The organism is Rahnella victoriana (assembly GCF_004330295.1).
Classification (GTDB): domain Bacteria; phylum Pseudomonadota; class Gammaproteobacteria; order Enterobacterales; family Enterobacteriaceae; genus Rahnella; species Rahnella victoriana.
In genome coordinates, this window is record NZ_SJOJ01000005.1 from 173,015 (window position 1) to 226,239 (window position 53,225).

Annotated in this window: 43 protein-coding genes and 2 pseudogenes (1 of these 45 cut by a window edge); 26 read left to right on the forward strand and 19 right to left on the reverse strand. The window is 54.7% G+C overall.

The genetic code is table 11. From position 1 onward, the window contains the following. From EYY67_RS06215 to EYY67_RS06225, 3 genes are all read left to right on the forward strand, one after another. Nucleotides 1-2,485, forward strand: partial view of a fimbria/pilus outer membrane usher protein gene (locus tag EYY67_RS06215; RefSeq protein WP_131693085.1) — the 3' portion only. The gene continues 110 nt to the left of window position 1, outside the view; 2,485 of the gene's 2,595 nt are visible here — the last part of the coding sequence; its start codon lies beyond the left edge, outside the window; its stop codon occupies nt 2,483-2,485. A 4-nt stretch (nt 2,486-2,489) separates the two neighbouring features. After that, nucleotides 2,490-3,509 (forward strand): fimbrial protein, encoded by a 1,020-nt coding sequence (locus EYY67_RS06220; protein ID WP_341352839.1) that lies wholly within the window; start codon nt 2,490-2,492, stop codon nt 3,507-3,509. Between the two features lie 115 nt (nt 3,510-3,624). Continuing rightward, nucleotides 3,625-4,257 carry a winged helix-turn-helix transcriptional regulator gene (locus EYY67_RS06225; RefSeq protein ID WP_095925731.1) on the forward strand — a complete coding sequence of 211 codons (633 nt, stop codon included), beginning with the start codon at nt 3,625-3,627 and terminating at the stop codon, nt 4,255-4,257. A gap of 53 nt (nt 4,258-4,310) precedes the next feature. On the opposite strand, the gene EYY67_RS06230 is transcribed toward EYY67_RS06225, so the two are convergent. After that, a complete protein-coding gene (locus EYY67_RS06230; RefSeq protein ID WP_095925732.1) occupies nt 4,311-4,676 on the reverse strand; it encodes a YebG family protein in 366 nt (121 codons plus the stop codon). A 159-nt stretch (nt 4,677-4,835) separates the two neighbouring features. Here EYY67_RS06230 and EYY67_RS06235 point away from each other — a divergent pair, with 159 nt between their 5' ends. Then, the gene (locus EYY67_RS06235) at nt 4,836-5,300 is read left to right on the forward strand and encodes a GNAT family N-acetyltransferase (protein WP_131693086.1); all 465 of its coding nucleotides are present in this window, start codon (nt 4,836-4,838) and stop codon (nt 5,298-5,300) included. Nucleotides 5,301-5,449: 149 nt separating this feature from the next. On the opposite strand, the gene treF is transcribed toward EYY67_RS06235, so the two are convergent. The 7 genes from treF to EYY67_RS06275 form a co-directional block, all read right to left on the reverse strand. After that, on the reverse strand, nt 5,450-7,081 hold the full coding sequence (gene treF / locus EYY67_RS06245; RefSeq protein ID WP_131693115.1) for an alpha,alpha-trehalase TreF: 1,632 nt from the start codon (nt 7,079-7,081) through the stop codon (nt 5,450-5,452). A gap of 67 nt (nt 7,082-7,148) precedes the next feature. Beyond that, entirely contained in the window at nt 7,149-8,573 is a 1,425-nt protein-coding gene (otsA, locus tag EYY67_RS06250) for an alpha,alpha-trehalose-phosphate synthase (protein WP_095925734.1), read from the reverse strand. Next, a complete protein-coding gene (otsB, locus tag EYY67_RS06255) occupies nt 8,570-9,352 on the reverse strand; it encodes a trehalose-phosphatase (RefSeq protein WP_119824333.1) in 783 nt (260 codons plus the stop codon). The genes otsA and otsB overlap by 4 nt, the downstream gene beginning before the upstream one ends. 205 nt (nt 9,353-9,557) lie before the next feature. After that, nucleotides 9,558-10,238, reverse strand: a complete 681-nt coding sequence (locus tag EYY67_RS06260; protein ID WP_095925736.1) for an oligogalacturonate-specific porin KdgM family protein — start codon at nt 10,236-10,238, stop codon at nt 9,558-9,560. A 77-nt stretch (nt 10,239-10,315) separates the two neighbouring features. Then, nucleotides 10,316-12,382, reverse strand: coding sequence for a right-handed parallel beta-helix repeat-containing protein (locus EYY67_RS06265; protein WP_131693087.1), 2,067 nt, complete (start codon nt 12,380-12,382; stop codon nt 10,316-10,318). 87 nt (nt 12,383-12,469) lie between these two features. Continuing rightward, nucleotides 12,470-14,035 carry an MFS transporter gene (locus EYY67_RS06270; RefSeq protein WP_095925738.1) on the reverse strand — a complete coding sequence of 522 codons (1,566 nt, stop codon included), beginning with the start codon at nt 14,033-14,035 and terminating at the stop codon, nt 12,470-12,472. A 388-nt stretch (nt 14,036-14,423) separates the two neighbouring features. Continuing rightward, nucleotides 14,424-15,404 (reverse strand): VirK/YbjX family protein, encoded by a 981-nt coding sequence (locus tag EYY67_RS06275; protein WP_095925739.1) that lies wholly within the window; start codon nt 15,402-15,404, stop codon nt 14,424-14,426. Between the two features lie 295 nt (nt 15,405-15,699). Between EYY67_RS06275 and phoC the strand changes: the two genes are divergently transcribed. From phoC to EYY67_RS06300, 5 genes are all read left to right on the forward strand, one after another. Then, nucleotides 15,700-16,437, forward strand: coding sequence for an acid phosphatase PhoC (gene phoC, locus EYY67_RS06280; protein WP_095925740.1), 738 nt, complete (start codon nt 15,700-15,702; stop codon nt 16,435-16,437). Between the two features lie 173 nt (nt 16,438-16,610). Then, complete coding sequence (locus EYY67_RS06285) at nt 16,611-17,102, forward strand: Hcp family type VI secretion system effector (protein WP_131693088.1); 492 nt, start codon at nt 16,611-16,613, stop codon at nt 17,100-17,102. Between the two features lie 14 nt (nt 17,103-17,116). Then, on the forward strand, nt 17,117-17,641 hold the full coding sequence (locus EYY67_RS06290; protein WP_131693089.1) for a DUF2778 domain-containing protein: 525 nt from the start codon (nt 17,117-17,119) through the stop codon (nt 17,639-17,641). Further along, the gene (locus tag EYY67_RS06295) at nt 17,619-17,921 is read left to right on the forward strand and encodes a hypothetical protein (RefSeq protein WP_131693090.1); all 303 of its coding nucleotides are present in this window, start codon (nt 17,619-17,621) and stop codon (nt 17,919-17,921) included. The genes EYY67_RS06290 and EYY67_RS06295 overlap by 23 nt, the downstream gene beginning before the upstream one ends. After that, nucleotides 17,922-18,233: a hypothetical protein gene (locus EYY67_RS06300; protein ID WP_131693091.1), complete on the forward strand. Its 312-nt coding sequence runs from the start codon at nt 17,922-17,924 to the stop codon at nt 18,231-18,233. A 49-nt stretch (nt 18,234-18,282) separates the two neighbouring features. Here EYY67_RS06300 and EYY67_RS06305 read toward each other — a convergent pair whose 3' ends face one another. Beyond that, the gene (locus EYY67_RS06305; protein ID WP_131693092.1) at nt 18,283-19,365 is read right to left on the reverse strand and encodes an oxidoreductase; all 1,083 of its coding nucleotides are present in this window, start codon (nt 19,363-19,365) and stop codon (nt 18,283-18,285) included. A gap of 221 nt (nt 19,366-19,586) precedes the next feature. On the opposite strand from EYY67_RS06305, the gene EYY67_RS06310 reads away from it, so the two are divergent. Beyond that, complete coding sequence (locus EYY67_RS06310) at nt 19,587-20,654, forward strand: sugar ABC transporter substrate-binding protein (protein ID WP_119824325.1); 1,068 nt, start codon at nt 19,587-19,589, stop codon at nt 20,652-20,654. 9 nt (nt 20,655-20,663) lie between these two features. Continuing rightward, nucleotides 20,664-21,911, forward strand: a complete 1,248-nt coding sequence (locus EYY67_RS06315) for an LVIVD repeat-containing protein (RefSeq protein WP_095925743.1) — start codon at nt 20,664-20,666, stop codon at nt 21,909-21,911. Nucleotides 21,912-21,931: 20 nt separating this feature from the next. Here the strand turns inward: EYY67_RS06315 and EYY67_RS06320 are convergent, their stop codons facing one another. Further along, nucleotides 21,932-22,855 carry a DMT family transporter gene (locus EYY67_RS06320; protein WP_119824321.1) on the reverse strand — a complete coding sequence of 308 codons (924 nt, stop codon included), beginning with the start codon at nt 22,853-22,855 and terminating at the stop codon, nt 21,932-21,934. A 141-nt stretch (nt 22,856-22,996) separates the two neighbouring features. Between EYY67_RS06320 and EYY67_RS06325 the strand changes: the two genes are divergently transcribed. The 8 genes from EYY67_RS06325 (at nt 22,997) to fbaB (ending at nt 35,055) form a co-directional block, all read left to right on the forward strand. Next, a complete protein-coding gene (locus tag EYY67_RS06325; RefSeq protein WP_131693093.1) occupies nt 22,997-23,725 on the forward strand; it encodes a 2-phosphosulfolactate phosphatase in 729 nt (242 codons plus the stop codon). A 124-nt stretch (nt 23,726-23,849) separates the two neighbouring features. After that, on the forward strand, nt 23,850-25,295 hold the full coding sequence (locus tag EYY67_RS06330) for a DHA2 family efflux MFS transporter permease subunit (protein WP_131693094.1): 1,446 nt from the start codon (nt 23,850-23,852) through the stop codon (nt 25,293-25,295). 48 nt (nt 25,296-25,343) lie between these two features. Beyond that, complete coding sequence (locus tag EYY67_RS06335) at nt 25,344-26,234, forward strand: dihydrodipicolinate synthase family protein (protein ID WP_131693095.1); 891 nt, start codon at nt 25,344-25,346, stop codon at nt 26,232-26,234. 244 nt (nt 26,235-26,478) lie between these two features. Beyond that, nucleotides 26,479-26,886, forward strand: a complete 408-nt coding sequence (locus tag EYY67_RS06340; RefSeq protein ID WP_131693096.1) for a hypothetical protein — start codon at nt 26,479-26,481, stop codon at nt 26,884-26,886. A 208-nt stretch (nt 26,887-27,094) separates the two neighbouring features. Further along, on the forward strand, nt 27,095-28,456 hold the full coding sequence (locus tag EYY67_RS06345; RefSeq protein WP_131693097.1) for an SrfA family protein: 1,362 nt from the start codon (nt 27,095-27,097) through the stop codon (nt 28,454-28,456). A 4-nt stretch (nt 28,457-28,460) separates the two neighbouring features. Beyond that, nucleotides 28,461-31,433, forward strand: a complete 2,973-nt coding sequence (locus EYY67_RS06350) for a virulence factor SrfB (protein ID WP_119824311.1) — start codon at nt 28,461-28,463, stop codon at nt 31,431-31,433. Then, on the forward strand, nt 31,430-33,814 hold the full coding sequence (locus EYY67_RS06355) for a virulence factor SrfC family protein (protein WP_131693098.1): 2,385 nt from the start codon (nt 31,430-31,432) through the stop codon (nt 33,812-33,814). Before EYY67_RS06350 ends, EYY67_RS06355 begins: the two co-directional genes overlap by 4 nt. A 191-nt stretch (nt 33,815-34,005) precedes the next feature. Beyond that, nucleotides 34,006-35,055: a class I fructose-bisphosphate aldolase gene (gene fbaB / locus EYY67_RS06360; RefSeq protein WP_131693099.1), complete on the forward strand. Its 1,050-nt coding sequence runs from the start codon at nt 34,006-34,008 to the stop codon at nt 35,053-35,055. A gap of 64 nt (nt 35,056-35,119) precedes the next feature. Here fbaB and EYY67_RS06365 read toward each other — a convergent pair. After that, nucleotides 35,120-35,260: pseudogene (locus EYY67_RS06365) on the reverse strand (type 1 glutamine amidotransferase domain-containing protein); the annotation flags it as partial. 131 nt (nt 35,261-35,391) lie between these two features. On the opposite strand from EYY67_RS06365, the gene EYY67_RS06370 reads away from it, so the two are divergent. Genes EYY67_RS06370 through EYY67_RS06380 form a run of 3 tightly spaced genes read left to right on the forward strand, consistent with a single transcriptional unit; the run spans nt 35,392 to nt 39,023 of the window. After that, entirely contained in the window at nt 35,392-37,077 is a 1,686-nt protein-coding gene (locus EYY67_RS06370) for an Hsp70 family protein (RefSeq protein ID WP_131693100.1), read from the forward strand. Between the two features lie 4 nt (nt 37,078-37,081). After that, nucleotides 37,082-37,639: a J domain-containing protein gene (locus EYY67_RS06375; RefSeq protein ID WP_095925752.1), complete on the forward strand. Its 558-nt coding sequence runs from the start codon at nt 37,082-37,084 to the stop codon at nt 37,637-37,639. A gap of 43 nt (nt 37,640-37,682) precedes the next feature. Beyond that, complete coding sequence (locus tag EYY67_RS06380; RefSeq protein WP_131693101.1) at nt 37,683-39,023, forward strand: hypothetical protein; 1,341 nt, start codon at nt 37,683-37,685, stop codon at nt 39,021-39,023. On the opposite strand, the gene EYY67_RS06385 is transcribed toward EYY67_RS06380, so the two are convergent. The 3 genes from EYY67_RS06385 to proP all read right to left on the reverse strand — a co-directional run bounded on the left by EYY67_RS06385 (nt 39,020) and on the right by proP (nt 42,913). Next, nucleotides 39,020-39,625: a helix-turn-helix transcriptional regulator gene (locus tag EYY67_RS06385; protein ID WP_131693102.1), complete on the reverse strand. Its 606-nt coding sequence runs from the start codon at nt 39,623-39,625 to the stop codon at nt 39,020-39,022. The genes EYY67_RS06380 and EYY67_RS06385 overlap by 4 nt on opposite strands. Nucleotides 39,626-39,795: 170 nt before the next feature. Beyond that, nucleotides 39,796-41,277 (reverse strand): alpha-amylase, encoded by a 1,482-nt coding sequence (gene amyA, locus EYY67_RS06390; RefSeq protein ID WP_131693103.1) that lies wholly within the window; start codon nt 41,275-41,277, stop codon nt 39,796-39,798. 133 nt (nt 41,278-41,410) lie between these two features. After that, the gene (gene proP, locus EYY67_RS06395; protein WP_095925756.1) at nt 41,411-42,913 is read right to left on the reverse strand and encodes a glycine betaine/L-proline transporter ProP; all 1,503 of its coding nucleotides are present in this window, start codon (nt 42,911-42,913) and stop codon (nt 41,411-41,413) included. Between the two features lie 292 nt (nt 42,914-43,205). On the opposite strand from proP, the gene EYY67_RS06400 reads away from it, so the two are divergent. Continuing rightward, nucleotides 43,206-44,387: an oligogalacturonate lyase family protein gene (locus EYY67_RS06400; RefSeq protein ID WP_095925757.1), complete on the forward strand. Its 1,182-nt coding sequence runs from the start codon at nt 43,206-43,208 to the stop codon at nt 44,385-44,387. Nucleotides 44,388-44,390: 3 nt separating this feature from the next. Then, the gene (locus EYY67_RS06405; protein ID WP_014341967.1) at nt 44,391-44,711 is read left to right on the forward strand and encodes a cupin domain-containing protein; all 321 of its coding nucleotides are present in this window, start codon (nt 44,391-44,393) and stop codon (nt 44,709-44,711) included. A 77-nt stretch (nt 44,712-44,788) separates the two neighbouring features. Here the strand turns inward: EYY67_RS06405 and EYY67_RS06410 are convergent, their stop codons facing one another. From EYY67_RS06410 to EYY67_RS06430, 5 genes and pseudogenes are all read right to left on the reverse strand, one after another. Next, nucleotides 44,789-45,427 (reverse strand): RpiB/LacA/LacB family sugar-phosphate isomerase, encoded by a 639-nt coding sequence (locus EYY67_RS06410; protein WP_095925758.1) that lies wholly within the window; start codon nt 45,425-45,427, stop codon nt 44,789-44,791. Nucleotides 45,428-45,500: 73 nt separating this feature from the next. Further along, a complete protein-coding gene (gene kduD, locus EYY67_RS06415) occupies nt 45,501-46,262 on the reverse strand; it encodes a 2-dehydro-3-deoxy-D-gluconate 5-dehydrogenase KduD (protein ID WP_095925759.1) in 762 nt (253 codons plus the stop codon). A 185-nt stretch (nt 46,263-46,447) separates the two neighbouring features. Then, nucleotides 46,448-46,664: pseudogene (locus EYY67_RS06420) on the reverse strand (Tn3 family transposase); the annotation flags it as partial. Nucleotides 46,665-46,809: 145 nt separating this feature from the next. Beyond that, nucleotides 46,810-47,400 (reverse strand): hypothetical protein, encoded by a 591-nt coding sequence (locus EYY67_RS06425; protein ID WP_131693104.1) that lies wholly within the window; start codon nt 47,398-47,400, stop codon nt 46,810-46,812. 578 nt (nt 47,401-47,978) lie between these two features. Further along, complete coding sequence (locus EYY67_RS06430) at nt 47,979-48,335, reverse strand: helix-turn-helix domain-containing protein (protein ID WP_095925761.1); 357 nt, start codon at nt 48,333-48,335, stop codon at nt 47,979-47,981. A 360-nt stretch (nt 48,336-48,695) separates the two neighbouring features. On the opposite strand from EYY67_RS06430, the gene EYY67_RS06435 reads away from it, so the two are divergent. Both EYY67_RS06435 and oqxB read left to right on the forward strand, forming a co-directional pair. Beyond that, nucleotides 48,696-49,916, forward strand: coding sequence for an efflux RND transporter periplasmic adaptor subunit (locus EYY67_RS06435; RefSeq protein ID WP_131693116.1), 1,221 nt, complete (start codon nt 48,696-48,698; stop codon nt 49,914-49,916). Between the two features lie 16 nt (nt 49,917-49,932). Continuing rightward, entirely contained in the window at nt 49,933-53,085 is a 3,153-nt protein-coding gene (gene oqxB, locus EYY67_RS06440) for a multidrug efflux RND transporter permease subunit OqxB (RefSeq protein WP_095925762.1), read from the forward strand. The last annotated feature ends 140 nt before the right edge of the window (nt 53,086-53,225 follow it).

The following is a 53,225-nucleotide window of genomic DNA, read 5'->3' on the forward strand; positions in this document are numbered from 1 at the left end:
TTATGCCAGTGATTATTTCAATCCGGCGTTGCTGGAAAGAGACAATCCCGGTCAGGGAACCACGGATCTGACGGTGTTCGAACAAGACACCGGCCAGTTGCCGGGGGTGTACCGCGTGGATATTTATCTTAATAACCAGCAGCAGGACACCCGCGACGTGACGTTTTCCATGCGTAAAGATGCTCAGGGTCAGGAAAGCCTGCAGCCCTGCCTGAGTGTCGCGCAACTCAGTGAGATGGGCGTCAAAACCGATCTGTATCCGGCGCTGGGCGAACACAGCGCGCAATGCGCCGATCTGCGTGCCATCCCGCAGGCCAGTGCCGAATTTCGTTTCAGCGCACAGCAACTTCTTCTCAGCGTGCCGCAGATTGCCATCGCGCAAAAAGCCCGGGGATATGTGGCGGAAAGTCAGTGGGACAACGGTATTCCGGCGTTTTTACTCAACTACAACCTGAGCGGTGCTGCCAGCAGCGGGCGGGGAAATCACGCCACTGACGGGCAGTCGCAATACGCCAACCTGCGTCCCGGCATCAACGCTGGTCCGTGGCGTTTGCGTAATTACACCACCTGGAACCGCGACAGCAGCGGTCAGGATAAGTGGGACACGGTATATACCTACGCATCGCGCAGCATTATTGCGCTCAAAAGCCAGATGGTGCTGGGCGACAGCACCTCGCCCGCCGATGTGTTTGACAGCGTGCCGTTTCGCGGCGCGCAACTGGCTTCCGACGATGACATGGTGCCTGACAGCCTGAAAGGCTATGCGCCGGTGGTTCGCGGTATCGCGCGCACCAACGCTCAGGTGATTATCCGCCAGAACGGCTATGTCATCGATCAGCGATATGTGGCACCGGGCGCGTTTGAAATCACCGACATGTTCCCGACGGGCGGCTCCGGCGATTTGATCGTCACCATCAAAGAAGCCGATGGCAGCGAGCAGATTTTTGCCGTGCCTTTTGCCTCGCTCCCCGTTCTGCAACGTGAAGGACGGCTGAAATACAGCCTGACCGGCGGCCAGTACCGCGCTTATGACAACAGCGTCGAGCGTTCGTCCTTTATGCAGGGCACGGTGATTTATGGTTTACCGCAGGGGTTCACGGCGTACGGCGGCGGGCAATATGCCGGTCACTATCAGTCACTCGCGCTCGGGCTGGGGAAAAATCTGGGGGATCTGGGCGCCCTTTCCGCAGACGCCACCGTCGCGCGTTCGGCCCTGCAAAACACCTCACAGGAAACCGGACAGTCATGGCGGGTGCGCTACAGCAAAAACATCGTGCAGACCGGCACCAACTTTGCGATCGCCGGTTACCGCTATTCGACTGACGGCTATTACAGCCTGCAGGAAACGCTCGACACCTGGCGTGAGACACCGCTGACGGTACAGACAGAACGCCGCCGCAACCGCAGCGAGATGACCCTGAGTCAGAACTTGTGGGAAGACGGGGGATCCGTGTCCCTGAGCTGGGTCAGTCAGGATTACTGGAACAGCAGCCGCACACTGCGCTCTGTCGGCATCGGCTATAACAATGGCTGGCACGGTATCAGCTACGGGCTGAGCTACAGCTACAACATCAATTCCACGTCAGGCGACAGCGGCAACAGCGGATATCACGCCAGCAACGGGCGGATCTACAACAAAGATCAGGTCTTCGGATTCAACCTCAGCGTGCCGCTCGGCGGTGTCACGGGCAATACCTACGCCACTTATAACGTCAATACCAGCCAGCAGGGCAACACCTCACACAGTGCGGGCCTGAGCGGGACGGCACTGGCGGATAACAATCTCAGCTGGTCCGTACAGGAAGGCTACGGCACCGGCGGGACCGGCAACAGCGGCAATATGAACGCCGATTATCGCGGCACCTACGGCGAAGTCAGTGCCGGTTACGGCTATGACCAGAACAGCAAACGGCTGAATTACGGTTTGCAGGGCGGCATTGTGGCTCATCAGCAGGGGGTTACCTTCGGTCAGCCGATGGGCGAAACCGTCGCACTGGTCGAAGCGCCGGGCGCTAAAGGCGTGGGTATCAGTAATCAGACCGGGGTGAAAACCGACTGGCGCGGTTACGCCATCCTGCCTTACACCACGCCTTACCGGCAAAATCAGGTGCAGCTGAACACCGAAACGCTGCCGGAAGACGTCGAACTGACGCTCACCAGTCAGAACGTGGTGCCGACCCGTGGCGCGGTGGTCAGGGCCAGTTTCGACACACACGTCGGCCAGCGTGTGCTGATGACGTTACTGCGCGCAGGCGGCGCGCCGGTACCTTTCGGTGCGACGGTGGACGATCCGGCGCAGGCCAGCGTGCAGGGCTTTATCGTCGGCGATGGCGGTCAGGTGTACCTGACCGGACTGGCAGACAGCGGCCTGCTGAATGTGCAGTGGGGCAAAAATGCGGGTGAACATTGTCAGGTCAGATTTAGCCTGACAAAACCAACGACCGGCAGCGCGGGCGTTCAGATGCTGAACGTGCCTTGTCAGTGAGGGAATGATGAAGATAACGAAATGGATGAAAAGGATCCTGTTGCTGGCGGGTCTGGTGTCGGGGCTGTGTTTTCTCTCGCCTGCGGCGCAGGCGGCTAACTCGGGTTGCACCAGTTCCCCCGATATTCCGGGGAAGGCGACGTTAAGCGCCGTGGCCGTGGATGCCACATTGCCGGTCGGCTCCGTGATCCCCGGCACCGAAAGGGCATTCAGTTTTGCAGGTAACTGCGCCGCCATCAGCGGCGTGCCGCAAGGGGCGGTGATCATCACCTGTTACTATGGTTCAGGGACTGAAGTTGCCGGGATGCCGGGTGTGTATAACACCGGCGTCAGCGGGATCGGCATCGCGCTGGTGAACGGTGCCGGGCAACGGGTGGCTGGCGGAGGTGCCGGATGTGACACGCGAAATACCCCGCTGGGGTATATCTCCAATACGCCTGCGAAAACCTTTTCCATCAACATGACGCTGGAATTAGTTAAAACCTCGGCCACGGTGGGTTCCGGCTCGCTCCTGCGCGCACAGACTATCTTTGGGATTGGTATGTACAACACCGGCTACGGTCTGGGGAGTAATGCGGACAGTTCGGTGTCTTACTCAGGGAACATCATTTATAAAAGCGTCGCCTGCACGACCGGCATCACGGTGCCCGTGCGGCTCGGGCGGATCCCCGCTTCTGACTTTCGGGGCGTCGGTTCAACCTCAGCACAAACCCTGTTCACCGTGCCGGTCACCTGCGATACCCCGGTTAACGTCAGCATGTCGATGTCATCGCCGGTGTATGCGTCTAAGCCCGCCGGGGTTATCGGTTTAACCCCGGCGGCCGGTAATGCGGGGGGCGTGGGGATCCAGATGTTGTACAACAATTTGCCGGTGGTATTTGACAGCTATTTCCCGGTCGGTGCGATCGCCAGCGCAGGCGCGACGCTGAATGTGCCATTCACGGCCCGTTATTATCAGTCAGCGGCCACCGTCACGCCGGGTATCGCCAATGCTACCGCGACGTTCACGCTGGCCTATCAGTAAAGAAAACTCACATTTTTACCTGCAGGGAAGCCGGGTTTCTTTGCGTATAGTGGCAGGGAATTATGCTAAATTTAAAGCAATTCCCTGCCATTATCTTCTGCACAGGTACATGAATATGTCTGCTGAGAATGCCCCGGGCAATGCCCTCGATCAGGCCACCGCCGAGCTTTTCGAGAAACTCAGCCCCTGTGTTCAATTCAAACCTGTTCCTCCCGGCTCACGTTTTTATCTTCATGAAAACGGGGAGGTCTATTGTTATTTCATCCGCAAAGGCTGGTTCAAGATATTCCATAACCCTGAGCCGGTACTGATCGGCACCCTCTCCGTTCCGGGCATTATCGGTCTGGGTGGCGCGGTGCCGCCGGGATCGCGCATGTTTATTCAGGCACAGGACGAATCAGAAATTGCGGTTGCCACCGTAAAAGAAATGCGCGAAGTGATTGAGCGGCTGGATTTGTGGGAACTGATGACGCGGCATCTGATGAGGATGAGTCAGAAACTGTATGTCAAAAGCAGTCTGCTGATGGCCCCGACCTCTTATGAAATTCTCCGGCACCAGCTTCTGGAACTGATCAGTGAACCGCCGGAAATTCGCGAAAACATTCCTGCTGCTCAATATATTCAGCTCAAGACGCAACTTTCCCGCAGCACGATCATGAAAGTGCTGTCGCAACTGAAACAGGGGGGATATGTGACGCTGGATAACGGCATTCTGAAAGAAGTGATCCGCCTGCCGCTGAAGTACTGAACGGGCAATACGGTGAGGAAGAAAGCGCGCGGTGAAGCGCGCTGTGCTGACCGTTACGCGGCTTTGACGGCGCGCACTTTTTTGGCCGGTGCCGCTTCTTCAGCCACAACGTCTTCAGAAGCCACGTTTTCTGCTTCCTCAGCCGCCGGGGTTTCTGCAACAGGAGGTTGTACTGTGTCGGTTTCCGGCAGTTTGCTGGTGCGCAGGATGTGCTGAACCGCGTCTTTCTGCTCGGCAAGGTGAAGCGCAATGTTTTCGGCCAGCGCTTCATCCATTTCAAGATTGCTTTGTAACAGCCATTCCGTGAAAGCATCTGCCATGTCGAGCATTTTGTCGTAAGCGTCCGCTTCTTTCTTATTGGCAAATGTCATTTTCTCTTCACCTTTTCTGACGACAACAAATTTTGTTTCAACAGCCATGATTCGCTCCTTATACTGTAATTATATACAGCATACCAATAATCAGTGCAGGATACATCATCCTGACTGTTTTTTATAGTCCGGTGCAGGCGTGAATTTCTCACAGATAACCGCTAAGGTAGAAAACAGCCTGTTTTATAACATTATTGTGAGGATCCCGTGACAAACCTGAAAGATGTATGCAACTGGACCAAAGACCGCTATCTGATCACCACGGACATTGAGAAACTGGATATTCCGGCGGTTCACGCCTATCTGACCCGCTCCACCTGGGCGCCGGGCATTGACGAGCAAACGGTGCGTGCAGGTGCCGAAAACAGTCTGAACTTCGGCTTGTTCGACGGCGGAAAACAGATCGGTTACGCCCGCTTTATCACCGATTATGCCACCTTCGCGTACCTGTGCGATGTGTATGTGCTGGAAGATTATCAGGGGAAAAATCTGGGGGCGTGGCTGATAGAGTGCGTACAGTCGCATCCGGTGACGGCAAAACTGCGGCGCATGGCGCTGTTCACTTCGACCGCGCCGTGGCTTTACGAGAAGTTTGGCTACACGCCGGTGAATGAACCCAACTATACGTGGGCCATCACCCGGCCGGGTATTTATTTGAAGAAAGAAGTGTAAAGCATACGCCGGAATAATAAGGTAAGGCTCCTTTCGGAGCCTTATTCTTTATCCGGCAGCGATGTGCCGCAGGAATGATCAAGGGTACACAGCCAGCGCCCGTCCGGTTCATGACGGAAAACATAAGGGCATTAAAAAGAGTCCCTTAATTAATCGTAATTCTCGCCATACAGCCCGATCAGCCGCCGGACGACGCCGTTGGTCCAGCCGAAGCCGTCCTGAAGCGGATATTCCCCGCCGCCCCCTTCCCGCGGTGCGCCGCCGGAAATATGGTATTTCTCGATCAGTTTGTGGTGCTGCTGATAGAACTGATTCACGGTTTTCAGCCAGCTGCGTGCGATGAGATCGCCCAGCGCATCGTTGCCGTATTGTTTAAAGCCCTGGATCGCCATCCATTGCAGCGGTGCCCAGCCGTTAGGTTTATCCCACTGCTCGCCGGTTTCATACTCGGTCGCCATGATACCGCCCGGTGTGAGTAAGCGGCTGCGAATGGCTTCTGCCAGCCGTTCCGCCTGATAATGGCTGGCGAGTCCGACGTAAAGCGGTACGACGCTGGCCGCAGAAAACAGCGCCATTTTCTGACGATGCCAGTCGTAATCGCGGAAGCACCCTTCGCTGTCGTCCCACAGATACCGGTTGATGGCTTCACGGCGGGTTTCCGCTTTGCGGCGAAACTGCGCCTCGACGCCCCTGTCGCCTTTCAGCCCGGAAATATTGGCGATGGCGCTTTCCAGTTTGTAGAGGAAAGCATTCAGATCGACCGGGATAAATTGCGTGGTGCGGATACTGGCGAGGCGATGGCCGTCGCGCAGCCAGCGTGAGGAGTAATCCCAGCCGGATTCCGCACCGGCACGCAAATCACGGTAAACCTCGTTGGCCGGACGGCTGGACAGTTTCGCGGTTTCGACATCTTCCCGCCAGGATTCATCGCGGGGCGTATCCCTGTCATCCCAGTAACGGTTGAGCAGCGTGCCATCCGGCAGACAAACCGCGTGACGGTAAGCCTGATTGGGGGAAAGCGATTCTGCGCCGTCCATCCAGAATTCATATTCCATTTTCAGGTGATCGAGATAGCGCCTCGCCCCGCGTACGCCATCTTCCTCGAACAGCTCCACCATCAGCGCAAACACCGGTGGCTGCGAGCGGCTGAGATAATAGGTGCGGTTACCGTTAGGGATGTGGCCGTACATCTCGATAATCCAGGCGAAATTATCCGCCATGGTGCGCAGCAGATCGTTGCGGCCACTTTCAGCCAGCCCGAGCATTGAGAAATAGGAATCCCAGTAATAGGTCTCGCTGAAACGCCCGCCCGGCACGACATACGCCTGTGGCAGGGGCATCAGGGATGACCAGGGCACATGATCTTCCGGCTGGCGCGTCAGCACCGGCCAGAGTTTGTCGATGTGTTCTTTCAGCGAATCGCCGGGATCAGACACATATTCGTCGCCGTGATGTTCCGGCAACCAGAAATGGGCGTCGACAAAACGTTTCAGGTTAAAGCCGGGATGGTTTTTTATCCGGCGGTAACGCAACAGGATATCCAGCGGATCCATCTTCGGCGGGCAGTCGGGAAAGGTTTTACTGTCCTCAAACAGCCCGGAAGACTGGACACTGGTAAACAGTTCCATATAACGGTCAGCAGGTGTGAGAGCATCGGAAGGCGGCAGCCCTTCGATCATCTCCGGTTCCGGTTCCGCATCCATCATGCGGTCCAGGATCAGTTCAATCGGCTCGTGTTCGCACAAACGAAACTCTTCGCCGTTAAACTTATCGTTTTCCATCCCGGCGTTTTCGTTCGTCTGGTAGTTTGCATTTTGCATATGCTGCAAGCCTCATGCTTAGAAAATGTTACGCGCCGGTGCTGTGTTTCCCGCCTGACTGCGGCGTTTCACCGTGCGGCGAAATGGCGTAAAGATCCCGCAAATACGTTTCTCCCCAGTGCGCGATATCATTTTTGCGCAGCACCGACATCATGTCGTTATACCGTTCAAGTCGTTCTTCCAGTGGCATGGTCAGGGCTTTATCCAGCGCCGCCGCCACGTCATCACGGTCGTAAGGATTAACAATCAGCGCAGAGGTCAGTTCATTGGCCGCACCGGCAAATTGCGACAGCACCAGTACGCCCGGATCTTTCGGATCCTGCGCGGCGACATATTCTTTTGCCACCAGATTCATGCCATCACGCAGGGGCGTTACCAGTCCGACATCGGTCAGCCGGAACAGTTTCATCAACAGGCTGCGCTGGAAATGCTGATTCAGGTAAAACAGCGGCGTCTGGTTAAAGCTGCCGTATTTGCCGTTAATCCGCCCCACTTCGGTTTCCAGCTGATGACGCAGTTCCTGATAGGCCTGCACATCGCCGCGTGACGTGGGTGCAATTTGAGAATAGCGCACCTTGCCACGGTGCTGCGGGAATTTCTCAAGCAACGCCTCAAAGGCCAGAAAACGCTCCGGCAGCCCTTTGGTGTAATCCAGACGTTCACAGGAAATGATGTTCTGGGCTTCGCGCAGTTCGCGTTCCATGGCCGCCATTTTCGGTGGCAGCGGCCCTTCGGCCATTTCCTTGATGCTGTCCGGCGCAATACTGATCGGATAGACGCCGGTGGCAAAGGTGCTGCCGAAAGCCTGATGCTGATTTTCGCCGCAGTCTTCAATGTCGGTCAGTGCTTTCAGGTTATCCAGAAACGCCAGGCGGTCGCCCTCGGTCTGGAAGCCCAGCAAATCGTATTCGCACATCATTTTGAGCAGTTCATCGTGCGTGGGAACGGCGTTGAAAATTTCCGGCGTCGGGAACGGAATATGCAGGAAGAAACCGATGCGGTTTTTCACGCCCAGTTTGCGCAGCGCGGCAGCAAACGGCAGTAAATGGTAATCGTGGATCCACAGGGTATCGTCGGGTTTGATCAGCGGTTGCAATCTTTTCGCCAGCATATCATTGACCCGGCAATAGCCTTCCCAGGCTTCACGCTGGAAATCCACCAGATCGATACGGTAATGAAGCGCTGGCCAAAGTACGGCGTTGGAGAACTGACAGTAATAGAGATCGTAATCGTTCTGATTGAGCGGCACGGACGCATAGGTGATGCCGTCATCTTCCATCAGGCTGAGATCATCCTCATCTTCGCCGGAAAACTCGCTGATTTCCCCGTTCCAGCCAAACCAGACACCTGACGTGTTTTTCAACGCATCCAAAATCCCTACAGCCAGCCCGCCCGCCGATTTCGACCCGTCAGGAATGGCAATCCGGTTAGACACAACAACCAGGCGACTCATAATGTTGACTCCTTGTTCAAAGTGATAATGTGACGTTGTAACGCTTCGATCCACTGGTAAACATCGCTGACGCGGTTAACGCGGTAACGGGCCAGGGTTTCTCCTTCACCGACCTTCACGGAAATACCGTTCATGGCGTTGACCACTTCAAAGCCTTTTTCGTCGGTCAGGTCATCGCCGATAAACACCGGCAGACGACCGGCAAAAGGCGGCTGTTGCATAAAGCTGTAAATCGCTGCGCCTTTGTCCTTGCCGCGGGGTTTAATCTCAATAACGCATTTACCGGGCTGAAGCACCAGTTCCGGATAGTTCGCCACCACGGATTCCGCCAGCGCCAGCACTTTTTGCTGATGCAACATCGCCTGACGGTAATGCAGCGCAAAGGCCATGCCTTTGGTTTCCAGCAAGGTGCCCGGCAGTTCAGCCATGCCCTGTTCCAGCTGGTGCTGCACCCGGGCTTCGACATCGGCCGGTAAGGTGACGCGATGCAGTTTACCCGCACCGTCGCGCATCTCCGCACCGTGTACGCCCGCCGCAGGCAGAACCAGCGGTGCCGCCAGTTGATCAAGCTGCTCCACGGGACGGCCTGAAATCAGCGCCAGTGCGCCGGATGAGGCGGCAAAAAGGGTTTTCAGGTGATCGCGAACCTCTGCGGGAATAGTGACCGCATCCGGTTCATCACGGATTTCTGCCAGAGTGCCGTCGACATCGAAGAAGAAGGCGTAGTTGTCGCCAGTAATGGCGGTAATGGGGGGAGTGGTTGAAAGCGTTTCCTTCATCGTTGTAGCCAAAGTAATTCTCCTGTTTGTGGGGGACTTCACAATAAAATACTGCAGACCCTCTTTACACCATCGAATAAATACTAGCTTAAATAAAGGACTTAGCAGGAATATCAGATTATTCCAAAAACCAAAACACGCCGGTCAGCGTGAACTGAACGGCGTGAAACGTCATGATGTTACTCATTACCACACGGCGTGCGGATCAGAAATTATACTGGATCCCCAGACGGAAACGGGTCTGTCTTTCATCCGTGGTTTTGCGCACGGAAACATTACCGACCTGAACATAAGGCGTCCATTGTTTATTAATATTATAAGCCACTTTCAGATCCTGTTCGTAATCCCATTTATCATTGTCATACAGGATCTGATCGCTGTGTTTATAAATATAGTTATATTCGAAACGCCAGTCGGCAAGACGATAACCCAGCCAGATTTCACCGCGATTGGTTTTACGGTCTTCGGTATTTTCTTTGGTATAACGGGTATATTCATAGCGGTAACGTGCATTGAAATATATCCCGCTGTCAAAAGTATATCCGGCGGTTAAAAACGGCTTGTAAATACTGCTGTCAGAACTGGATTCCAGCGTAAAGCCCGGCTGCACAAACACCTTTGGCGTTATTTTATACTGATAGCTGACGGTGCTTTCAGTGCCATTATCTACCAGATTATTAAAGGGTTTATTCGGGTTGTCACCGCCGGATTTCCATTTAGCTTCCAGCGAGAAACCAAAGCCGTTGGCAAAACGGTGCGACACCATCGCCCTGTCTTTATGTTGTTTACTGTCATCCAGCCATTCATGGCGAAGGTCAATCGTCACGGCCTGGCTGCCGGCGCTGGCCAGCAGTAAGCCGCAGATCATCAGTCTGCTCTTTTTCATTATGTATAATCCCAGAGATATTGATTAATATTTTTATTTAATAGAGAAACGTCCTGTTTCAGGTTGCGCTGAATAAATTATTTCGCGCTATGGGTACTGTTACTGCCGGTATAAAAATGATTACTCTTATCTACATTGCCGGTAACGGCGTCATCATATTTGCCGGGCACGGTGCGCACGGAAATATTGTTCTTAAATATGCCCTGTTTATCTGCCGTGGTGTAAGGCGAAGGCCGGAACAGGAAATTGAACCGTTTATTGTCCACCGCCCGGTTGCCTTCCACGATCAGCGCACCCGGATTAAAGTTATCGGTAAAGCCGTCCATGCCATTTTCCTCTGCCACGCTGTTAAGCACTTTATGCGCGACCGGCAATCCTTCACCGCCCAGTTTGAAACCGTTGCTGCCGTTGTGTACTGAACGGCTGTTTTCAATGGTGACGCTGCCGTTCGGGCCGTCCTCAATCTTGTTGAACAGGTCAAAACCGTCGTCGATATTGTCGTGGGAATAACAGTTCACCAGCTGGTTACCCTCACCCACGCGCATTTTCACCGCGAAACCGTCCGCGTTTTTGCGTCCCGGATCCTGATTGCCCCAGGATTCTGAGTTACTGATCAGGTTTCGGCTGGCCCATAACGCGCGCCCGATGCCGTCCGGCGACGCCACCCAGATGCCGGTATCGTCGGCATGATGTGCCTTCACCTGATCAAGATGGTTATCGCTTCCGGCGATATGGAAACTCTTTTGCGTGACGGTAATGCCCTGCACATCCCAGTAACTGGCCTGCAGTTTCAGGCCGTTAAACACCACATTGTTGCCCTGCGGACGCAGCGTTTTGCGCTGTGGCGCGGTGCCGCTGGCGGTCGCCGGGATCACGGACGCCGGATATTCGCCGTCTGCCAGCCACAGGGTGCCGCCCGGTGCCAGCAGATTGACTGCACTGGCGAAATCCAGCGGATGTGCCTGCGAACCGTCATTATCCGCCGCGCCGCCGGGTGACACATACAGCACATCAGGATTGCTTACCAGCGCCATGCTGACCGGGAATGTCTGCGTCAGCGGTGTGCCGTTTTCCGGCGTAAACGTGATGTTCATTGTGGTGGCAGGCTGTTCGGCATGGAACGGCACGGCGATCACGTCACCGCCCTTCACGGCTTTCTCACGCAATAACGCCTTGCCGCCCTGTTCGATAGTTACCTTACCGTCGCCATTGGTGCGCAGTTGGAAAACGCTGTCACGGCGGGTGATCACCGGGGATGACATGATCTCAATGCGGGGTTTAAGTGACGGCGTCACGTAAGGCGCGGACGGCAATGTATGCGCTTCGCTGAGCGTCAGCTTTGCGTGATGCACGGTGATGCGGGCATTGCGTGAGGCGAAGAAGCCGACGTAATAGCCGGTCTTGTCGAGCTGCGTCACGCGATCAGCGCCCGCTGCCGACTGGCTGACCCACTGATCGCTGCCCTGCGGCGCATAGGCGACGTCAAAACCGCTGTCGGTGCGGGTCATTTTCAGCAGGAAACGGGTCGGCGTGGTCAGCGGATGATAGCTTTCACGCACGATGCTGATCCCGGTATTCCCCCAGGGTTGCTGCACGCCCTGACGGGCAATCAGCGCCACGACTGGCGGTGTGTCCCCGATGGCCATCACGCTGTTCATCACCATGTTCGAGGCGGCGGGTAATTCCTCAATCCCCGGTTTGGTCACCGGTTCACGCGGGTTGCCCAGAATATCGCGCACCAGCAAGCCGGCACCTTCCTGCCCTGCCGGTTTCGCGCCGTTTTCCGGCCCGAACTGATTGAGCGTGATATCCGCTTCAAGCTGGAAATTCACATCAGCCGGTAAGCGGGTATAAAAATAGGTCAGGCCGTCGTGGCTGTTGCCCACTTTGCCGCCACGGCTTTCCAGCGTAAACGGCGTGGTCAGCAGAGTGCCTGCCGCCGCAACGGGTTTACCCTCCGCCAGCAGCGTTTCGTTCATGCCGGTTTTCTCCGGCAGGACGTTGGTGGCGAAGTTGACGTCGGTCGACTGACCGAACGTGATGCTGTGCCACACCAGTTTGCCGGTATCAGGCAATGCAGCGGCAACGCTTTGTGCGCTGATCCCGAGGGACAACGCGACAAAAAACAGTTTTTGTTCCCACATGTTCGTTCTCATCCTAAAAACGTAGCTGGTCGCTGGCCGGTTTCCCGGCCAGTCGGTGATATGAAAAATAACGGAGAAGATCAGGTATTACGGTTGCTGCGTGGTACTGACCATGGGTTTAGGTTCGTCAACTTCCACGGCAGGGGTATCGAAGATTTTGCGGCACACCACGCTGTTACCCCAGCATTGTTCATACGGGTAACCAATCAGTTCTTCCATGACCGCGCGGACCTCGGGTTGCACCTGGCTGATCTGGCCGCCTGCTTTAATGCGCGCCACTTCGCCGAGGACCACTAAGTGCGTTTTACGGTTCAGTTTCATCTGGTTACTGAAGACAATCGCCATCAGCGCCAGCGCGATAACCCCGATGCAGAACACCAGCGCAATGGCGGTAACGGCACTTTCGGGCTGAGTGTGCGATTTGGACTGGAAGCCGTAGAAACTCAGGATAGCGCCCATCACGAAGACGATCACCGAACGCATCAGCTTACCGGAGAAGGTCATGGCCCCGGCGTAAATCCCCTCGCGGCGGCGGCCGGTGAAGGCTTCATCGATATCCGCCAGGAAGGTGTACACCGTCCACGGAATGTAATACACCCCGCCGGTACCGATACCGAACACGACGGTGATGGTCAGCATGGCGACGGTGGCGTATTGCTGCGGCAGATGCAGGAAATGCAGCAGGCTGTAGCAAAGCACAGAGAAAATCACGATGCCGAGCGCCAGGATGTAAGGCTTGCTGAAACCGTGCTTCACACAGATGCCGATAAAGATGGCGGTTGAGAACAGTTGCAGGATGGAGTTCAGACTGCTCAGCCCGGCAACCATGCTCGGGTCATATTGCAGCACGAAAATGATGAAATAGGTGAAGACCGACGCAAACAGCCATTCCGCCCCGAAGCCGCACAGATACATGCCCAGGTGCTTGCGGAACACCTTCAGATGGAAGGTCGATTTCATGTCGCGCACCAGCGTCAGCATGGTTTTGCCGAGACTCATTTTCTTCTCATCGGCTGGCGTGGTTTCTTCTACCGGACGCTCCCACGACGAGAGGTACAACATGCCGATGGCGATAAACAGGATCACGCCGTAAGTCAGTGCGGTGAAGAAGAACGGCTGCGCCGAGTCTTTGCCGTAAATAAGGATGAACTGGCCGGGAATGAACGCCGCTAGGAAGTTCGCCACTTTACCGAAAATGGCTTTATAGCCGGTCAGCTTGGAACGCGCGGAGAAGTCGGTGGTCATTTCTGTCGCCAGCGTCTCGTACGGCACCATGACGGAGGTGTAGATCAGCTCGAACAGCACGTAGGTGGACAGGTAATACCAGAAACCGAAGCCCTCTACCCATAACAGCGGGTAGAACATCATCAGCGGTACGCCGAGCAGGATGAAGAAGCGGCGACGCCCGAAGCGTTTACCGAGGCGTGTTTTGCCGAAATTATCCGAGAGATAGCCCATCAGCGGGTTACTGATGGCATCAATGATACTGGCCACTGAGAAGATCGCCGACGCCTGTAACAGCGTCAGGCCGCAAAAGGTGGTGTAGAAATACAGCAGCCAGATCCCGGCGATCGCCAGTGCCCCGCTGCCCAACAGGTTCCCACCGCCGTAAGCCAGCTGATGTTTAAATAAAATAGGTTTTTCTGCGTTCATGAGTTTCCGCCCAGAGAGATTTTTATAAAATGAACCGATGTTTCGTTTTTATAGAGATAGCGTTTTATATAGGCGGGATGAATGAATTGATGTGAATAGCATCACATTTAAAACAGCGCGGGGGTTTTGAGCAGCGATTTTGCGATACGTGTAACATTCCTCGCCATCATTTATCCACATTTGGCGAAAACGTTCGGATTGCATTAGTTTTAAATCGAATGATTACCTGTCTATTGCTTTACTAAACCGACACTTAACCTGCACGAGAATTTTACATCCTCTTCGGAATTTTCAGTGAAGGTCATGCATAAAGAAGGAATAAACGAAGGGAAAGGCCAGTCCCTGGCCCTGTTGCCTGCTACAGCGGGAAAATACGGGGAGTCTGCGATCAGGCTTCCAGTAACGATGCGGTGCTCTCATGCAGTTCATCGAGCAAGGCATAACGCTTGCGGTATTCAGAGCGTTTTTTACTGGCGATCTCATCCATTGGTTTGCGCGGCAGTTCCGCCGGTACCTGATACAACGCCGGGGAACAGCGGGTGGCGCTGATGGAATCCCAGAATTCGTTATAGCTGGCGACGAAGACGTTTTTCTTACGATGACGGTAACGCAGGCTGCGGAATACGTGCCCGGTGTCGCTGACGGCCAGAATGTGTTGCACGCCGGTGTGTGCCGCAAGACGTTGCAGGCTTTCCAGCAGCAGCCGTTTCGGGAACAACCCGTAACAGGATTTGGTCGCCTGCTTAATCACCTCATGCGGCGTCGACCGGTGTGCGCCCTGGAACCCGCCGACGATCAGGGTCAGCCCTTGCGGACGCTGCACCACGCTGAAGGTCAGCGCGGCGAGCAAGGTCTCCTCCATATAGAGGAACATATTGGCTTCACCTTCCCGCTCCGATTTACCGATCGATCCCAGTACCACATGGAAAGCTTCGCCGTCTTTGCCGGTAAAGCGGGTGATGGTGTTACCCGTTGCGCTCAGAAAGGTGTTGCGTAACGCCACACTGTCGAGACTTTTCACAAAGTCATAGTGATCGACCAGCGCCGCCGCACGTCCGGCAGAGGGCAATCCGAGATACAGATAGGGTTTGTGAATTTTTCCCGGCAGCTTGGTCTGCACGGTGAAAGCTTCGTGCCACAACGGCTCGGCGGCCATTTTATCCAGCACTTTTAAAGTATCCAGCGGATGCAGCAAGGCGCGCACGGCGTACTTCACGCGGTACATGCGGTCGCGCCACAGGTTATCCGGCACGCACGCCCCGCTCAGCAGATCCCTGAAAAGGGTGAATCCGCTGCTTTTTTTGCTTGTCTGTTCAACGGGGAAATTGCCGCTGAGGGATTCGGTGTCGTTGAGTGGTGAGTGTTCCATGATGTCTTCCCGGTGCCAGAAATCATCACGTTATCACCGGATTTTTAAACATCTTTACAACGTGGTTTTAATGAGAAGCGAGGCTGTCAGATTAAGTGCAGGCTGTTTAGCTGCCGTTTATCCGCACGACAAAAAACCGTGGCAGAGCCAGATAACTATTCATAAAAGTGATGAGTTTCTCGTTTTCAGACATCGTCCACACACCGCAGGCGATAATTTGGTTTACTCAGATGTGTTGGGAAATGTTACGAAAATGAATTCGTAATGATCATTCAGCAGTTGTAAGGAAACCTTGATGAAAATTATTTCTACTTTTTGCCTCGCCAGCCTTTTCTCTGTCAATGCATTCGCCCTGACCGGCAATGACGCGACCACCAAACCAGACCTTTATTACTTAAAAAACGATCAGGCGATTAACAGCCTGGCACTGCTTCCGCCACCGCCAGCGGTAGGCAGTATCGCGTTTCTGAACGATCAGGCCATGTATGAACAGGGCCGTCTGTTGCGCTCAACGGAACGCGGCAAACTGGCGGCAGAAGATGCCAACCTGAGCGCCGGCGGCGTAGCCAATGCCTTCTCCGGCGCATTCGGCTCGCCGATCACCGCCAAAGACACGCCGGAACTGCATAAATTACTGACCAATATGATCGAAGATGCCGGTGATCTGGCGACCCGCTCTGCCAAAGAAAAGTACATGCGCATCCGTCCGTTTGCCTTCTACGGCGTCCCGACCTGTAACACCACCGAGCAGGATAAATTGTCGAAAAACGGCTCGTACCCGTCCGGCCATACCTCTATCGGCTGGGCCACCGCGCTGGTGCTGACCGAAATTAACCCGCAACGTCAGGATCAGATCCTGCAACGCGGTTTCGATTTAGGCCAGAGCCGGGTCATTTGCGGCTACCACTGGCAAAGTGACGTCGATGCCGCGCGCATTGTCGGCTCCGCCGTTGTCGCCACCCTGCACACCAATACGGCTTTCCAGCAGCAACTGCAAAAAGCCAAAGAAGAGTTTGCGAAACAGCATCCTTAACAGGGTCTGACCTCTCCGGCTTTTGCCTGTACAAAAGCCGGGGAATTTCAAAAAAATCACTTCCCTTCTATACTAAATGTCTGAAAATCATCATTTTTACAATGACCGCTAATTGCCAACTCTTTGCCACAGGCATAACGTAATCCCCTCACATAAAACAAAGGGATTGCATTATGGCCGTACCTGCTTATTTGTGGTTATACGATTCAAAAGGGGTATTAATCCACGGGGGTTCTGAGATTTTAGGTCGTGAAGGTGCCATTGAAGTACAAAGTTACACGCATGGGCTTTCTGTTCCTTTCGATGGTAATACCGGGCGATTAATGTCAACCCGTGTCCACCAGACGATGGGACTTGTCAAAGAGTTTGATAAATCTACGCCTTATCTTTATCGCGCGGTGGCGACCAATGAAAAGCTGCAAACAGCAGTGGTCAAATGGTATCGGATTAACGCAGCCGGGATGGAAGAGGAATATTTGAATATGACAATGGAAGGCGTCCGTCTTCTGCACATCAATCCTCATATGCACAATTTCAAAAATGCAGACGGACAGGCCAGTATTCCCACTGAATCAATTGGTCTTGGATACCAGAAAATCACATGGTTATACCTCGATGGATATATCAGCTTTACCGATGAGTGGAATTCAAGCCTGTATGCATAATATGGAGTTCAGGGATGATTTCGTGCAAAGTGGATTTTAATCGCCTTTATGAGGGCGGAAAAATTGCGAAACTTTATTGTGCCGGGGTGGGGATCTTTCCTGTATTTTCCGGGCTGGATTCTTTATTAAACAGGCAAGGATGTTCAGACATAAAGAATGGCCCTATTCCACCAGGAAAGTACTGGATTGTTGAACGCCCTAAAGGCGGCCTGAATTCCTGGATTGAGCAAATGAGAAAGGAATGGAAAACGGGTAATGATTATGATTCATGGTTTGCGCTTTATCGGCAGGATACGCTGGTGGATGATTGGACCTATCTTGGGACAAAAAAACGCGGTAATTTTCGACTTCATCCTCTGAGGCCCGACGGTACGGGGGTTTCTGATGGATGTATCACCTTCTACAACCATGCTGATTTTAATCTTTTGCGTGTTCGGCTTCTTCAGGCTCACACAATGATGATTCCCGTCTTAGGCCAAAAAGCGTTTGGAGAGGTTGAGGTTTTTGGAGATATCAATGCGCCATGCATACATTTTTAAAACATTAAAAATTGGGTGCCGGTTGCTATTGTTCATTGCAATAACCCGCTTTTTGACGCCTTTAAACGGCTCATTCATTCACTACATTTATTTGATAACAGATCCTGTTGTGGCATTTTACCGGACTGAACTGGGGTTCGATTTCGGTGATCGCTGGGATATGGAAGAACTGACTTTTCTGATTTTCGCGGTGACTGTGACGTCAATTATCGCTGTGTGCAGTATTGCAATTATCGAAGCCGTTTTAAAAAAACTGATGAACATTTTCCACAGGACGTAAATGAACAACACAGTATTTTTTAAGATAGCGGTGCGGCTGGCGCTTTTTATTTTTATAGATTATTACCTTTTGTCGCCCTTCCCCGGCTGGCTGATTGATTTTGAATACATCAAATCGATAGCCATCGCGGATTATTTCGATCAACTGATGAAGCCAGATTACGGAGAGCCGCCGTGGCCTGGATTGCAGGATGATACTTTTGTCCTGTTGCTCTTCGTTACCGGGTTAATCCCTACTTTATTGATAATGGTTATGATTGAGGCAATGGTGAAGGCAGGCATTAAGGTCTTGAAACGTGAAAATAAACAGTAAACCCGGCTGATGCCGGGTTTACTGTTCAGGGAATTAAACACCCGATGTCTTATTTATTCTCCACAAATTCAAACGCCAGCCGCAGTTGTTCGGCGTCAGGATTTCCCGGCAGCAGATGGATGGATTCGCCCGGTTGCAGGGTGCGTTCAATCAGGCGGGAAAGCTGTTGCTCATCATGAATATCCACCTGTAACGCCGCCAGACTCACCGGCAGATCCAGCACCTTGTACAGTGCGGTTAACTGCGTCACCACTTCCGGCTGATTGAGCAAGGCGCTTTGCACCAGAATGCCGTAAGCCACTTTCGTGCCGTGCAGGAAAGCATCGGTTTGCGGCAGCGCGGTCAGACCGTTATGCACGGAATGCGCGGCGGCAATGCGTGTGAAACGGTCGCCCAGACCACCGACTAATCCGCCCCCTGCAATGATCGCATCCAGTACATTCAGGAAAGACTGCGTCAGCTGGTTATCGTCCTGCGCCTGCAAGGCAGCTTCGCTTTCATTGAGTAACACGTCGCGGATCGTCAGCGCGGTATTCAGACCGAGCTGCACGGTTAATGGCAGTTTTTCCGGCTGCGGACTGAGTACGACCGCTTCGTACCATTTCGCCAGCGTGTCGCCGATCCCGGCCAGCAGATACGCTTTCGGCGCGCGCAGGATAATGCGCGGTTCGACCAGCACCAGATGATTGGCGTCGTTAAAGATTTCGTAACGCAGCGCCTGCCCTTCGTCGTTATACCAGACGGAAAGCGGCGTCCAGGCCGCACAGGTCGCGGCGATGGTCGGGATAGCGACAACCGGCAATCCCAGACGTCGCGCCACGACTTTGGCGGTATCCAGCACCGCCCCGCCGCCGATACCGATCACTACCTGACGGTCATGGCCGCCGATATCCACAATGCGCTGCACTTCGGTTTCGCTGCAATGGGCTTTGAACAACACGCGCTTTGCCTGCGATGCGGTAAAGGCTTCCGGAAGAAAATCCTGTGCGGCCACCAGGGCGCGCTCGCCGTAAATCCACAGGGCTTTATCCAGCTGTTCCGGCGTATAAAATTCTGCAAGGCGGTCGATCGCACCGGGGAAAGAAAAATAGTTGGCGGGGCCGGTTACCACGCGGATATCAGTATCACTCATGGGGAAATCCTTAATTTAGAAGCTGTTAACATCCTACGCCCGGACATCCGGATGGCTAATACTCTTTGGCATTAACTTATGCCTTTTCGTTCGTTGCCAAGTGTTACCCGGTCATGAAAACTCGGACAATCAATTCATTAACCCACTATAAAAGCCTGCACAAAGGGCTCGCGTGAATTGTCCTCCCGTTAAATGATGATTAACCACACAGGGTAATAAACATGAAACTGTTTTCTGCTTCACTGCTGGCATTAAGCCTGCTCTCCGTTTTTCCTGCTTTCGCGGCAGACACCGCGCCGGTGCCGAAAGCGATAGCCGACCATAAAGGGCCGGTCCGCATCGCCGTGATCCGCAATCTCGGCTCCGATGACAACACCACGCAGTTTGTCTCCGGCGCCATTCAGGAAGGCCGCAAACTGGGTTTTCAGGTCAGCACCTTCCTCAGTAACGGCGACGACGCCAAATTTCAGGATTTCGTCAATCAGGCCATCAGCCAGAAATATGATGGCATTATTTTGTCACAGGGGCGTGATCCTTATTCCACCGACCTGCTGAAACGCATTACGGCCAGTGGCATCGCGGTATCGGTGTTCGATACGGCGGTGAACGGTGACATTCCCGGTGTGACCGTTACCCAACAGGACGACGCCTCGCTGACCGATCTTTCCGTCGGGCAACTGGTAAAAGATTTCAACGGCAAAGCCAATATCGTCAAACTGTGGGTGGCCGGTTTCCCGCCAATGGAACGTCGTCAGGATGCCTATAAAAAAGTGTTAGCCGCCAGTCCGGGCATTCATGAACTGGAATCGGTCGGCGCGGTGTCTTCGGATGTTCAGGGCGATACCGCCAATAAAATCGGCGCACTGCTGGCGAAATACCCTAAGGGCAAAATCGACGCCATCTGGGGAACCTGGGATGCGTTCAGTCAGGGCGCGTACAAAGCCTTGCAGGAAAATGGCCGCACCGAAATCAAACTCTACAGCATCGATATTTCCAATCAGGATATCGGCCTGATGCGCGCCGCAAACAGCCCGTGGAAACTGAGCGTGGCGGTAGATCCTAAACTGATCGGCGCAATCAACCTGCGTCTGGTGGCCAACAAAATTGCCGGTGAGAAAACCCCGGCGACCTATGAGTTTAAAGCGGCGGCCATTCCGCAGGCGTTGCTGATCAGTCATCCGGATGCGGTGAACGTCGCGTCGCTGGCGAAAGTGATCCCGGGCTGGGGCAAATCCGATGATTTCATTGCGCCGTGGTTCGCCACCCTTGAAGCGCAGCATAAAAAATAAGGCCGGATTATGACAACGCAATCTCTCCCGACCCCGGAGTACAGCCGTAATATGCGGCTGATCGGTCACAGCGATCAGGGTGGAAAACCGGACGGCGTGCAGGTGATGGTTCACCGTGGCTACGCCTATATCGGCCATATGGTGTCGCAGGGTTTCTCCATTGTGGATGTACGCGACCCGAAAAATCCGCGCCCTGCCGGTTTTGTGGCGGCACCGCCGGGCACCTGGAATGTGCATTTGCAGGCGCACGACGATTTACTGCTGGTGATCAACGCCCGTGATTTGTTCGCGGATGTGCGGTTCGCCGATGAAAAAGTCTATTACACCCGCTCCGTCAGCGAGACGGTGCAGGGTACGCAGCAGCGTGGCTGGAGCGCGGGTGTGCGCATCTTCGATATTTCGGTGCCCGATCAGCCAAAAGAAATCGGTTTTCTCGGGCTGGAAGGCATCGGCGTGCATCGTATCTGGTATGTCGGCGGGCGCTGGGCGTATGTGTCCGCGCTGATTGACGGCTACAGCGATTACATCTTTCTGACCCTCGATCTGGCTGATCCGCGCAATCCTCAGGTCGCAGGACGCTGGTGGTTGCCGGGTATGCACACCGCTGGCGGTGAAACGCCGGACTGGCCGGAGGGCAAACGTTACGCGCTGCACCACGCGATCATCAGCGGCGATACGGCGTATGCCAGCTGGCGCGACGGCGGCCTGACATTGCTGGATATCAAAGACCGCACTGCTCCGCAGCTGATTTCGCACCGCAACTGGAGCCCGCCATTTGGCGGCGGCACGCACACCGCGCTGCCGTTGCCCGACCGTGATCTGCTGGTGGTGCTGGATGAAGCGGTGCTGGATAATCAGGAAGATGGCGAGAAACTTATCTGGCTGTTCGACGTGCGCGAGCCGTCGAATCCGGTCAGTATTTCGACCTTCCCGCAACCGGAAGAACGGGACTACGTCAGCAAAGGGGCGCACTTCGGACCGCATAATCTGCATGAAAACCGGCCGGGGAGTTTTATCAGCTCAACGCTGATTTTCGCCACCTATCAGAATGCCGGTGTGCGGGCATACGACATCAGCAATCCGTATCAGCCGAAAGAAACCGGTGCGCTGGTGCCCGCCGCGCCCGCCACCATGATGGATAAACGTCCCGGCAGGCCGCAGGTGATCCAGTCCTGTGATGTCTTTGTCGATGCACAAGGCATTATCTACAGCACCGACTATAACGGCGGATTATCCATTATCGAATACCTCGGCTAATCCCCTGCCCGCGCCTGAGATTATTTGGTTTCAGGTGCGGGTGTTTTCGGTTTTCCGGCCAGCGATTTTCCCGGACTGAGTACCAGCCAAACCGCCAGACAGATCAGAATGCCACCGGCAAAGAACCCTTCAGACAGCGTTTCATTCAGCAGCAGATACCCCCAGAGGATGCCGAACGGCGGGATCAGGAATGTCACGGTCATGCTGCGCAGCGGGCCGATATCGGCAATCAGCCGGAAATACAAAATGTACGCCCACGCGGTGCAGACGAAACCGACTGCCAGCACACAGAGCCACACCAGCGGCTGCGCCCAGGTCACCGGCGCTTCGGTAGCCGAGGTATAGAGGAAAAACGGCAGCAGGAACAATGTGGCACCCAGCTGACTGCCGGTAGCCACCAGTTTAGGATCCAGCCCGCCGCGTTCGGTGATCCAGCGACGGGTGAGGAAACCGGCGACAGCATAACAACCGGTCGCCACCAGACAGGCTATCACCCCCGCCAGCAGTTGCGGGACTGATTCTGCGCTGCCGGTGGTGGTCAGCAAGGTAATGCCGAACAGGCCGGTCAGCACGCCGAGTGCTTTTTTAAGCGTCACAGTTTCATGGAAGAACAGGCCGCCGAGCACGACCCCCATCAGCGGCGTGGTGGCGTTGAGAATGGCGGAATACCCCGCCGGAAGCCAGCGCGCGGCCAGACAATACATCAGGAACGGCAAACCGGAGTTGATCACCCCAAGCAGCAGCGAACGGCCGAATTTTTGCTGATAATCGCGCGGTGTTCTCATCACCGCGAGGATCACCACCAGCCCGATAAATCCGAACAACACCCGGAGAAACGCGGTATTAATGGCCCCGAACGCCGGAGACGCCACCCGCATAAACAGAAAGCTGCCACCCCAGATCGCGGCTAACAGCAACAGACGGCAATAATCACCACTTTTCATTCACATCCCCTATTGAACATTATCTGATGTCTTGTTTTATTGATGTATGCAGACCGCTAAAATTGTGTTGTTCAGTGTAGTTAATTTACTTCCTGACAAATCCTCTTTTTCTTGCTTTGTTATTCTCACCAGGGCGCTTCAATGACTGATTTTTCGCAAACTGATTTTGATGTTCGTCTGGAATGGGGCGCGCAGGCGGTGGAGCATCTGGCGGCGGACGCCGACTGCATCGTGATTATCGATGTGATGTCGTTTTCCACCTGCGTCAGTATCGCAACAGACTCTGCCGCTACGGTGTATCCGTATCCGTGGAAAGACGCCAGTGCGCAGCAGTATGCCGTTGCGCGGGATGCGCAATGCGCGCAGTTTGACCGGCGTTTTCAGGGGCCGGGTTTCACGCTTTCGCCCTGCTCTTTGCAAAATATCTCCGCCGGAACCCGGCTGGTCCTGCCTTCCCCCAACGGTTCCGCATTGACCTTTGCCGCCAGAACCCATGACGCCGCGATTTTCACTGCCTGCTTTCGTAATCTCACTGCCACTGCCCGCGCCTGTGAAAAGTATCAGCGCATTCTGCTGATCCCCGCCGGTGAAAAATGGCCGGATAACAGTCTGCGTCCGGCGATTGAAGATCTCGCCGCTGCGGGAGGATTGGTTGCCCGTTTGCCACATCGCGTTGTTTCCCCTGAAGCCCGTGCGGCCCGTGCGGTGTACGACAACCTGCCGCTGGCGGAACTTGAACAGTGCGGCTCCGCAAGGGAGTTGTTACGCCGTGGTTTTGCTGCTGATGTCGCCCTGTGTCTGCAGGAGGATGTGAGTGATTTTGCCTGCCCGTTACAGGGTGAGTTTTTTACGGCGGTAAGCGGCGCGTAAAAAACCGCTCTTTTTGATCCTCGTCTGATCTATAACCCGCATAAAGGTGTGTGATAGGTTTGATACTTATCATCTATCTTTTGCTGCATCTTGCAGCGACGTCGTTTTATCCGGGACAGAATACATGAGCCAGAGTAAATCGGATGCGTCAGAACATCCGCAGGAAGAGTCCGCCGTCAGTTCGGGTCTCTCCGTAATTGCTTTATTGGTGGCAGCGGCTTTTTTCATGGAGTTCATTGACGGCACGGTGATTGCCACCGCGCTGCCGCAAATGGCCCTGTCGTTCGGGGTTTCCGCTGTAGATCTGAATGCCGGGATGAGCGCCTATATGCTCACGCTGGCGGTGCTGATCCCGGCCAGTGGCTGGGCGGCAGAACGGTTCGGGGCGCGGAATGTGTTCACCTTCGCCCTTGCCGTGTTTACGCTGGCTTCCCTGTTTTGTGCCATGGCCAGCAGCGTCAGCGAATTTATTATTTTGCGCATCATTCAGGGGATTGGCGGTGCGCTGATGGTGCCGGTCGGGCGTCTGACCGTACTGAAAACCACGCCGAAACCGCAGCTGATTAAAGCCATCGCCACGCTGACCTGGCCCGCGCTGGTCGCGCCGATCCTCGGGCCGCCGCTCGGCGGGTTCATCACACACTACGCCTCCTGGCACTGGATTTTCTATATCAATGTGCCGCTCGGGATCATCGCCATCATGCTGGCGTGGCGGTTGTTTCCGCAGGAACCTGCCGAAGAGCCGAAGCATTTTGACAAGCCGGGGTTTGTGCTGACCGGGCTGGCGATGCTGTCGCTGGTGACAGGTCTGGAACTGATCAGTCAGGACCATATTTTATGGACCACTGCGGTGCTGTTGTTGCTGGCGGGCGCGGTGCTATCGGTGCTGGCTGTTCGTCATTTGTACCGCGATCCTGCCCCGATGGTGCATTTAGGTGCGCTGGTGATCCCGACGTTTCGTATCAGTATGGGCGGCGGTTCGCTGTTCCGGGTAACCATCAGCGCCGTTCCTTTCCTGCTGCCGCTGATGTTGCAGGTCGGTTTCGGGCTGGATCCCTTCCATGCCGGTTTGCTGGTGCTGGCGGTGTTCGCCGGGAATCTGGCCATGAAACCGGCGACCACGCCGCTGATCCGCCGTTTCGGTTTTCGTCCGGTGCTGGTGGTCAATGGCCTGCTCAGCGTGTTTTCGCTGCTGTTCTGCGCGTTCCTGACGCCCGGCACGCCTGACTGGCTGGTGATGATATTGCTGTTTCTCGGCGGTCTCAGCCGTTCGATGCAGTTTACGGGTATCAGCACGCTGGCGTTTTCCGACGTACCGGCGAAACAAATGGCCGACGCCAATACCCTGTTCAGTACGGTCTTGCAGCTTTCCGTGGGGCTGGGGATCACGGTGGGCGCGCTCGGGACCCGTCTCGGTGAACAACTGGTGGATGCACTGCACTGGGGATCGGTACCGGGCATGAGTTTTAAAGTGGCCTTTATCGTGATTGCCGTGCTGACGCTGATCGGCTGGCTGGATATGTTGCGCCTGAAACCGGATGCCGGATCATCGGTATCCGGCAAAAAGTAAATCACTGCTCTATGATAAGTCTGTTCATTCACCCTTCCGGAGAACCCGATGTTCACAGGATTAAGTGCGTTTCCTCTCACACCGCTGACAGATAAAGGCATTGATGAGAAAGCCTTTGTCAGACTGATGGAAAGGCTGGCAGAGGCCGGTGTGGATTCGATCGGCGCGCTGGGTTCGACGGGCAGCTATGCCTATCTGAAACACAGTGAACGCGACCGCGTGGCGCGACTGGCGGTGGAACATGCCAGAGGGATCCCGGTGATGGTCAGCATCGGGTCGGTGCGTACGTCCGATGTACTGCATCTGGCGGAAGATGCCCAGCGGGCGGGCGTCAGCGCGGTGTTACTGGCTCCCGTGTCTTATCAGAAACTGACGGAAGACGAAGTGTTTACGCTGTATGAAACCGTCAGCCGACATCTTTCCGTGCCGCTGTGCGTTTACGACAATCCGGCCACCACCCATTTTGATTTTTCCGATACGCTTTATGCGCGTATCGCGCAACTGCCTCACGTCGGCAGCATCAAAATCCCCGGTCTTTCAGCGGATCCGCTGACCACGCGCCAGCGGCTGGCAGCACTCCGCCCGCAGGTGCCTGCGCATGTGACGCTGGGCGCGGCGGGCGATCTGGCGGCGGCAACGGTGCTCACCGAGGGCGGCGATGTGTGGTATTCGGTGATTGCCGGATTGTTCCCGGAAATTCCGCTGGCGATCACCCGCGCGGCGCAAAGAGGCGATGCGCAGACTGCGCAGGCGCTGTCTGCTCAGCTGGAGCCGCTCTGGGCGCTGTTCCGTTCACACGGCAGTTTGCGTGTAGTGGCTGCCGCGGCGGAGATCCTCGGGATAGTGTCTGCGCCTTGCTTACCGTTACCCCTTCAGTCGTTGTCGGGCGATGCGCGTCAGCATCTTACTTCCGTGCTGGATACCTTATTTCAGCACTGAAGCACGGACTGAAATACGGGGGGATTATTAACTAAGTTCCTTTCTAAATCTAATGACATTCACAGCGTGAATGTCATTATCTTACAGCCTGTTACCCTGCCGTTTTATCCTTGCGCCATATCACTTTTTTCTGATTTTCAGGGGTCGGAATAAACGGCTTTCTATTATTATGCGTCGCGGCGGAAAGGCTATTTTCCGCCGCGCGGAGAGGTTTGTTTTTAACTGAAAGTCAAAAGGAATGATAATGCCATACGGTGATAATGGTCAGGGACTCTTTCGCAGAGGGCAGCTTGAGCAACAAATAATCAGAACCACCAAATTCTCGATTTACGCGCAGGCGGTGTATTGCGTTAACAGAATGCTGCGCGAGGCCAATGTGGGTATTTCGGAGCAGGCGTATCAAAGCATCTCACGCAATATTACTGCGGTGACAAACGGACGCCTTTACGAAACATCGGCTTCACTTTCAGAAGCGCGGGTATTTGCACGTGATACTGTGGGGGCGATAAAAGCCGGTGATTTTAAATCGGCGGCGATCACCGCCAGCGGCGTGGCGATCAACGCCATTGGCGGGCCGCTGTTTTTTGGTCATTATGACCGTAACAAACTGATCGCAATAGAACGCCATCTGTACGATAACTTCCACCTGTAATTTTCTGACCACCACATGGGGGCTGACAGCGCGTTTTGCCCCCGTACGGGTTTCCCTTCTTTTACATCGCGCTCACGCCCTAAACAGCCACCCTTTTTGTCGCTTATTCCGCCGTTTGATTTCGCTTAAATCGCCTAGAGTGGCAGCATCATGAACCTTTTCTGCCTGTGCGCTGATGCCGGGCAAAACCAATAAAGGCTATTCAGGCGTGGCAAAATCATTTTTACGCAGTGGCAGTCTCAATGACATCCTTGCGCTGGGCGAAAACGGGCAACCGGTTTACGCCTCAGCCCTGCAATTACGCGAAACCTTACGTCTGCGTAAACACCCTGTGATTGCCGATTGTCTGGCGATCCCGCAACTTAACGAGGCCGGTGACCGCCTCGACTGGTATTCCCCCCGTGAAGGCAAAGTGGTGTCCTGGGCGGCGGCGACAGATGCTGCCCGCGCTTCGGCCTTGCGTCAGCTGGAAAATTGTCTGGAAGTGGTCGCGCAAATCAGCAAGGCAGCAAAATCCTCTGAAAAATCCGCCAGTCAGTTCTTCGGGTCCCTGCTGGAAAAGGCGTTTCGTTTCCCGGACCAAAACCATGTCTATCTGGTCGGTGGTCAGCCGGTGCTGACGTTCTGGGGCTTTGTCAGTCTCGACAGCACCAGCAATGCCGATCCTTTTGCCGCCCTGCGTGACACCCTGAAAGCCGATGAGCCGCTGCCGACCTTGTCGCTGATGGCTGAAAAAATCAACGCGCCGGAACCGGTGGTTGAAGCGCCGGAACCGGTACGGGTGATCAAAACCATCGAGGCCCGTGCGGCTGAGCAGGAGGAGATGAAACCGGAACCGGTTGCCGCCCCGCGCCGCACATTATCGCCATTAATCTGGGCGCTGCCGGTGGCGGCGCTGGTGGTGGCCGGTTCGGCCGCAGGCTGGCTGTATTCGCGCACGCCTGCGCCAGCAACTGACACGGTGAAAGCCGCCGTGCCGAAACCTGAAGCGGTTAACCCGCCGGCAGCACAGCCTGCGGTGATCGCCCCGCCGCCGGTGGCGGCAGAAATCAACGCGCCGGAAGTGAAAACACCGGAACCGGTGACATTGCCGGTCGCGCCTGCGGCGGTTGTCCCTGCGCCGCAACCGGTAGCGGAAGTGGAAAATACACCGGTTGTCGCCGAACCGGCCCCTGCGCCGGTCAGCAAGAATGCGCTGGTGATGCCGCCGGACGCGGTAAAAATCGGTTCCACCAAATTCCTTAACGGTAACTGGAATGTGGTCGTCGATATCAAAGATCCGGTGACCGGCAAACCGCCGGTGCTGCGTTATCAGTTCAAACAAGGTCAGGGTACGGTGAAAATCACTTACGGCGCGGGCGTGACCTGCCGTGCGGCGGCCAATGCCGGTCTGATGCAATCAGGCAATCTGGTGATTAACAGCCGTTACAGGGCGAAATGCAGCGACGGTTCCCGCTATCAGATGCCGGAAATCAGCTGTACTCAGGGCGCGACCGGCGCTGCCGTGTGTCAGGGCCGTTATACCGGCGACACGGTTTACCCAATGACGATTAAGCGCGAAGGTAAATAACAGCATGCTGGCAACGATTACTGATTTTAAACAAAAGATTACCCTGATCCAGGACAGCGGCATTCAGTTCCTCGACTTCGCGCTGAAGCCGGTCTGGGATGACGGACTGCCTGCCAAATTTGTGCGTAAAAGCGCCAACGGCCCGTTATTGCGTCTGGATTATAATCCGCAAAATGGCCGTCATTTTTTACCGGGGCTGGACGGCGGCGCGCCTGAAGTGGTACGTCCTGAGTTCAGTTTCCCGCTGGAACAGTCGCTGAAGTTGCTGGATCAGATCTGGCTGCCGTTGCCGTTCCTGCGTTTCAATCCGCCACGGACGTTTATGGCCGGGCCGGACAACTGGGCGCGGGTGCAAATCCGTGCACTGGATAAACCGGAAGCCGATGGCAGCACGCACCGCGTGGTGATTGCTTTTGATACCCGTGTGGCGGAAGGCGATGAGGAACACACTCAGCTGACGCCGGTCACGGATGACGTGAAAAACGGCATCAGTTTTGCGCTGGCGTGGCATAACGAAGAGCTTCTCGATTTCCTCGATCAGACCTGGGTTGACGGCTGGCTGCGTGAAGTCTTTACCGAGCAGTCGGCCCTGCGGGAGGCTCGCGAGGCGCGCAATATCAAAGTTGCGCTGCGCGAGTTTGAATATCAGGCGCATTACCTGAATCTGCTGGAAATGCTCGGCAGCCAGCTGGGTATCCCGGAACTGAAGATCAACGGTGCCACCTTGCAGGAACCGGCGATCAATGTGGATCTGATCCTCGATGTCGGCAACTCGCATACCTGCGGCATTCTGGTGGAAGACCATGTGGGGGAAACCGATGGCCTGAAACAGACCAGCGAACTGCAACTGCGCGACCTTTCGCAGCCACATTTTCTCTATAACGAACTGTTCGAAAGCCGGGTGGAATTCGCCGAGGCGCGTTTCGGCAAACCGAATTTCTCGGTCGAAAGCGGTCGTGATGACGCCTTTATCTGGCCGTCTATTCTGCGCGCCGGTCGTGAAGCCAGCCGTCTGGCCCTGTTGCGGGAAGGCACGGAAGGATCGACCGGGATTTCCAGCCCGCGCCGTTATCTGTGGGATGAAGACAGTTACACGCCGGGCTGGCGTTTCAGTCAGGGCGGACACGGCGCAGTGCAGGAGCCGGTGGCGGCCGCCATGCCGCTGACCTTCCTGATCAATGATGATGGCCAGCCGTTGTCTGATTTAGCGCCGGAAGACCGTCTGCCGGTATTTTCTGCCCATTACAGCCGCAGTTCGGTGATGACGCTGATGCTGTCTGAACTGCTGGCGCAGGCGCTGATGCAAATCAACAGCCCGGCGCAGCGGACCAAAATGCTGCGTTCTTCAGCGCCGCGTCAGTTACGCAATATCATTCTGACCCTGCCGTCGGCGATGCCGAAACCGGAACGCGAGATTTTCCGCCGCCGTATGCAGGAAGCCATCGGTCTGGTGTGGAAATCCATGGGCTGGCATCCGTCGGATGACGGTTTTAAATCGCAGGCCGACAAGGCGAAAAGCCGCATGCCGGTGCCGGATGTGCAGATGGAATGGGACGAAGCCACCTGCGGACAAATGGTCTATCTGTATAACGAAACCCAGGTGAATTTCGGCGGTCATACCGGCGAATTCTTTGCCAGCATGGCGCGTCCGGATCGTGAACTGGCCGATGACGAGCCGGTGGGCAAAACCCTGCGCATCGCCTCGATTGATATCGGCGGCGGCACCACCGATCTGGCGATTACCCAGTACTGGCTGGATGACGGCATGGGCAATAACGTCAAAATCACCCCGCGCCTGCTGTTCCGCGAAGGTTTTAAAGTCGCGGGCGACGACATTCTGCTGGATGTCATTCAGCTTTATATTTTACCGGCGTTACATGCGGCACTGAAAAAAGCCGGTCTGGCGAACCCGGACAGCCTGATGACGCGCCTGTTTGGCAGCGAAGGCCGCATGGACGGTCACGCCACGCTGCGCCAGCAAAGCACGTTACAGATTTTTATTCCGCTGGCGCGCGCGGTGCTGGAAGTCTACGAGCGGTTTGATCCGCTGGATACTCACGCAGAAATCGATGCGCCGTTTGGTGAACTGCTGGAACAGGCGCCGACGCAGAAAGTGCTGGATTACCTGCACGGCGAAATTCAGCGCGTGCTGCCTGCCGGTTCGGCGGTGTTTGATATTTTGCAGGCACCGCTGGTGCTCAAACTCAGCAAGCTGCACAGCGAGTTTTTATCCAATCGCATGAGCATCACGCAGAACCTGCGTTCGCTGTGTGAAGTGGTGTCGCTGCATGATTGCGATGTGCTGTTGCTGACCGGCCGCCCTTCGCGCTTCCCCGGCATTCAGGCGCTGTTCCGCCATCTGCAACCGCTGCCGATCAACCGCATGTTATCGCTGGATGGTTATCACACCAGCGGCTGGTATCCGTTTAACAAGCTCGGTCGTATCGACAACCCGAAATCAACGGCGGCCGTCGGCGCGATGCTGTGCCTGCTGGCGCTGGATCTGCGTCTGCCGGGGTTCTATTTTAAAGCGGGCGATTTCCAGCCCTATTCCACGGTGCGCTATCTGGGCATGCTCGATGGTAACAAGGCGCTGAACGACGACAATGTGTGTTACAGCGACATTGACCTCGATGCCCACGATTACAAACTCGACAGCGCGGCCAGCTTCCGCATCCGTGGCGCTATTTGTCTCGGTTTCCGTCAGCTGGAAAATGACCGCTGGCCTGCGTCACCTTTGTATACCCTGTCGATTGCCGAGCCTGAACTGGCGCGTAAAGTGGCGGGCGACAGCGTGCTGCGGGTCAAACTGGCGGTGAAAAAAGGGGAAGATCACCCGACGCCGGAATTTTTCGATATCGCCAGCGCGGTGCTGGATAACGGCACTAAGGTGCCGTCTCATCACCTGCGTCTGCGGTTAAACACACTGGGCGAGAGCCATTACTGGATCGACAGTGGGAGCGTATTCGTCTCATGACTACCCGCATAACAGCAACTATTCCGGTGCCATCACTGACCACTAACGCGCTGCAACGTCAGTTTGCGGCGACGTCTGCCACCCTCACCGACGCGCTGGACTGGGTGGAATCCACCCGTGCACAGGCGCCGCGTCTGGATCTGGAAGCTGACCGGCTGAATCTGCAGTTAAAGCGTTGCCGCGATCAGGCGCAGCGTCTGGCGCTGGCCTGTGAACTGCCGCCTGCACTGGGTTTTTACGGTCATTCGCAGGCCGGAAAATCCTATCTGATCTGTTCGCTGGCCGCCGGAAATTACGGCCGCCTTGAAACCCGTCTGGGCGGCGTGACCCTCGATTATCTGACGCAGATTAATCCCGGTAACCGTGAGGCGCGTTTTGCCACCCGCTTCACCCGTCAGGCCGACGTGCGTGACCGTGCGTTTCCGGTGCGCGTATTACTGCTCAATGAAGCGGATCTGGCGCGCATCGTTACCCGCGCATTCCGGCCGGACAGTCAGTATCACGTACCGGATGCGCAGCAAATCACGGAACACCTGAATCAGCTGATGATGCACCGCCAGCCGGAACCGGTAGAAGGTTTTACCAGCGAAAAGATGATGGGATTATGGGATTCCATGATTCGGCTGGATCCCCGCCGTTTCCGCCATCTGAATGCGCATTACTGGCCGGTGGCGGTGAAGCTCGCGCCTTATCTGAACATTGATGACCGCGCGCGTTTGTTCTCGCTGCTGTGGGGCAATGATCCGGTGCTGACCGCTGCCTATCGTCATTACGCGCATACGTTGCAGCATCTGGGCGGCGCACAAAGCCTGCTGGCTCCGCTGAGTATTTTAGTGGACGACGCGATGCAACCGGCCGACGGCATGTTCAGCCCGTCGCCGACCTGGGATATTCAGATCCCGGTGTGTCCGCAGTTTAGCGAGGAAAGTGCGGCACCGGTGACGTTGTCACTGGCAGAGCTGACGCTGCTGGCGTCTGAAGTGCAAATTCCCCTGCTGTCTCCGCCGCGTGAAGCCTTGTTTGAGCAGATCGACCTGCTGGATTTACCGGGACACGGTGCCCGTTTCGATGACAATCAGGGTGATGAACTTGAGCGACTGTTCCGCGCCAAAGTGGCGTATCTGCCGGAGCGGTACACCGATCGCCATGAAATGAACATGCTGATGGTGTGCACCGCCGCAGATAACCGTGATGATGTGGTGGCCGTAGGGCGCACGCTGGAACACTGGGTGCGGGAAATGCACGGCGAAAACACGCAGGTGCGTGGCCGCCGCAAACCGGGGCTGGTCTGGGTGCTGACGCCGTTTGACCGCCGCATGACTGAATCCGTGCATTATGACGAAGCCGTTCAGCGCCATGTCGGTAATCCGGGCGATGCCTGGGGCGCGTTGCTGGCGATGGACGAACGCGGCCTGCAACGTATGGCGGATTATCTGGTGGCGGAAATCCGTCCTGAAGTCCGTCTTAACCGTCTGTGTGAATTACGCGACGAACTGCACCGGGAACTGACGGATAACCTGCTCGGACGCTGGTATCAGGAAGGCGACGTGGCGGATCCGGCACAGAAACAGCGGACGGTGCAGACGGTGATTAAAGCCCTGCAAACCCGCACCGGTGTGCACGGTGAGTTGCTGGAAAAACTGCTGCCCGGCCGCGAGGAACTGCACCGTATTTATCACGAACATACCGCTCAACCGGCAGACACCGGCGAAACGGATGAGGCAGGCGCAGAGAGTTTCGGCATCGGTATTGATATCGATCTGTTTGCCGAGCAGCAACAGGATGTTCAGGCATGGCAGGAAAAACCGGACGACGGCACGGCGTTTGCCCGTCAGGTGCAGCGTTACTGGATCAACCATCTGCGCAGCCTGCCGGAAAACGAACCGCTGATTGCCCTGCTTGGCGTGGCAAAACCGACCGTTGAACTGCTGATGGAAGAGCTGATCACCGCCAGTTTCCGTCTGAATATGGGTGAGGCGCTGGTTCGCTCCCTCGGCGGCGCGTTACCGGCGGGCGCGCGTGAACATGAGCATCACGCGGACCGTCAGGTTTCCCGCGCGCTGACCGTGCTCGGCGATTTCGTTGCCTGGCTGGGCTTCGAGAAACAAGCGGAAGCGGAACGGCCTGAAAGCCGCATCAACAAAGGCAACAAGATTTTTGCCAAGCCGCAGAAAAGCGTCGCCAGCTGGAAATCCTCCCGCCGTCTGACCAAACTTTCCGCCACTCCGACCAATACCACGGCGTTTTATATTTACGACTGGCTGGTGGGGTTGCAGGAAAGCATTATGCGAAATGCCGGATACGCGGCAGGCGGGGAAATCCCGGCCAAAGCGCGTGAAACGCTGATGCATTTGCTGAAGGCGCTGAACGCCGGACACTAAGGGTAAACACACGGAGCCGCAAAATAAGGCTCCGTTTTTTTATCCCGATTTTCTGTGCATGACCGGTAAAATCAGACTCATCACCGCAACATGCGTTACACAAATCTGGCGTAATCCGTCTATACCTAGTGGGGTAAGGAAATATCATTCACCGTTTTGTGCCTCTGCACAGAACAGAAACGGAGTCCATTATGACTGATATCGCAACGTTACTAGGCAAAGAAGCCGATTCACTCCTTCAGCATCAATGTTCCACCATCACCTCCGATCAGCTTTATCTTCCCGGTGCCGATTTTGTTGATCGCGTGATGATCGACAACAACCGGTCGCCGCGCGTGCTGGCCGCGATGCAAAATTTGTATAACACCGGACGTTTAGCCGGCACCGGTTATCTGTCGATCCTGCCGGTCGATCAGGGGGTTGAGCACTCGGCGGGGGCGTCGTTCGCCGCCAACCCGCTGTATTTCGATCCGAAAAACATTGTCGAACTGGCCATCGAAGCGGGCTGTAACTGCGTGGCGTCAACCTATGGCGTGCTGGCCTCGGTCTCCCGCCGCTACGCACATAAAATTCCATTCCTGGTCAAACTTAACCACAACGAAACCCTGAGCTACCCGACGCAATATGACCAGACGCTGTACGCCAGCGTGGAACAGGCGTTTAATCTTGGCGCGCAGGCCGTGGGGGCAACCATCTATTTTGGTTCCGAACAGTCCCGCCGCCAGATTGAAGAAATCTCTGCCGCCTTTGAGCGTGCGCATGAACTGGGCATGGTGACCGTGTTGTGGGCGTATCTGCGCAATCCGGAGTTTGTGAAAGACGGTAAGGATTACCACTCCAGCGCTGACTTGACCGGACAGGCCAACCATCTGGCCGCCACCATCGGGGCCGACATTGTTAAACAGAAGATGGCGGAAAATAACGGCGGCTATACGGCGGTTAAATTTGGCTATACCGATGATCGCGTCTATTCGAAACTTACAACCGATCATCCGATAGATCTGGTGCGCTATCAGCTGGCGAACTGCTATATGGGCCGTGCCGGGCTGATAAACTCCGGCGGTGCGGCGGGTGAAAATGATATTCAGGAATCCGTGCGCACGGCGGTGATCAATAAACGCGCTGGCGGGATGGGGTTGATTCTGGGGCGTAAAGCCTTTAAGAAATCGATGAAAGAAGGCGTGGCGTTAATTAACGCCGTTCAGGATGTGTATGCTGACAAGAAGGTCACGATCGCCTGACCCTGAATTTTCATCATGACGATGGCCGGAAGATTGCGCTTCCGGCCATTTTTATGACACCCGGTTATTTGTTCAGTTGTTCAGTTAGCAGGACGGCGGCTTCAGCGGAAGACCCCGGATTCTGACCGGTGATCAGCAGACCGTCGCGTACCACGTAAGATCCCCAGTCGGCCCCTTTCGAATACACTCCGCCCATCTGTGTCAGCTAACGGCTAAATGTAAGTTTTTTGTGAGGATTTAATTCGCAGAAACGCTAAAATCTCCTCAACTTTCTGTAAATTCGGCCGATGAAAGTTCTTTCGGTTGTATTCAGACCCCACTTGCGGAGTGATACGGATGTTAATTGGGATAGATTTAGGTACGTCAAACTGCGCAGTCGCCATCTGGCAGGACGGTCAGTCGGTTCTGGTGCCTAACGTCTACGGCAAAAACCTGACGCCTTCTGTGGTCGGACTGGATGACGACGGCCATATTCTGGTCGGCGCACCCGCGCATGCGCGTTTATTTACGCATCCGGATCTTACCCTTTCCAGCTTCAAACGTTTTATGGGGACGGAGCATCCGTTCCGTCTCGGTCAGCAAACCTTTCGCGCAGAAGAACTCTCCGCCCTGCTGCTGCGCAGCCTGAAAGCGGATGTCGAGCAATACTGCGGCGTGCAGGTGGATCGCGCGATCATCACCGTCCCCGCCTATTTTAATGATATTCAGCGTAAAGCCGTGAAAGCCGCCGGTGAACTGGCCGGGCTGCACGTCGAGCGTCTGCTCAATGAGCCGACCGCTGCCTCGCTGGCGTACGGGCTGGTCAATCAGCAGGAACAGAAATTCCTGGTGTTCGATCTGGGCGGCGGCACCTTTGATGTGTCGATCATTGATATGTTCGAAGGCGTGATCGAAGTGCGCGCCAGCAGCGGTGACGTGTTCCTCGGCGGTGACGATTTTACCCGCAGTCTGGTCAGCTGGATGCTGGCGCAATATCCGCAACTGAATAAAGACGATACCGCGCTGTTCGGGCAACTGGTGACGCTGGCGGAGAAAGCCAAATGCCAGCTGACGACTGAAGAGAGCACCACGATCAGATACCAGTGGAAAGGCCAGTCGCTGAACTGGACGCTGACCAGCGGCGTGCTGGCGCAGTGTTGCGAAAGCACGCTGGAACGGATGAAAAAGCCGGTGATTCAGGCGCTGCGCGATGCCAAATTCTCCGCCGATGAGGTGGATCACGTGGTGCTGGTCGGCGGCGCGACGCGTATGCCGCTGGTGCGTCAGGCGGTCGCCCGTCTGTTCGGACGCTTCCCGCGCAGCGAACTGCAACCGGACGAAGCCATTGCGCTCGGTGCCGGTATTCAGGCCGGTCTGGCGCTACAGGATCAGGCGCTGGACGATATCGTTCTGACGGATGTGATGCCCTTTACGCTCGGTATCGGGATTTCGCGTCCGAAAGGCGACGGCTACGAAGACGGTCACTTCCTTCCGCTGATCGAGCGAAACAGCTTTGTGCCGGTCAGCCGGGTGGAATCCATTGTGACGATTTCCGATCAACAAACGCATCTGAATCTGTCGGTGTATCAGGGCGAAGCGCGGCGGGTGGCTGACAACATTCTGCTGGGGTCGCTGACGGTGGATGTGCCGCCGCGTCCGGCGGGTGAAATGACCGCCGACGTGCGTTTCACTTACACCCTTGACGGTATTCTGGAAGTGGAGTGCAAAATCACCAGCACCGGTCTGGTGGAAAAACTGGTGATCGAGAAAGCGCCGGGCAGCCTGACGCCTGCGCAAATCACGGAAAGCCTGCTGAAACTGGAAGCCATCAAACAGCATCCGCGCGATCAACTGGTTAACCGCCAGTTAGTGGCGGAAGCCAACGCCTATTACGAGCAAAGCCTCGGCGATCAGCGGCAGTTTATCGCCGATCAGTTGTATCGCTTTGAGCATGTTCTGGATACCCAGGATGCGCGGCTGATTGCCGCAGCGCGCAAGGAGTTTGAGGCGCTGCTGGTGCATATGCGCCGGGAATGGGAATAACACGATGGGCATCTGGACGGTTCTTGGCATTGAACCCACGCAGGATCTGACGGTGATTAAGCGTGCCTATGCCCGTCAGCTGAAAACCACCCGGCCCGATCAGGATCCCGATGCCTATCAGCGTCTGCGTGAGGCGTTTGAATCCGCCAAACGTGGCGAACAATTTTGGGGTGTCAGTGACGTTGTCACTAATCCCATCCCGCTGATGATTGTCACCGGTGAGGGATTAATCCGCCGGACGCAGGTTCACCATCAGGTTTCTGCCACGGCCAGTCTGCTGCTGGAGAATGAACTCGCCGGGCTGAAACAACTGGCGGACTGTCTGTCGGGCGAGTTGCTGCAAAACCTGCAGTTGCGCGAGATGTTCAGTCAGCAACTGGCCTGGGAACTGGCAGAGCGCGAAGGCCTGACCCCGGCGTTGCTGGAAAGTGTGGCGGCCCTGATGGAATGGGGGATCAATAATTATCAGCCTGACGGGATTTCAGGCTATCAGCTTGACGCGATGTATCAGCAGATTGAGCATACCGGCGCGGGGCGTCACGGACAGGTACTGAAGCCATGAAGCCGGTGTTAATCAGGGCGCGGTTTCACTTCCGGGAGGGGAAATGAGTCATCAGGGAATATGGGCTGTGTTGGGCATTGCGCCGACGCAGGATCTCAGCCTCATCAAACAGGCCTATGCGCGTCAGCTGAAAAACACGCGACCGGATCAGGACCCGCAAGGCTATCAGCGCCTGCGCGAAGCGTTCGATGCGGCCAGAAACGGCAGCCCTCCGTCCGGAAGGACCATGCCGTTGCCGCAGGGGCCGGCGGGCGACACTGAAGCGCCCGCCGCCGCGCCGGAAGCGGTTTCTCCCGCACCGGTGGTCGTGCGTGAAGATCCCGCCAGACTGGCGTTTAAAGCCAAAGCCCGGGCGAACCGGGTGGCGCTGGCGCAAATTCCGCAGATTATTGATGCGATGATGGACGATGAAACGGAAGGTTTACAGCAACTGGTTGCCTGTCTGGCGTCTGATGCCCTGCCCACGCTGGATCTGCGCGAGCAATTCAGTCAGTCGCTGGCAAAACAACTCAGCGAGCGTGAAGGACTGTATTCCGCCCTGTTGATCAAGGTTTCCGGCATCATGGGCTGGGACGTTGATCACTATCAGCCGGGCGGTATTTCCGCTCAGCGTCTGGCCGCGCTGCACCGGCAGATTGACATGACGGGCGCGAATTATTACTGGTCGGTGCTGGCACGGGAATATCAGGACTCCGCGTTAAACCGTTTACGGCTGCGGTTGCTGACGGTGGAAGGCGCGACGCTGCCCTGGTGGGCGAGACTGGTGCCGGATTTTCTGACCTCGCTGCGCGATAAACTCCGGGACATCAGAACGCATTATCCGGTATTGCTGCCGCGCGTGAATCCGGTGTTACTGAAAACCTTGTCTGAAACCCGGCTGGCCCTGAGCTGGGGCACCGTTTTCCTGACCGGATTCTGGTTACTGCTGATCATGCTGGCGACCCGCGAGCACGCAAATCCCTGGCCGGTACGCGCAAGTCTGATCCTGCTCGTCGGGTTATATATTCACGGGTACAGTTTTCTCGATCAGAAACTGCGACACAAGCCGCGTCTTTGGTGCGCCACGGTGAGTGCATTCTCCGTGCTTTCGACCGCCATTATGGTGAAAATCTTGCTGGGCTTTTTCTCGGTATTTAAGCCCGATGCCGGAAATCTGGCGATGGCAGTGACCAATTACGGCGTACTCAGCGCCAGCAGTTTTTGCGTATTGTGGATGATGGCGCCAAAACACTGGAAATGGTACGGCGTGCCGCTAAACGCCATGATCATTTTACTGATTTTCCCGTGGCAACTGATGAGAAGAACCCGGGGCGTGGTCGGGATCGTCGCTTTTGTTTTCTTACTGTTTATTTACGCCCTGCTGCTCGCCTTCGGATTATCTTAAAAAACTTTATTTTTTATAAACCGCAGACAGGTTAATAATTCAGAATCCGAGTTAAGGCTGAATTTAGACATGATTTTTCTTTTATGTGCGCTGACGCATTTCACCCCGATGCGCATTTCGCGGGCAATCTGGTCCACGTCATTTCCGCGATGAAAATGTTTGGCGACATTAATTTGCATCGGTGACAGCATCTGATGATTGCATTGAGAACAGTTGCGCGGAAGCTGACCGGGCATGCCGCTGGTGCGGTTCACCCAGCCATTAAATATCAGTTTTTTCATGCGGTTCAGGGAACATTGCCGGTTGATAAAAATAATGTTGCTAATGCACAACGGGAGTTCTGCCGTAAACGGCACGGTCCGGCAATCATAAACCCCGATGATCAGGCTGTGCGCGTGGCGGGCCTGCAACAGCGGCGGACACACATGGATTTCGCCCGCGCTGAAATGTTTCACGATAATGTCAGCATACGGGATATTGCTTTCGTCCATATCCTGTATCTGCACCTGCATATTCTTTTCCGTCTCAAATATCTGGGTCAGAAAATGCGTCATGCCGAGACGATACGCCATATTAGGGTCTTCAAAAATAATATTGATCATGACATCCGTCTGTTATTTAACATATAAAACGCCGCGTAGTGCCCCTGCGTTTTATGGGGAGATGTCAATTTTGTTAATATTCCTTTTTAACCTCAAGAAATTTTAAGGTGTAATTTTACACCGTCGGGATCAGGGGCGGCACGGCATCATTTCCGCCCCTGAGAATTTCTTTACTCTGTCAGCACCCAGACGCTGACACTGCCGCCATCGCAATAAAATAACGCCTTGCCCTCTCCGTCGCTTTCAACGATATCCTGGCGGTTTTCCAGCAGGTCACGCCATTTTTTGTGGGCGAAATGCTCACCGAGTTCCAGCGTTTTCTCCCCCGTTTCGCTGTTGGACATCACCACCACGCAGCCCGGATGTTCTGCGGTGCCGCTGCGGGCAAACGCGATGCAGTTCGGGTGATCCAGATAATCAGTTTGTGCGCCCCAGGCGTAGGTCTGCCGTGCCCGGATTAAGGTTTCCAGCCCCGGGATCACCGGCATATCGATGGTGTAACTGTTGCCGTCGTCACCTTCGTCTTCATAGGTCGCACCCAACAGGTCCGGATAAAACACAATCGGTACGCCCTGCTCGCGCAGTAAGATCAGGGCATAAGCCAGCGGTTTAAACCACGGCTCAATGGGTGCTTCCAGTGACTGCAACGGCTGAGTGTCGTGGTTGGCGACCAGCGTCACCGCATGTGCCGGATCGGCGGCGACCAGCGTATTGTCGAAAACAGTGCTCAGGTTGTAATCCGCCCCCTGTTTTGACGCATGATGGAAATTCAGTTGCAGCGGAGCATCAAACAGCAGGGTTTTGCCCTCGACCTGATCAATGTAATTTTGCAGGGTCGGCACATCGTGCGACCAGTATTCCGCGACGATAAACATCGGCTGTTCCGCGACCTCCTGAATATGGTCGATCCAGTCTTTGTAGAACCATGCAGGAATGTGTTTGACGGCGTCGAGACGAAAACCGCTGCACTGCGTTTGCTCCATCAGCCAGCGCGCCCAGTATTTCAGCTCTTCATCCACCGCCTTGTTGCGAAAATCAACGTTGGCGCCCATCAGGTAATCGTAATTACCGAATTCGTCATCCACCTGATCGTTCCAGCCACCGCCGGTATAGTCGTTAATGATTTTGAAGATGCCCTGTTCATCCGGATTTTCGATGTGATCGACACCGCTGAAACAATGGTAATCCCAGATGAATGCAGAATGCTGGCCGTTGCGGGCGGCAAAGATAAAACGTGTCCAGGCATCGGCTTCGATGATGTCATCGCTGATGTCTTCGCGGTTGTCGATATTGACGCGGTTGACCTGTACCCGCTCTTTCTCATCTGCGCCCATTTTGTGATTGAGCACCACGTCGAGGATCACGCCAAGCTGATGCGTTTTCAGTGCACTGATGGCCGCCAGTAACCCTTCTTTATCGCCATATTTGGTGGCGCGGCTGCCCTTCTGGTCAAACTCGCCGAGATCAAACAGATCATAGGTGTCATAACCGACCGAATAGCCGCCGGAATCGCCTTTATAAGCGGGCGGAAGCCAGACGGCGGTGATGCCTGTTTCGGCCAGCCATGCCGCCTTTTCCGCCACTTCTGGCCAGAGTTTCCCGCCATCCGGGTAATACCAGTGAAAGAACTGAAACAACGTAGGATTCTGCATACAGGCTTTCCATTCGAGTGACCGGGAAATGAAGTATGGAGCAGGAACGGGAAAAATGTGGCGGCAGCCGGTCTTCAGGCAAAAAAAAGCCGGTCAGCAAGGTGACCGGCTTTGTGTGTGCGTCAGATCTGAATCAGTTGATATCAGGATGCTGCGCGATCAGGTTTTTGCGTTTGGCTTCCAGTTCGATGATCTGCGCGTCAATATCTTCGATTTTATGTTCGATATTGTCGTGATGTTCCTGCAGGATCTCACGGGCTTCGGCGCGGTCAGAGGCCGCTGGCGTCGCGCCTTTCAGCGGACGGTTGGCGGTTTCTTTCATGAAGATACCGGTCACCAGACCAATCATCGCCACCACCATCAGGTAATAGGCAGGCATGTACAGGTTATTGGTCGCTTCCACCAGCCAGGCGGCGATGGTTGGCGTCAGACCGGCAATCAGCACCGACACGTTAAAGGCAATCGCCAGCGCACTGTAGCGGATATGCGTCGGGAACATCGCCGGTAAGGTCGAGGCCATCACGCCGATGAAGCAGTTCAGCAATACCGCAAGGATCAGCAACCCTAAGAAAATCAGCCCGATCACATCACTGTTAATCAGGATGAAGCACGGGATCGCCAGAATAAACAGGCCGATACTGCCGATGATCACGAAGGGCTTACGGCCAAAGCGGTCACTGAGCATCCCCATAAACGGCTGGACGAACAGCATACCGACCATAATCGCAATGATGATCAGCACACCGTGGTCTTCCGAATAATGCAGGCTGTGCGACAGGTAGCTTGGCATGTACGTCAGCAGCATGTAATAGGTGACGTTGGTGGCAATGACCATGCCCACGCAGATGATCAGCGGACGCCACTGTTTGGTCAGGATCTCGCGGAAAGATACGCGCGGCGGTTCGGCAATGTCCTTACGCGAATCGCTGTCGATTTTGTCCACGTGCTGCTGGAACGTCGGGGTTTCTTCCAGCGCATGACGCAGGTAAATACCGATCAGCCCCAGCGGTGCGGCGATGAAGAACGGAATACGCCAGCCCCATTCGAGGAAGTTCGCTTCACCCACAATGCTGGAAATCAGCACCACGACGCCCGCACCCAGGATAAATCCGGCGATAGAACCGAAGTCCAGCCAGCTGCCTAGGAAGCCGCGTTTTCTGTCCGGCGAGTATTCTGCGACGAAAATCGCCGCACCGGTGTATTCGCCACCGACCGAGAAACCCTGCGCCAGTTTTGCCAGCAACAGCAGGATCGGCGCCCAGATGCCGATCGAGTCATAACCCGGTATCAGCCCGATACAGAAGGTACTGACGGACATGATAATAATGGTGACGGAGAGCACTTTCTGACGGCCAAATTTGTCGCCGAGCGCCCCGAAGAACAGACCGCCCAGAGGCCTGACCAGGAAGGGAACCGAGAAGGTTGCCAGTGCGGCAATCATCTGGATACCGGGATCTGCGCCGGGGAAGAATACCTGACCTAACGCGAAGGCAACGAAACCATACACACCGAAATCGAACCACTCCATGGCGTTACCGAGTGCGGCAGCGGTAATGGCTTTTTTCAGCTTGGTATCATCGATGATGGTGATGTCGTTGATTTGCATCGGTTTAACACGTTTTTTTCTTAATCTCATCCTTTACATCCCTTTTCTAAAATACTCCACATTTCACCGTGAGATATTTTTGTTCGTACCCTTTAACTATTTCAGGTATCAATAATTTCTAAGCAAGCCATATCATTATAGGATGCTTTTGCGCTGGAGCAAAAGTCTGCCATTTTGTGATCAGCCTTACATTTTTGTTTTCCCCTGCCGCCGTTTTGCTTCGCTAAGTGGTAATGTGTTTTCAATTTAATGAAACTGCATTTTAATTAATGAAAAGGAAGCCGGAACAACGGCTGATTTCATGCTACTTATGGGGTGAATCATGGCAAAAGGTTCTCAGATTCAATTTAGTTTCCACACCGTTCAGGATCCGCAGACCGGTGCCCGCGTTACGCGTCTGACGCCGCCGGATGTGTTGTGTCATCGTAACTATTTCTATCAGAAATGTTTTACCCGCGATGGCAACCGGCTGTTGTTTGCCGGTGAATTTGACGGCAACCGCAACTATTACCTGCTGGATCTCAAAACGCAGAAAGCGGTTCAGCTCACCGAAGGCAAAGGTGATAACACCTTTGGCGGCTTCCTGTCACCGGATGATCAGTCGCTTTATTACGTCAAAAATGAGCGCAGTTTGCAGTGCGTAAAACTGGCTGATTTCAGCGAGAAAACCGTCTATACCGTGCCGGAAGAATGGGTCGGCTATGGCACCTGGGTGGCGAACAGCGAATGCACCAGCCTGGTGGGGATCGAAATCAGCCGTGAAGACTGGACACCGCTGTCCGACTGGAAAATCTTCCAGGAGTTTTATCACAGCAACCCGCATTGCCGCCTGCTGCGTGTCGATTTACTCAGTGGCAAATCCCGCGTGATCCACGAGAAAAACGAATGGCTGGGGCACCCGATTTATCGTCCGTTTGATGACAGCACGGTGGCATTCTGTCACGAAGGCCCGCACGATCTGGTCGATGCGCGGATGTGGCTGGTGAATGAAGACGGCAGTCATGTGCGCAAGGTCAAAGAACATGCGCCGGGTGAAAGCTGCACGCATGAATTCTGGGTGCCTGACGGTTCGGCGCTGGTGTATGTTTCCTATCTGAAAGGCCAGCATGACCGGCATATCCGCCGTTTCGATCCGCAGACCGGCGAAGATATTTGCCTGATGACCATGCCCGCCTGCTCGCATCTGATGAGTAACGAAAACGGTACGCTGCTGGTCGGCGACGGTTCGGGAACGCCGGTGGATGTCAAAGATACCGCCAGCCATACCATTGAAAACGATCCGTGGTTGTATATTTTCGACGCCGAAACCCGTCAGCATGCGCCGCTGGCCGCGCACAACAGTTCATGGCGTGTGCTGGATGGCGACCGTCAGGTCACGCATCCGCATCCTTCCTTCTCGCCGGATGACCGTCATGTGTTGTTCACCACCGATTACGAAGGAAAACCCGCGTTGTATCTGGCGGAAATCCCGGATGCCCTGCTCAGCTCATTAAGAAAGGATTAAGTGATGTTTACGTTTAAAAAAGATATTCCCCTGCAGGATCTGGGCGACGGTGTAAGCCGTCGCGTTCTGGCGCATGACGGCACCATGATGGCCGTCGAAGTGTATTTTGAAGAAGGTGCGGTAGGTCCGATGCATAACCATGTGCATGAACAACTGACCTACGTGTTGTCCGGCCGGTTTAAATTCACCATCGGTGAGGAAACGCATGAAGTGAGCGCAGGCGATACGCTGTATAAAAAACCGTACATCATGCACGGCTGCGTATGTCTGGAAAAAGGGGTGTTGCTGGATACCTTCACTCCGCAACGGCAGGATTTCCTTTAACCCGTCATCTTTTGATTTGCATAAAAAAACCGGTGCCACAGGGGCACCGGTTTTTTTGTCACGCTGAAAACGAAATCTTATGCGAGGATTTCACGCACGAAGTTTTCGATCTCTTTGTTCTGGCAGTTCTCGAAGAAGCATTTCTGGAAACGTTCACCGGTCACGGCGGTTTTCACCAGCTCAGGATCGATGGCACGCAGGGTATCCAGATAGTTTTCTTTCACCACCGCCGCTTTGACCTGATTCAGAATGCCGGCATTGCGCACCTGAGGTTCTTTACGGTCAGCCGGATAACCTTCGCCTTTCACGCCGGTAAAGGCTTTTTCGAAGATGAAACGCACGTTCAGTTCTGCGCCCCAGCCGAAACCTTTGGCAAACGGCAGGGATAATGCGTTGCCGTTGTTAATTTGCGCAAACAGGAAAGCATCCGCAGGGTCGATACAGTAACCGCAGTTCACACCTGGATGAATGTTCAGGGACATCAGCGCGCCCTGCCCGGTGCCGCAGCCCGCGACCACAAAATCAACCGCTTTGGAATTGAGCAAAATGCTGGCCATGATGCCGAGATGAATGTAAGTCAGGTGGTGATCCTGTTCGTCAGACATGCCCACGTTGTACACCGGATACTCTTTTTCCGATGCGACCGCGTTGAGTTCTTTCAGGATGATCGCGTTTTTCGCGGCCTGGCTGTTTTCCATCATCAATGCAATTTTCATGAGATTTCCTCTTTGGGCAGCGGTGTCACCCGCTGCTGTCTGTAAATAGGTAGGTTATCAACCGGTGGCGGAATTAACGCGCCAGCCAGCCGCCGTCAACGGCAATGGTGTAACCATTAATATAGTCGGAAGCCGGGGAAGACAGGAACACGACCGGCCCCATCAGGTCGGATGGCAATCCCCAGCGACCGGCAGGAATACGGCCGAGGATCTCTTCGCTACGCGCTTCATCGGCACGCAGTTGCTGGGTGTTGTTGGTGGCCATATATCCCGGCGCGATGGCGTTCACGTTGATATTGTGTTTCGCCCATTCGTTTGCCAGCAGACGGGTGACACCCATCACGGCACTTTTCGACGCGGTGTAGGAAGGCACGCGGATACCGCCCTGATAGGACAACATCGAGGCGATATTAATGATTTTTCCGCCGGTGCCTTGCGCAATAAATTGTTTCGCCACCGCCTGTGACATAAAGAATACGGACTTGATGTTCAGGTTCATCACGTCATCCCAGTTCTTTTCACTGAACTCGATGGCATCTTCACGACGGATGATCCCGGCGTTGTTGACCAGAATATCCAGATGACCCATTTCTGCGACCGCGCGCTCAAGCAATGCCGGGATCACTTTGGTGTCGCTGAGGTCGGCTGTCAGGCTCAGGAAGCGACGGCCAGTGGCACCCACGCGCTCGATAGTTTCTGTTGGCTCGACAATGTTAATCCCGACAATGTCACAACCGGCTTCGGCGAGGCCGAGCGCCATACCCTGACCTAAACCGGTATCACATCCGGTCACTACCGCAACTTTCCCCTGAAGAGAAAAATTATCCAGAATCATGATGTTTCCTTTATTCATAAAACGGAGGCAAATACGCTTTTCCGTAGGACTGATGGTTGTCGGGCATGGCCCGGCGGCGAACTGATGAAAGGAAGTTTAACGATAAAATTCGCGCAACTCAACAAATTGAAACATCATTTCAATTTATGTGAACTTTGGTGTCGGTTTTTGTTGGGTGGATCACGTCCTGACGGTCGTGAGCTTTTCAGTCGTGAGAAGAATTTCGGAAGCATTGATGGTGCTCAGGTTCAGCGAACCCGCTGTTCTCATCATCTCATGCCACTGATTTTCTGCCTTCGACAGATCGGCACATCCACGGGCCGGCTCATCAAGTGTTCTGTAATTTGTCGATTTATCCACCCGCCAGAATATCGCTTCACTGGCATCAGCCTGGCGGGGGGCGACCTTTTTTCTTCGCGGGGGCGCTGAGGTGGAGAAATATCCGATGCATGATTGCCTTGAATGGGCATCACAACTTTTGCTGACTTCACTCTATAAATGCGACACAACTTTTACAACCCCAGGCGCCTGGAAACATATCCCTTTGTTATCTCTTGGCTAACAACTTCTTGTGCTCCATGTGCTCTTTGTACTTATTTTCCATATAGTCAGTTTTAACCGCGACTACGCGCCATTTAATATTTCCGCGAGCTAACATATTATTGAAAAGTAACCCGGCCTTACCTTTTATGACTTCATGTCCTAAATGATTCGTTCCTTTAGGTCCTAATCCATAACTTCCGCCATCGCCCTCTGGTTTAGGTGCTACAATATTCTCCGCAGTAAACATTTTATATAAATACCCCGGAGAAGGCGTTTCGAACTCAACAATGTAAACAGCTGGATGGTGGGCGCCAAAATAACCTTTTGAATTGGAAACGTAATTGTAGTTTGTAGCAATCCCACCATATGATTCACTTTTTGCAGGGTTATCCATAAAGTAAAGTCTGTTTTTAACTTCAAGCATTTGGTATTCATCGGTTGGCATTGCTCTATACCAATATTTTGCAATATCGTACTCCAAAGGCCCTTTTTGCTTAATATCTATAGCTTCAAATCGATCGTGCTTCAGACGCAGCTTATCCAGGTCGCACAACAAGGGCTTGGTCAACGCGGTGTTAAAAAGATAATTATTCATTTCCTATTCCTTTATCATATGGCTAACAATTTATTAATTTAATAACAATAAAATGGCACAACTTCTGTCGCACTAAGCCAGTAGCTGTATTACTACTCCAGTGATACAGCCTTAATTTATGCACGTTTTTCTGATTCTTTAATATCTACATCTTCCGGTTTAATTTTTCGCTCTATGACCGCTGTAAATGCGACTCAGTCACCATTGAATACAAAATCTGGGTTGATGAAATACCAGCCTTGCCTCATATGTTTGGCAATAATTTGAGCGGCTTCTAATTCTGCTAATCCTGGAAAAATGTGGCACTGAAGCCCAACCGTATGAAACATACGCCAGGTACATTTTTTGAGCTAAATGCGTGACAGCGTCATGTTTTGTCAGATTATACCTAATTCAACTTAGGGATTGATTTTTTGTGCTGGAAGGGCTAGCTGAGAAGCAACAGGACTAAATCCGACTGGGATAATGAGAGAAATGAAGAAGATGAAGGCGGTAACAGAGAATTCACTGCCCGGCAGGCAAGCCGGGCCAGCGGTACACACTTATTCAGGGGAAGAATGAATAAGTGGAGGCAACCTTTAGTGCAGGCAGCCCTGACATTCAGTGGCAAGCGACAAACCACGGCGCCAGTCGCCAGGCGTCTGACCAAACTGTCGTTTAAAGCTGCGGGTGAAAGACTGCTGAGAGTCGAAGCCCAGCGAAATCGCCACGCTGACGATCGGTTCGCCGCTGCTGGCCAGCATATCGGCAGACTTTTTCAGTTTTTTCTCTCGGATGTATTCACCCATCGGCAGGCCGGTGTGCTCTTTGAACATGCGTTGCAGATACCAGCGTGAGTAGCCTGCCCGCTTGGCGACGGTTTTAATGTCCAGACGTTCTTCCAGATTGTGATCGATCCAGTCGATCAGGTCGTGAATGAAATCCTCGGTTCTCATGGAGACTCTCCTGCTTTTTTATTGTTTGCGCCCCCCGAGGGCGACTCGTCTTTTAATACGTTGACGCAGTTTTCGGTTAAATGCAAGTTTTACTATTGCATTTAATTTCCTGTTACAGGATAGTCTCGTTCCCCGACGTAAACGTTCTGTAAAACAGCACAGAAAGTGTAACAGTAATTCTTGCACTTTAGTAGGCGCATCCCTACAATCCCCTCGAATCAATTGTATCAGTATTTGATACATTATTGTGCTGATGAACGGCACAAGTCCCAAAAAAGTCGGATCAGGCAAAGGACGTTACCCGGCGGACAGGCCGGTGTATTGCCTGACAGCACTTACTCACTGGAAATAAAAATAATGATGAACCTGCAAAAATCACAGGTTGTTGTACGCGGCCGCTCCGGCGGTACGCATTTGACGTTGCGCCTTTCAGGGGTTGCGCTGATGGTCGCCCTGCTTGCCGGGTGTGATAACAGCGTGGCGCAAAACTCGGCACCGCCTGCTCCGCAGGTCAGTGCGGCAGATGTATTAATCAAACCTATCAGCCAGTGGGATGCTTTTAACGGGCGTGTTGAGGCGGTGCAAAGTGTTCAGTTGCGCCCCCGCGTGTCCGGCTATATCGATAAAGTGAATTACCAGGAAGGCGAGGAAGTCAGGAAAGGTCAGGTGCTGTTCACCATTGATGACCGCACCTACCGGGCCGCGCAGGAGCAGGCTCAGGCTGAACTGGTGCGTGCGCGCAATCAGGCCAGTCTGGCAAGAAGCGAATCTGCCCGTACTGAAAAACTGATCGGCACCTTTGCCGTATCGAAAGAAATCGCCGAACAGCGCCGCTCTGCCGCCTCTCAGGCGCAGTCGGATGTGCTGGCCGCACAGGCTCAGCTCGATATGGCGCAACTGAATCTCGATTTTACCCGCGTGACCTCGCCGATTGATGGCCGCGCCAGCCGCGCGATGATCACTACCGGCAATCTGGTGACCGCCGGCGACAGCGCGAGTGTGCTGACGACGCTGGTGTCGCTCGATACCGTGTATGTGTACTTCGATGTGGATGAAGGGACTTTCCTGCGTTATCAGGCCATGGCCCGCGGCGCCAAGCTCAGCGATACGCCACAAAGCCGTCTGCCGGTGCATGTCGGTCTGGTGAGCGAAAATGGTTATCCGCATCAGGGCGTGGTGGATTTCACCGATAACCAGCTGAATTCCGGCACCGGCACCATCCGAATGCGCGCCCTGCTGGATAACCATGACCGCACCTTTACGCCGGGTTTATTCGCCCGGGTACAGATGCCGGGCAGCGCGCAATTCAACGCCATGCTGGTGGACGATAAAGCCGTGCTGACCGATCAGGACCGCAAATTCGTCTATGTGGTGGATAAAGACGGCAAGGCTCAGCGTCGCGATGTGGAAGTCGGCCGTATGTCCGGCGGATTGCGTATCGTGCAAAAAGGCTTGCAGGCGGGTGACCGCGTCATTATCGACGGTGTGCAGAAAGTGTTTATGCCGGGTATGCCTGTCAATGCCAAAACAGTCAGCATGGCCGCCAATACGGTGACTTCCGCGCCTTCTGCCGTTCAATAAAAGAGAATTCTGACTCATGGACTTTTCCCGCTTTTTCATCGACAGGCCGATTTTTGCGGCTGTCTTGTCGATTTTAATTTTGGTCACCGGGGCGATCGCCATTCCCCTGCTGCCGGTCAGTGAATACCCGAATGTCGTGCCGCCGAGCGTGCAGGTCCGCGCTGAATATCCGGGTGCTAACCCGAAAGTGATTGCTGAAACCGTGGCGACGCCGCTGGAAGAAGCCATCAACGGCGTTGAAAACATGGTGTACATGAAATCTGTTGCCGGTTCTGACGGTGTGCTGGTGACCACCGTCACCTTCCGTCCGGGCACCGATCCCGATCAGGCACAGGTTCAGGTGCAAAACCGCGTGGCGCAGGCCGAAGCGCGGCTGCCAGAAGATGTGCGCCGTCAGGGTGTCACGACGCAAAAGCAATCGCCAACCTTAACGCTGGTGGTGCATCTGGTGTCTCCTTCCGGCAAATATGACTCGCTGTATCTGAGCAACTACGCGACGCTGAAAGTGAAAGACGAACTGGCGCGTTTGCCGGGTGTCGGGCAGATCCAGATATTTGGTGCCGGTGAATATGCCATGCGCGTCTGGCTCGATCCGAACAAGGTCGCCGCGCGCGGGCTGACCGCGTCAGATATCGTCAAGGCGATGCAGGAACAGAACGTGCAGGTCTCTGCCGGTCAGCTGGGTGCGGAACCGATGCCGAAGGACAGCGATTATCTGCTGTCCATCAATGCCCAGGGACGCCTGAAAGATGAAGATGAATTCGGCAAAATCATCTTGAAAAGCGGTGATAATGGCGAAATTGTCCGTCTGCGTGACGTTGCCCGTATCGAAATGGGATCAGGCAGTTATGCCCTGCGCTCTCAGCTCAATAATAAAGACGCGGTAGGGATTGGTATCTTCCAGTCGCCGGGCGCCAATGCGATTGATTTGTCCGACGCTGTACGCGCCAAAATGGCGGAACTGTCGACCCGTTTCCCGGAGGGGATGACCTGGCGTGCGCCGTATGATCCGACGGTGTTTGTCCGCGATTCCATCAGTGCGGTGGTGCATACCCTGCTGGAAGCCGTGGTGCTGGTGGTGCTGGTGGTTATTCTGTTCCTGCAAACCTGGCGTGCGTCGATCATTCCGTTGCTGGCCGTGCCGATTTCGGTGATCGGCACCTTTAGTATTCTCTATTTGCTCGGTTTTTCACTTAACACGCTCAGTTTGTTCGGACTGGTGCTGGCGATAGGTATCGTGGTCGATGATGCCATTGTGGTGGTGGAAAACGTCGAGCGAAATATTGAGGAAGGACTCGCGCCGAGGGACGCTGCGCATCAGGCGATGCGCGAAGTGTCCGGGCCAATCGTGGCTATCGCGCTGGTATTGTGTGCGGTGTTTGTGCCGATGGCGTTTCTGTCCGGCGTGACCGGTCAGTTCTATAAACAATTTGCGGTCACCATCGCCATTTCAACGGTGATCTCGGCCATCAATTCCCTGACGCTTTCCCCTGCCCTGGCGGCACTGTTGCTGAAATCGCACGGCGCACCGAAAGATATGCCGTCACGTTTAATCGACCGTCTGTTTGGCTGGATTTTCCGTCCGTTCAACCGGTTCTTTAACGCCAGTTCGCACCGTTATCAGAATGCTGTGTCGAAAACACTGGGACGCCGTGGCGCTGTCTTTGGTGTCTACATTCTGCTGCTGTGTGCCGCCGCCTTTATGTTCAAAGCGGTGCCGGGGGGCTTTATTCCGACGCAGGATAAACTGTATCTGATTGCCGGGGTGAAAATGCCGGAAGGCGCGTCACTGTCGCGCACGGATGCGGTGATCCGCAAAATCAGCGCAATGGGGCTGAGCACCGATGGCGTGATTGACGCGGTGGCGTTCCCCGGTCTGAATGCGTTGCAGTTCACCAATACGCCTAATACCGGCACGGTGTTCTTCGCGCTGAAACCGCTGAGCGAACGTACCCGTACGGCGGCGGAGATTAACGCCGAAATCAATGCCAAGATCTCGCAGATTCAGGAAGGTTTCGCCTTCTCTATCATGCCGCCACCGATCCTCGGCTTAGGTCAGGGTTCTGGTTATTCGCTGTATGTGCAGGATCGTGCAGGGCTGGGATATGGCGCGTTGCAAACCGCGATAAACACCATGTCTGGTGCCATCATGCAGACGCCGGGAATGGGGTATCCGATTTCTTCGTATCAGGCGAATGTGCCGCAGCTCGACGCGCATATTGATCGTGACAAAGCCAAAGCTCAGGGTGTATCGCTGGATGAACTGTTCAGCACATTGCAGGTGTATCTCGGCTCGTCCTATATCAATGATTTCAACCGTTTCGGCCGTACATGGAAAGTGATGGCGCAGGCTGATGGTCAGTTCCGTGACAGCGTGGAAGACATTGCGAATCTGCGTACCCGCAACGATAAAGGCGAAATGGTGCCGATTGGCAGCATGCTGAATATCACGACCACCTACGGCCCTGATCCGGTGATCCGCTATAACGGTTATCCTGCGGCAGACTTAATCGGTGATGCGGATCCGCGTATTCTTTCTTCAGCACAGGCGATGACGGAGCTGACCGCGATGTCGAAGAACCTGCTGCCGAACGGGATGAATATCGAATGGACCGACCTGAGTTATCAGCAATCCACGCAGGGGAATGCGGCGCTGATTGTCTTCCCGATGTCCGTCTTGCTGGCGTTTCTGGTGCTGGCCGCCTTGTACGAAAGCTGGACGCTGCCGCTGGCGGTGATCCTGATTGTGCCTATGACCATGCTCTCGGCGCTGTTTGGCGTGTGGCTGACCGGAGGTGACAATAACGTGTTTGTGCAGGTCGGGCTGGTCGTCCTGATGGGACTGGCGTGTAAGAACGCGATTCTGATTGTTGAATTTGCCCGCGAGCTGGAATTGCAGGGTAAAGGCATTATCGAATCTGCGCTTGAGGCATGTCGCCTGCGTCTGCGCCCTATCGTGATGACCTCCATTGCGTTTATCGCCGGGACCATCCCGCTGATCCTGGGCCATGGTGCCGGTGCTGAAGTGCGCGGTGTGACCGGGATTACGGTGTTCTCCGGGATGCTCGGCGTCACCTTGTTCGGTCTGTTCCTGACGCCTGTTTTCTATGTTGCACTGCGTAAGCTGGTAACACGTAAGAAAGAGGTATTGGAAACGCAAACCGCGTAAACCGTAAAAAGTTAAGATAAGTAAAACGCAAAAAGCCGGGAGATTATCCCGGCTTTCTTATGTGCTTTTTTCTGAAAAGTAAGTAACCAGACGTCCTGGTTTTTTCAGTGGGCTATTTAGAGCAAAGCGAACTGTTGTCG

What these genes read in the sequence shown, in the direction of transcription:
- EYY67_RS06265 (WP_131693087.1), bottom strand. Translation starts at nt 12,382, where the DNA reads ATGTGGGAACAAAAACTGTTTTTTGTCGCGTTGTCCCTCGGGATCAGC.
- EYY67_RS06270 (WP_095925738.1), bottom strand. Translation starts at nt 14,035, where the DNA reads ATGAACGCAGAAAAACCTATTTTATTTAAACATCAGCTGGCTTACGGC.
- EYY67_RS06350 (WP_119824311.1), top strand. Translation starts at nt 28,461, where the DNA reads ATGCTGGCAACGATTACTGATTTTAAACAAAAGATTACCCTGATCCAG.
- EYY67_RS06410 (WP_095925758.1), bottom strand. Translation starts at nt 45,427, where the DNA reads ATGAAAATTGCATTGATGATGGAAAACAGCCAGGCCGCGAAAAACGCG.
- EYY67_RS06295 (WP_131693090.1), top strand. Translation starts at nt 17,619, where the DNA reads ATGCGCCATGCATACATTTTTAAAACATTAAAAATTGGGTGCCGGTTG.
- EYY67_RS06375 (WP_095925752.1), top strand. Translation starts at nt 37,082, where the DNA reads ATGGGCATCTGGACGGTTCTTGGCATTGAACCCACGCAGGATCTGACG.
- proP (WP_095925756.1), bottom strand. Translation starts at nt 42,913, where the DNA reads ATGAGATTAAGAAAAAAACGTGTTAAACCGATGCAAATCAACGACATC.
- amyA (WP_131693103.1), bottom strand. Translation starts at nt 41,277, where the DNA reads ATGCAGAATCCTACGTTGTTTCAGTTCTTTCACTGGTATTACCCGGAT.
- EYY67_RS06325 (WP_131693093.1), top strand. Translation starts at nt 22,997, where the DNA reads ATGACTGATTTTTCGCAAACTGATTTTGATGTTCGTCTGGAATGGGGC.
- EYY67_RS06310 (WP_119824325.1), top strand. Translation starts at nt 19,587, where the DNA reads ATGAAACTGTTTTCTGCTTCACTGCTGGCATTAAGCCTGCTCTCCGTT.
- EYY67_RS06300 (WP_131693091.1), top strand. Translation starts at nt 17,922, where the DNA reads ATGAACAACACAGTATTTTTTAAGATAGCGGTGCGGCTGGCGCTTTTT.
- otsB (WP_119824333.1), bottom strand. Translation starts at nt 9,352, where the DNA reads ATGAAGGAAACGCTTTCAACCACTCCCCCCATTACCGCCATTACTGGC.
- EYY67_RS06305 (WP_131693092.1), bottom strand. Translation starts at nt 19,365, where the DNA reads ATGAGTGATACTGATATCCGCGTGGTAACCGGCCCCGCCAACTATTTT.
- EYY67_RS06425 (WP_131693104.1), bottom strand. Translation starts at nt 47,400, where the DNA reads ATGAATAATTATCTTTTTAACACCGCGTTGACCAAGCCCTTGTTGTGC.
- EYY67_RS06435 (WP_131693116.1), top strand. Translation starts at nt 48,696, where the DNA reads ATGAACCTGCAAAAATCACAGGTTGTTGTACGCGGCCGCTCCGGCGGT.
- EYY67_RS06405 (WP_014341967.1), top strand. Translation starts at nt 44,391, where the DNA reads ATGTTTACGTTTAAAAAAGATATTCCCCTGCAGGATCTGGGCGACGGT.
- EYY67_RS06275 (WP_095925739.1), bottom strand. Translation starts at nt 15,404, where the DNA reads ATGGAACACTCACCACTCAACGACACCGAATCCCTCAGCGGCAATTTC.
- phoC (WP_095925740.1), top strand. Translation starts at nt 15,700, where the DNA reads ATGAAAATTATTTCTACTTTTTGCCTCGCCAGCCTTTTCTCTGTCAAT.
- EYY67_RS06380 (WP_131693101.1), top strand. Translation starts at nt 37,683, where the DNA reads ATGAGTCATCAGGGAATATGGGCTGTGTTGGGCATTGCGCCGACGCAG.
- EYY67_RS06335 (WP_131693095.1), top strand. Translation starts at nt 25,344, where the DNA reads ATGTTCACAGGATTAAGTGCGTTTCCTCTCACACCGCTGACAGATAAA.
- EYY67_RS06230 (WP_095925732.1), bottom strand. Translation starts at nt 4,676, where the DNA reads ATGGCTGTTGAAACAAAATTTGTTGTCGTCAGAAAAGGTGAAGAGAAA.
- EYY67_RS06385 (WP_131693102.1), bottom strand. Translation starts at nt 39,625, where the DNA reads ATGATCAATATTATTTTTGAAGACCCTAATATGGCGTATCGTCTCGGC.
- EYY67_RS06340 (WP_131693096.1), top strand. Translation starts at nt 26,479, where the DNA reads ATGCCATACGGTGATAATGGTCAGGGACTCTTTCGCAGAGGGCAGCTT.
- EYY67_RS06400 (WP_095925757.1), top strand. Translation starts at nt 43,206, where the DNA reads ATGGCAAAAGGTTCTCAGATTCAATTTAGTTTCCACACCGTTCAGGAT.
- treF (WP_131693115.1), bottom strand. Translation starts at nt 7,081, where the DNA reads ATGGAAAACGATAAGTTTAACGGCGAAGAGTTTCGTTTGTGCGAACAC.
- EYY67_RS06320 (WP_119824321.1), bottom strand. Translation starts at nt 22,855, where the DNA reads ATGAAAAGTGGTGATTATTGCCGTCTGTTGCTGTTAGCCGCGATCTGG.
- EYY67_RS06315 (WP_095925743.1), top strand. Translation starts at nt 20,664, where the DNA reads ATGACAACGCAATCTCTCCCGACCCCGGAGTACAGCCGTAATATGCGG.
- EYY67_RS06430 (WP_095925761.1), bottom strand. Translation starts at nt 48,335, where the DNA reads ATGAGAACCGAGGATTTCATTCACGACCTGATCGACTGGATCGATCAC.
- fbaB (WP_131693099.1), top strand. Translation starts at nt 34,006, where the DNA reads ATGACTGATATCGCAACGTTACTAGGCAAAGAAGCCGATTCACTCCTT.
- EYY67_RS06225 (WP_095925731.1), top strand. Translation starts at nt 3,625, where the DNA reads ATGTCTGCTGAGAATGCCCCGGGCAATGCCCTCGATCAGGCCACCGCC.
- otsA (WP_095925734.1), bottom strand. Translation starts at nt 8,573, where the DNA reads ATGAGTCGCCTGGTTGTTGTGTCTAACCGGATTGCCATTCCTGACGGG.
- EYY67_RS06355 (WP_131693098.1), top strand. Translation starts at nt 31,430, where the DNA reads ATGACTACCCGCATAACAGCAACTATTCCGGTGCCATCACTGACCACT.
- EYY67_RS06285 (WP_131693088.1), top strand. Translation starts at nt 16,611, where the DNA reads ATGGCCGTACCTGCTTATTTGTGGTTATACGATTCAAAAGGGGTATTA.
- EYY67_RS06370 (WP_131693100.1), top strand. Translation starts at nt 35,392, where the DNA reads ATGTTAATTGGGATAGATTTAGGTACGTCAAACTGCGCAGTCGCCATC.
- EYY67_RS06290 (WP_131693089.1), top strand. Translation starts at nt 17,117, where the DNA reads ATGATTTCGTGCAAAGTGGATTTTAATCGCCTTTATGAGGGCGGAAAA.
- EYY67_RS06220 (WP_341352839.1), top strand. Translation starts at nt 2,490, where the DNA reads ATGATGAAGATAACGAAATGGATGAAAAGGATCCTGTTGCTGGCGGGT.
- EYY67_RS06330 (WP_131693094.1), top strand. Translation starts at nt 23,850, where the DNA reads ATGAGCCAGAGTAAATCGGATGCGTCAGAACATCCGCAGGAAGAGTCC.
- kduD (WP_095925759.1), bottom strand. Translation starts at nt 46,262, where the DNA reads ATGATTCTGGATAATTTTTCTCTTCAGGGGAAAGTTGCGGTAGTGACC.
- oqxB (WP_095925762.1), top strand. Translation starts at nt 49,933, where the DNA reads ATGGACTTTTCCCGCTTTTTCATCGACAGGCCGATTTTTGCGGCTGTC.
- EYY67_RS06260 (WP_095925736.1), bottom strand. Translation starts at nt 10,238, where the DNA reads ATGAAAAAGAGCAGACTGATGATCTGCGGCTTACTGCTGGCCAGCGCC.